The following is a 57671-nucleotide window of genomic DNA, read 5'->3' as shown; positions in this document are numbered from 1 at the left end:
TTGTTGTAAAGGATTTCTCCTGCAGGGGTTAAAGAGATTTTTTTTGTGGTCCTTTCAAATAGCTGGCAATCCCATTTTTCTTCGAGTTGTTTTATTTGGAGGCTGACACTGGATTGAGAGAGGTGTAGATCCTTTGCAGTTTGGGAAAAACTTTTATTATTTGCAGTAACATAAAATACGATCAAGTAGTCAAGATTCATGAGTATCCTCCTTCAATCATTTACCTTTTCCTATATTGCTATTGTAATCATTAGAGAGGATTTCTACATTATAAAATCCTAAATATTAAAACCAGAAGAGGGGTTATGGCAAGAAGGCCAATAAAACCGAGAACAGCTGTGGCTACTGGTTTAAAGCCGAATTGGACAAAGTCTTTCCATTTAATATTAAGCCCCAATCCTGCCATTCCCATTGCCAGCATGTACATGCTCAGCAATAAAAAAATACTGATGATACTTTCGGAAATGGAAAATAACGTATTGGTAAGGCTGGTTAAGAGAAATCCAAAAATAAACCATGGTACAGGCAAATTTTTAAAATCACTGCTTTTATAGCCCTTCTTTCTGTTGTAAACCAAACTGATTATAAGAGCCACGGGTATTAGCAGCAGTACCCTTCCAAGCTTAACTAAAATGCCGGAATCACTGCTGACATCCCCGCCTGGAACAACGGCAGCTACTACATGAGCAAGCTCATGCAAAGTGGCGCCGGCCAATACACCGTATTCCAGTGCGCTAATAGGCAAATAAGGAAATAAAACAATATAAAAAATGGCGCCAGCTGTACCCAAAACAGCAATACATGATACTGCAACCGCCGTTTGTTCTTCCTTACTTTTTACAATAGGTGCTATCGCAATAATGGCAGCAGCACCGCAAATAGCTGTACCTGCTGCTAATAAAACAGACAGTATATTATTGATCCTAAGCGCTTTTCCTAATAACAAGATGAAACTCATTGTAAACGCTATTACTACAATATCAATGATCATAATAGAAAAGCCAGCTGATAGAATCTCATGTAAATTTAATCTAAAGCCTAGTAAAATTATCCCTGCACGAAGTAAGACCTTGCTGCTGAATTCGACACCAGCTTGGGCATCTGCAGGGACAGAAAGGGTATTTCCCCATATACCTCCCAGCAGAATAGAGAGAATCATGATCCCTAATATTGAGAAAAACGGAAGATTGGCTATTTGACCAGCCAGTGCCGCCAAGAAAAAAGTCAGTAATACTCCTTTCCCAAACCCAAGTGCATTTTTCTTTATTTTGGGCTCTTTTTTCAATTTATATTGCTGAATTTTTTGAGCTTCCACAACCAGACCCCTTTTCGTTCATTTGGCTTTCATAAACGTACCATAATAAAAGGGAGCCGCTTCATCGATTGTTTAATAAGGCTTATTGGATTTCTTAATGATTCCTTTTGATCCATACCTAAAGGGATATCTACCGAAGAGGAGTTTAAAAATGTGTGGTTGAAACAGACAAATTATTTTAAAGGTGTGGATATACTCTGATCTTAAATGAAGACCTTGGGGGAATTTGGTATGAGCATATCCCGTTTAGGCAGCCATATCACAAGGCCCAGATTGAGAGCTTCTTAGCCGATTTCAGAAAGCGGTAGCCATCTACCCGTATGTCAGAAAACAAATGTGTGGATTATAAATACTCCTGCAATAACCCTAGAAGGTATAAGGAATAAAGGAAGCTAATAACCAATTGACTTTAGGCTTAAAACGCTACTTATTTGTTTTAGGCAGATGTATCAACCCTGTTGTTTTACTTATATGCATACTGAAAGAAATCCCAGGAGAAAATAAGTACGAAGTATTTAAGGAGGGTTTTAAAAAAGATGGGTAGTAAACATATAAGACTTACCTCTGCGGAAGTTACTTCACTTTGGACAAGTTATATGAATGAAAGTGCGATAAAATGTAAATATATGTATTTATTATCTAAAGTTAAGGATGAAGAAATCAGACCACTTGTTCAACAAGCTTTAGATATTACTCAAGGAAATTTAACCACTTTAAAAGAAATCTTTAATAATGAAAAATATCCGATTCCTCATGGGTTTAGCAGCAATCAAGATGTAGATGTATCTGCACCTAGTTTATACTCTGACCTATATGTTCTAAATTATCTGCATATGGCGGCTCAAATAGCATTACAAGGATACAGCCTCAATTTGTCACTTGCTGTCAGGAAAGATGTTTATAGTTATTTTAATGAATGTATTGCACAACTTACAACCTTTCTTAGGGAGGTTAAAGAACTTTTACTTTCCGAAGGACTATATATAAAGTCGCCATTTTTACCGATGCCTGACAATATTGATTTTGTGAAAAGGCAAAGTTTCCTTACTGGATTTCTTGGCGAAAAGCGACCTTTATTGGGAATAGAAATTACAAATCTATATAATAACTTTCAAAGAAATGCATTTGGTGTAGCTACTTTGATAGGGTTTAGTCAAGTAGCACAGTCAAAAGAAGTAGTAAATTTCTTGGTCAGAGGCAAGGAGATTGCCAAAAAACACTGCGAGTATTTTGGTTTAGTTCTTGCTGAGGATGACATTCCCGTACCTTCCACTTGGGATACCGAAGTAACAGAGTCAACAGTGCCTACTTTTTCTGAAAAGTTAATGATGTTTTACACAACAGGATTAATTGCATTAAGTGTGGGTTACTATGGGGCAAGTATGGGCATGAGTCCTAGAAGGGATTTGGGTGTACTGTATGGAAGGCTTTCAGCAGAGATATTAATTTATGCTGAGGATGGGGCAAACATTATGATTAAAAATGGGTGGTTAGAGCAGCCTCCAAAAGCACCTGATAGAGATGAATTGATAAAAAAGGACTAAATACATATACCCAAAAAGATTCTCGCTTTTATACAAAGTAATGGAAGCATATATCGAAAAGTATCTTGTTCAAGCTAACGATACTCGATTCCTTTAGAAAGGGAATTATGAAGGAAAGCTGTGTTAAAAGAATAAAATACTTTTTAAAAATTTAAACCGGGTGGGCAATTGAAGAAGAGCCAGGCTGTCGTAAGGAAGCTTTTTTTATTAAGTCGGCAATGGGTATATTGTAGGAGGTAAATAAGTATAAATGGGTATTATAGGGATATGCTAATGAAAAAAGGGATTATGTATGATATTACTTTTTATTTCAATTATCTTATTCAGTTTAATTGCTTTTAGAGCCGGTAAAGAACTGACCGCAAATCAAATTGCTAATATTTGTTCCTTTACTATATCATTTCAATTACTCTTTGATTTAATTGTTGAAATTAAACTCCATGGGTATTGGTATTTTGATGCAGGAGTTAATTGGTTAGGAATTCTTGCTCATATTTTTTTAATTCCCCCGGTAAATATAATTTTCTTAGGTTGGTTTCCTTTTAAGTCTTCCCGTTCTAAACAAGTTATTTATATGACCTGTTGGACAATAGGTATCATAATTTATGAAGCAGCTGCCTTGCTTCCTGAACCAATAGGATTTTTCCATCTTGGGTGGTGGAAGGTTTGGTACGATGTATTTATTGTCCCAATACTTTTACTTATCTTATTAAAATATTATAAGTGGATATGTAATCTGGAAAAGAAATTATTGGATCACGGTAAGTAATACATTTTATAAGAGTTAAACAAGGAGTTGCTGCGGCAGCCCTTTATTTATTCCACTAGCGGGGCAATAAATAAGCCTCTATGAGAGGCTAAAAGGGAACTCTCATAATCAATTCATGGGTGCCATAATGGCCCGCATCAAACACAGCTGTCCGTTTGTATCATAAAGCAAGAAAAGAAATGTATGATCAATGGATGTAAAATAATGATAAACGGGTGCGAGTGTGGAATAAGAAGTTAATAAGATACAACACCCATAACCATAGGACCCGGTATTAGAGTGTGAAAATAAGTGGTAAACTGGATTAAAATTAGAATGAGTATACTGGAAAGTCAAGAAAAATAAAAAATTGAAGTTTTAGCAAGTTGAAATAGAAGTGATGAATGAGAATTACCCATCAGTCGGTTGGATTGGTGCTATCTTCGTTAATAAAATAATCCAATTTTCTATTGAATATTTCCGGTTGACAGAGATTGCTTGGATCAAAAGCGTTTTCTATGATTTCAAACCTACAATTTGGAAGTCGTTCTGCAATTTGTTTGCTCATGTCGATTCCAATATTGGTATGATTCCCAACTAAAACGAGAGAGGGCATATTAAACTCTGCGATAAAGTCAGTGTAGTTGATCCTGTTAATGGCTAATCTTTGTTTCACTACTTCTTTTTTTCTCATGTTTGTTACAACTTTTTCCATTTCCTCTAGAGCTAAGGGCCACTTTGCGTATGTACTTTTAATTGAGTTAGTCAAGAATTTTGTTGGTAAATAATAAGCCCCAACCATATAAGCTCCAATCATTATTCCAAACATTTTAAGACTTTTAGGCTTAGTCGTACAAAAACTATCAACAATCACAAGCTTCTTTACTATACTCGAAAAAAGCTTTGTGAATAATTGGCAGATAACCCCTCCGTAAGATACACCTACAAAAATAGCCGAATGAATGTCTAATTTTTCGAGCAGCAATTTTATATCCTTACATTGTGTTGTTAATACCTCCGAAACTTTTGTAGTTAATTCACCCGATTCGCCGTTCCCGCGCAGATCAATGGAAATCACTGTGTTACTATGTTTAAAGTATTCAACTTGTGGTTTATACATAGATAAGTTAGCTCCTAATCCAGGAATAAAAACAATTGCTTCCCCGCTGCCTTCAATTTCATAATGAATCGTAGTTTGATTGACTCTTTCTTTAGGCAAATCTTAGCCCCCCTCAAGAAATTTATAATCGTAAAACATCGCTTCATTTCTAACCTGACATTAAGAATTAAAATAATTAATTGTTTTTCTATTATTAGTATTAGTTATAACACGAACCAGTACCTAAACCCAACTGAAACCGAAACTATTTTCCATCCCATTTTTAGGAGGTAAGTCATTTCCTTGGCTGAGCTATTTTTCATAAAAAGTTTTAAAGAGATAATGATTCTTTATGTCTATAACTTTAGACTTATCTAAATATAGGATTTGACTATTTTTTATTATATGTGTCTTATTGTAAATTTTTTTGTTATTATTTTGTAAATTAAAGGTAAATATGTATTATTTTATGGTATTATAGGTCTGGTTGTAAAAATATACAAAATAATCAAAAAGATGGGAGGATGTGGGATGATTTTCCTAAAAGATGTAAGGAAACAATACCATATGGGTGATGTGACTGTAGAGGCATTAAATATCCCTAGTTTAACGATTGAGCGAGGTGAATTTATCACAATCTTGGGTCCCAGCGGATCTGGAAAGACAACATTATTAAATATATTAGGCGGGTTAGATAACCCTGATTCTGGAAGTGTCAGCATTTCAGGTATGGAGTTGGGGAATCTGACAGATAAGAAGTTAACGAATTACCGGAAAGAAAATGTTGGATTCATCTTTCAATTCTTTAATTTAATTCCAACATTGACAGCCTATGAAAATATTCAAATAGGGGCTGATCTTGTAAAAAATTCATTGAATATAGACTTACTTTTGGAAAGCGTTGATCTAATGGAGCGAAAGGACCATTTCCCGGCACAATTGAGTGGAGGACAACAACAGCGTGTATCAATAGCTCGGGCAATCGTAAAAAATCCCCCTTTGTTATTATGTGATGAGCCAACAGGGGCACTTGACAGCAAGACGGGAGGCCAGGTGCTGCAGCTTTTATACAAACTTTCTAAAAAAGAAAATAAGACGGTAATTATCGTCACTCATGATCAGAAAATTGCGAAAATCGCTGATAGAGCCATTTATTTAAAAGACGGAAAAATTGTGGAGGATACACTTAATTATAATCCTAGAAAACTTGTCGAGGTGTAGCCATGTTAAATAAGAAACTCATGCGGGAATGGAAGCAGTTATTTTGGCAAGGGTTCCTCATTGTTCTCATTACTTGTATTGGTGTGGGAATGTATATAGCATCTTATAAGGCTTTTTTAAGCCTTGAGGATAGTTATGATTTTACTTATGAAAAACTAGAATTTGCTGACGCGCAATTCTTAACTAGAGATAACCCGCTGGATTCACTTGAGGAAATACGTTCTCTTCCCGGTGTGAAAAATGCAGAAGCCAGAGTAATAGCATCCGCTTCATTAAGCTTAGGACAAAAGGAAGAAATGGCCGCAATTGAAGCAAGAATGATTGGTCTAACGGGGGAAGAGCAGAAAGTGAACAAGGTGCATATTCTAAAAGGACAACCTTTAGAAGACGGTTCAGTTTGGGTGGAAAGGCATTTCGCTGAAGAACACTCTCTCAAACCTGGAGACACGTTAACATTTGAAGGGCTTGACAGCCAGCAAAAATTGAAGGTAGCGGGGATTGTCAGTTCTCCGGAATATTTATGGGTAGCAAAGAATCGGTCTGATGTCATGCCTTCTCCAAAGGAATTTGGTGTTTTTTTCACAAGCCAGGAAAGCTTAGCAAGTTTAGGGAGTTTAAATTCCTATTATGATGTAGTGATTACGAGTGGTGATTCGAATCGAAACATCAATGCATTGGAAGAATTATTAGCCCCTTACCGGCTAATTGATGTAATCGAGAAGGAGAAGCAAATTTCTTATGAATTATTGAAATTAGATCTTAAAGGATTTCAAGAGTTAGCCTACATATTCCCGGTTTTGTTTCTTTCTGTGTCTGGGTTTATCATTTTTATCTTGTTAAGCAGACTCGTAGACCAGCAGCGTCCGATAATCGGAACTTTGAGATCTTTAGGGTATTCCCAAAAGGCCATCAGGTGGCATTATTTAAAATTTTCAGTAATCCTATCTGCAATTGGGGGAATTTTAGGAACCATCGTCGGCTACTTTTTTGGGGACGCCGTCTTTGAAATGTACCGTGAACGAGTCGGTTTGCCGTTTGGGGAGAACCATTTTTATATGTCACTTTGGGTTACCGGGATACTGTTCAGTGTGTTGATCGGTGCACTTGCGGGCTATTTCCCAGCAAGAAAAGCAGCTAAGTTAAGGCCAGTTGAGGCAATGCGGGCTTCCTCACCGAAAATAGAATCAAAGGTCTATAAATGGCTGATAAAACGGTTTGATCCGATGATTAGGCGGTTGCCGCTGACGTTTCGAACGGTGATTCGTAATATGTTCCGCAGCATTGGCCGATATGCCTTAACCATTTTTGGAATTGCGGTCGCAATCAGTTTAGTGTTTACCACGTCAGGGATGCTCGATTCCGCGAAATACATTATCAACCAGCAATTTAATGAAGTGGAGAATTATGACCTCTCCGTTATCTTTCATGAACCACTTGACGAAGAAGCCATGGAGCAGATTTTGGCAACAGAAGGAATCAGCAAGCAAGAAGGAGTTTTAGATATCCCGGTTAACGCCACCGTAAATGGGCAATCAATGCAAACTATGCTGCGGGGTATGGATGATAGCCAAGAGTTGTATAGGGTTTATGAAAATATCCCTTGGTTAAATCTTTCTTCAGGGAAAATCGAAATTCCCGAAGATGGTGTCTTAATTTCAAAAAGTGTCCAAAGCCAGCTGAAAATTGGCGTCGGTGATGAAATAAAGGTGGAGTCTCCGTTTTATCAGGAAAGCGCCACATATATTGTTGGTGGAATCGTCAACCTTCCTGTGGGATCCATCATGATCCAGGATCTTTCCCAAGTTCATGAAACGTTTGTAGGTTCCCCGTCGGTTGCCTTCAATAAAGCATTTTTGGACGTATCGGGAGATAAACAAGTGATTATGAGTGAATTGGCAGAGAATCCAAATATTGTTTCGGTCCAAGACCATGCAAATATGACGGTTCAATTAAATAATTTTATGGGACTTTTCAATCTGTTTATTTTAATCATGTTTATCTTTTCCATTATATTGGCAGCTGCGATCTTGTTCTCCGTTATTTTCATTAATGTAATAGAAAGAAAAAATGAAATTACTACGTTGAGAGCATTTGGATATTCAAAGCGGAGAATCTTAAATTTGTTTGCAGTTGAACATATTTTTATCTCTATCATCGCTCTTACCTTAGGTGTTGTATTTGGGCTTGAGGGAATGCTTTCGGTTTCCTTGCTATACAATAGCGATGTTCTGACATTTCCCATTTTTATTCAGCCAGTGAGCATTGTATGGACACTGATTCTATTAATCTTTGTCGTACTTATTGCCCAACTGGTCAGCCAACGAGTAGTCAATCAATTTAAGCTTGCAGACGTGATTAAAGAGATGGCGAGATAGGTTAAAGGAGAGGCGCAATGAAGTTACGCAATAGAGTTATTCTCATTACCGGCGGGAGCAGAGGATTGGGAAAATCGATGGCATTAGGGTGTGCGGCTGAGGGCGGGGAAGTGATTATCACTGGCCGCTCTTCCGTACAGCCTGAATGGGTATACCAATATGAACAGGTTTCTTATTATCAGCAGGATGTTGGATGTTTGGAATCTACCAAAAAAGTATTAGAGCGTGTGTTCAATCAATATGCGCAAATCGATGTGCTGGTGAATAATGCAGGGATTAATCGGGACCATTTATTTAAAGATATGTCTCTTGATGACTGGAATGAAGTCATCAATACCAATTTAACAGGGCCGTTTATATGCAGCAAAGCGGTTTTGCCTTATTTTATAGATCAGGGATATGGGAAAATCATTAACATTTCTTCAGCTGCCGCTACAAGGGTAAATATCGGTCAAGCCAATTACTGTACGGCGAAAGCGGGAGTCGAAATGTTAACGAAAGTGTTGGCGATTGAGCTGCCTCGCATAGGCAACATTACCGTCAATTGTATCCAGCCTGGCGTTTTTGAAGAAGGAATGGGCGAGGAATTAATGAGCAGGGAAAAAGTTTGGGATAAGTATAAACCTAGGTTTGCATCAGGAAGACCTGGCTATGGAAATGAATTGGCTTCGAGTCTCGTGTTTTTAGCCAGTGATGAAAGCAATTATATTAATGGACATGTATTAGAAGTGAATGGAGGATTAATGTGGGTATAACCATTACTAAGGAAAGAAATGATGCGGTCAAGTCAATTTCCACGCTTACAGAGGTAAATGTCGGGATCTTAGGGATGGGCTCTTATGTTCCCAGTAACGTGATTACGAATCAAGAGCTGGAACAAAAAATCGATACAACCAATGAATGGATTGTCGCAAAAACCGGAATTGAGGAAAGGAGGCATCTAGATAAAGAAAAAGCAACTTCTCATATGTGCATTATGGCCGCAAATGAAGCGCTGGCCAATGCGGGGATCGCAGCGGGGGATATAGATGCGATTATCATCACGACCTTTACCCCTGACTATATCCTGCCTTCAACGGCCTTAATTGTTAAAGAAGCGATCGGGGCTTCCAAGGCCTTGCCAATTGACTTAAATCAAGTCGCGTGTGCAGGGACTCTATATGGAATGGTGTTAGGTACCCATTTTTTGATGAATCCAAACCATAAAAATGTATTGGTGATTGGCGCAGAGGCCATGTCCCGTATTATCAATCCGGATGACCGTTCCACATATGTCTTTTTTGGCGACGCTGCAGGGGCGATCGTCCTAAGAAGAATGAAAAAAGGAGTCAGCGCAGGGATTTTTGGCTGGGATCTTCATTCGAAGCTGGCGATGGACGTTCACATTCCAAGCGGAGGCTCGATGTCCCCGCATAATCAAGAGAGTTTGATGGCGGGAAAACAATATCTCCATATGGATGGCAGGAGCGTTTGGAAAAGTGCGACCACTTATCTACCTGAGTCGGTTTTAATTTTACTGGGAAAACATGGATTCAGAAAAGAGGATATCGACTTATTTTTATTTCATCAAGCGAACCTAAATATTATTAAAGAATGTATGAACCAGTTACAAATGCCTATGGAAAAGACATTTTGCAATGTCATGAAATACGGAAATACAAGTGCGGCAACCTTACCTGTCGTTTTATATGAGGCTTTAAATGCAGGAAAAATTAAGCATAATGATTTCCTTGTTTTTGCGACGATTGGTGCAGGCTATTTTTGGGGCTCGATGTTAGTCCAGTTTTCGATGGATTCTGCGAACTTTGAATAAATAAAAAGTGACATTTCCTAATTTGACAGAAACGGAATGGCGAAAATGCATGAACCTTGTATTTGTATCGTATCTTCTTGGAATAGAAAGAATTTTTGCAAATGGGGAGGACATGATGAAAAATCAATATGTACAAAATGTTGGGATCTTGTCTACAGGGAAGTATTTGCCTGAAAAGGTTGTCACCAATTTTGATTTAGAGAAAATTGTTGATACCTCTGATGAGTGGATCACTGAAAAAACCGGAATAAAAGAAAGAAGAGTTGCATCGGAAAGTGAGCATACTTCCGACATGGGAGTAAAAGCTCTATTAGATGCGGTCAAGCGCGCAGGTATTTCTTTGGACGAAATCGATTTAGTTATATCCGGTTCAAATACTCCAGATCATAAAAGTCCACAAATGGCTTGTTTAATGATGAACAAGCTCGGTATGACAGGAACTCCGGGGTTTGATGTTAGGTCCGGAGGCTGCCCAGGAGGGGTCTTTTCGTTATCTGTTGGGGCACGGTTTATCGCAGATGGTACATATAAAACCGTTGCAGTGGTCATACCAGAGTTAAATTCAAGAGTCGTTAACTGGAAGGATCGGACAACGTGCGTCATTTTGGGGGATGGTGCAGGATGCTATATCCTTCGTGCCACGAAAAATGACACAGGCATCATCCATACAAAATTAGGGTCAGAGCCATCAGGCTATTATGCAGCCTATGTCCCCGGAGGCGGGGATGCTTTGCGGTTAACGAAAGAAAACATCGATGATGGGCTGCAATATTTCCATATGGATGGGAAAAGTGTATTTGAATTTGGCACTTCCATTATTCCCAAAATGGCAGAAGAAATGTCGGAAGCGACGAACATTCCTATCAATGAAGTGGACTTTTTCCTTACTCATCAAGCGAATGCCAATATCATCAAGCAAGGGTTGGAAAAAGTTGGGGTACCTTATGAGAAGGCATTGGTCAATGTAACAAAATACGGCAATATGTCTGGTGCTTCCATGCCAGTAGCTTTAACGGAAGCTGTTGATGATGGACTTCTTACACCAGGAAAAGTCATCTTTTTATTGGCATTTGGCGCCGGATTATCTTACGGTTCGATTGCTCTTCGCTGGAGCGATCGCAGCGACTTTATATGTGAGGAGAAAGATTAATGAACAAACGCAGGGTGGCTGTTATCGGTATTGGGTTAATGGGACAAGGAATCGCACATTGTTTTGCAAGGTACGGCTTTGAGGTTATAACGGTGACAAGAAAAGGCGAAAACAAAATGAAACCGTATTTGGAAAAAGAGTTAAGGAAAAAGCACATCACCCAGGAAGAGTTCAATCAAGTCCTTTCAAACATTGTTCCGGTTACAATGGAGGATTTTGATGGCGATGTGGAATTGGCGATCGAAGCTGTCCATGAACAAAAAGACCTTAAACATGAGGTTTTCAAAAAGCTTGAGGAAAAATGTCATGCAGAAACGATTTTAGCCACAACGACTTCAACAATCCCTGTCGGTTTCATTGCGCAGGTAGTCACGAACAAAAGCAGGGTAGTCGGAATGCATTTCTGTTCACCTGTTACCCGAATGACAATTGTTGAAGTCATTAAAGGGGCTGAAACAAGTGAAGAAACCATCGTCAAAGCAAAAGAATATAGTTTGTTAATCAACAAAGAACCTTTAGTGGTTAAAGACTTTCCAGGCTTTGTTATTAGTCGTTTGGTCCAGGCGGTTGTCAATGAGGCAGCTTTAATCTATATGCAGGGTGTTGCAGATGCAGAGACGATTGACCGCGCGGCGCAAATCGGGATGAGTTTGCCAGTTGGTCCATTAAAGTTAGCAGATTTAGTTGGGATTGATGTTGCTTTAAGAGGGCTGGATTCAATGAGAGAAATGATGGGAGATGACCGCTACAATGCAAGTCCTGTGATCAGACAGAAAGTATATGAAGGCCATATCGGCAGAAAAGTTGGAAAGGGGTTCTATGAATATAATGACTAATATTCCGATTGGGTTAAAATCAGTTGGAGTTTTTACCCCTGACGTTAAAAAGGAATTCAGACTTCATGATGGTTCTGTCCAAGCTGTTTCTACAGCAGATAAAAACCTAACCACTTTTATGATGGCAGAAAGTGCGTTTATGGATATCTTTCAAAAATCAAATATTGACGCAGGCAATGTTGAACATTTTATCTACATGAATGATTCATTTGCTGATCATTTATATTTAATGAATAGCAGAAGTCTTTTAAGTAGAGTTGGGGTAAATAGGACAGTTACCTATAATATGTTTCAAGGTGGTAACTCCTCGTTACTAGGTTGTAAATTTGCTATTGACCATTTAAAGGTTAATAGCGAGGATACCCACTCATTTATTGGGGCATCTAGTCATTGGGAATACCACAGTGAAAATCGGGCATTAGGGGAAGCGATTTTAGGTGACGGTTCTGCAGTTGCTCATTTTAAAAAAGGTCATGAAGATTTTCAATTTATCTCCTTTTCCTCGAAGACAGTCGGGAAATACCATGATATCAATTACTTAGCAATTGGCGGATATCGACATCCGTTAGTGGAGGAAAATATTAAAAACGGGGAATTTGTTTTTAAGGTCCACAATGATGAACACTATCATGAACTAAAGGGATTAACTGTAAGCATTTCTGCTAATGTCTTAGCAAAGGCTTTGGTGAAAGCGCGATTAGAACTTCCTGATATTGATTTATTCGTTTTTCATTCTCATACGCCTTCCATTTCCAGCCAATTTGTAGAGTGTCTGCAAATACCGAATACGAAAGTGTTAGAAACGGTATCCGATAATGGCTATATGGGTTCGGCGGGAACATTGATTGCGCTTGATAAAATGATGCATGACAGCCGGATTGATAAGGGGTCTAATGTAGCGGTTGTGTCTCTAAGCGCAGATGGAAATTTTAGTGCGGCGATTGTGAAAGTTTAATAGAAGGAGTGAGTGATTGTGGGGATTGGGATAGCCTCGATTGGCGTTGAGCTTCCAAAGAATAAAGTACCTACTTCGGTCATTGCAGAAAAAGCTGGCTTACCGAAGAAAATATACGATCGGTTAGAATGTATTGAAATTTGGCAGGCACAGCCTGAAGAAGATCCAACAACATTGGGTGTTCACTCTGCACGAAAGGCTCTCGAGGAAGCAAGTGTAAAACCGGAAGATGTCGACTTGATCATTGCGAATTGCTGGAATGCTGAATACCATATGTGGCAGTTTTCAGCAAAGGTTCAAGATGAAGTTGGAGCAATTAACTCGACAACACTAGATATATATGGTGGATGTAATGCCCTAGGGGCTATGCTTCTAATTGCCTATGACCAATTAAGAGCTGATGAGACACTTGAAAATGTTCTCATCGTCTGCTCTGAACAATTAAGCGGCGGAACGTTTCCACAATTTATTGGCGACGGAGCTTGCTCAATTGTTTTAAATAGAAAGGCAAATCAGCTTCAATTAAAAGAATTTGTCCAGATTACCGATAAGCTTCCCGAACTTGGCTTACTTGAAAAAGGTGGAACAAAGGTCCCTTTTACAAATGAGACAGAGTTTAATGGATCTATTTGGGAAAATGTCAAGTTTAATATGGACAAGTTTAAAAAAGAAATTAAACCATTTGTCTATAATATGACCGCAGAAGCATTGCAAATTGCCTGTGACAAGTATGGCTGTAGAGTGGAAGATTTAGACAGGATTTTTATGGTGCACCAGCAAAAGTACTTTTCACTAGAATTAATGAAGCACTTAGGAGTTCCAGAGGATAAAACACCAGCACATTATATCGAAAAAGCTGGTCACTTTGGGGGGCATGATGTTTTTATTACCTTAAAATGGGCAATCGAAGATGGATTAGTAAAAAAAGGTGACTTGTTAGGTTGCATTATTTTTGGGCAAATGGAGTTCTATGGATTTATACTAGAATATTAAATTTAAAATATAGCATGTACGACTTTACATAGGGCATTAAGAGGTTAGGAGGGTGAGAGAATGGAATTTATCGGCGTAAAAGGAACGGCGGTCTATCAGCCTGCCGAAATGGTCAAAACAGATTATTTGTTAAAAACGGAGCAAATCTCAAAAAAAACGTTTAATAAAATTGGTGTATCGTCTGTTCGGGTTGCGAATCATTCGGAATCCCCAACGGATCTTGCAATTAAAGCAGCAAAATCTTTAATAAATGAATCAACTGTATCTTTGGATCAAATCAATATTGTTATATATGTTGGTGCCACTCCACCAGACTATCTTATTTGGTCACCCTCAGCAAAAGTATGTTATGAACTAGGGCTGAAAAAAGCAATTGGTTTTGAGGTGATGCTAGGCTGTGGTGGGGTTCCAATGTCATTAAAAATAGCGAAGGACTTGTTATTAAATACGAAAGATTGGAAACATGCCTTAATTGTGTCAGGTGAAAATTGGGAACCTTACACCACCAACCGGACTGCAGCTGGATTAATTTTTGGAGATACAGGAGCAGCTATATTGCTGGAAAAAGGTACAAATGTCAAAAATAAATTAGGAGAATTTGCGGGAGTAACAGATGGAAGGTTTTACGATTTTGCCTTTCTAAGCAGTGGTACAAAATTTGCGGATATGGAAAGACAAAAACAAACTGCCATTCGTGAGAATGAGTATAGCTTTTTTAATACAGACAGTGCCAACCTTTTAAGAGAGAACAATATTAAAAATTACTTATATATAACAAATGAACTTCTTGAAAAGTCGAAATTATCACTAAGTGATATTTCCTATTTACTGCTTCCTTCTGGCAGGAAGGATTTAATGGAAAAGCTTATCGATGTTTTAGAATTTGATAGGAGCCGTACTAATTTCCCCTTTTTGGAAAGTCAAGGGGATTTAGGGGCACCAGGATTTATTTGTGATTTAAATAATCTGTTCAACATCTATCAGCCAAGACGCGGAGAAAAGATTTTAACTTTATCTGCAGGAGTTGGAATATCGTGGCTTGGGTCCATTTTAGAAGTCTGATAGGAAAGGGCATTATTTTTTGAGGAGTTGAAAAAAGTGAATGAAGCATGGTCAGCTAAAATTATCGGTACAGGTAGTTTCCTGCCTGAAAATGTTTTAACTAATAAAGACTTAGAACAATTAATGGAGACGACAGATGAATGGATTCAATCGAAATATGGGATTAAAGAACGGAGGGTTGCCGGAAAAGAGGACCAAATTTCAACCCTTTCAATCGAAGCAGCAAAAAGAGCATTAACAGATGCAAATATAGAGGCGGAGGATATTGACCTTATCATTCTTGCATCTATTAATTCCGATGTGAAATCACCGGCTACTGCTTGTTTTGTACAGGCTGAACTAGGGGCAAAAAATTCCATTGCGTTTGATATGAATGTTGGAGGATGCCCTAATTCTGCATTTGCCTTATTAACTGGGATAAAATATATGGATCCATATAATTTTAAGAATGTTTTGGTGATTTGTACAGAAATTTATACCAAATTCATTGATTGGAAATATAGGAATACCGCTTGTTTTCTAGCAGATGGATCAGGGGCTGTTGTTTTAACGTTATGTGGGAAAGAACAAGGTGTTCTTGGATATGATTTTGGTGTTGAAGGGACAATGGCAAAATCAGCGTGGTGGCCCACGGGAGGCACTCTTGGTACTATTTCAGAGAATGTAGAGATGGATGGTCAAGCAGTTTGGGATTTTGGGCATTCGATCGTCCCGCAATCGATCAATAATGTATTAAAACAGTCCAATTTCAATCCAAATGAAGTAGATTTCTATATTTTCCATCAAGCAAATATTAATATTATCCAAAATATTATGAAAATGTTTAGCGTCCCTCTCAATAAGACCCATATAAATAATGATAAATTTGGGAATACAGGTGGTGCTTCGTCGTTAATTGCTTTAGATGAAGCACGAAGAAAAGGGTTAGTGAAAAAAGGAGATAAGCTTTTGTTTTGTGCATATGGTTCAGGTTTGGCTTGGGGAACACTTTTATTCCAAATGTAGTTCACTATAGCTATATAAGGAAAAGGGGGATGATGTTGGGAAGGAGCAATGAGGGGGATAGGGCCCGCATCCACGTATTATGAATGGCATGCATCTCTTGGACTGTTAGCGCAGCGTATTATTATTAGTTTAGTGATGGAAGGCGTTTTTGAGAAGTTCCCGAATTTAAAAGTTGTATTTGTAGAGTACGGTTTTTCATGGGTAGCTCCTCTCATGTGGGGCTAGATAAGATTGGAAATCACTTCGTCATGAAACCCCTTGGGTAAACATGCTTCCAAGTGAATATATCAGAAGAAATATCCGATTACATGGATGGGAGTTTGATCTGGAAACGGGTAAAACGATATTTGCACCAGATAAGGTTTCTATAAAAAATTACAGTATCAAGTAAAAGGATAAAATCCGTTCGTAATATAAGGTTAGCCAGATTTTTCTGGTTGACCTTTTTACAAATCAACGCTTTCATAAACATGGTTAAAAAAATGTCCAAACCCTTGGTCTACTTGGGATTAGGCGTTTTTTAATTATATCAGATTTAACGTTAAGAAGGGTTAACGCACAACCCCCCCCAATGTGTGGGGGGATTGTTACCATCTATAAGCACTTTCACAAGTATTAGCCCTTGGTTCATAATAACAATGCTGTTTAAATTGCCCTGAAAATGGCTGATCATACCATGTTGGCGGACATGGAGCATACGGATTGAAATACCAAAGAGCAAACTTGGAAGGATGCTCCCTCCAATAGTCTAAGGTTTGCTTGGCTAATCTCTTTTCCACACTTCTTGCTCTATTATAAAAAACATTTCCTTTCTGAACTGCTTCGAAAGAATAATTTCCTCCTTGCACCTGAAAAATCACTTGGGGTATGGTCCTTAAGCCTTCAAAATCGAGACAATTAGCTTTTCGCCGATTGACAATTACATTTCCAACCATAAGCATTCCCAGTTTTCCTTCACCTTCGGCTTCTGCCCTCATCATCCTTGCCATTAAAGCAACGTCACTGTCGGTATATTGTACTCTTGGCACTTTTTATCACCTCTAAAAGAATTATATTAAGAAATCCTGTAAAAATGTTACCGGGTTCGGTCAGGGGAGAAATAATAAATTGAGTGGTACAAATTGCATAGCGTTTAGCATCCTTCTTTTTATTGATATATCAACAATTATTGTGTCTTACACCTTAATTAGCGTAGAGCTGAAGGCTCAGCTGATTTTCCGGCCTTTTCTTTTTGAACTAACAAACGGGGCAGAATTGGGCAATAAAGAAGCGTTTTTCCCGGCAACTAACTGATTAAAATTTAATGGTTCGACGGCTTTAAATTATTTGACAACAAAAAGGGAAAACTGTCATTAAAACACTCGAAAGGGATGCGTTTAATGCATGTTGCAATTACGATTCTTACCATTATTGCTTCCTTTAAATGGGGAAATTGGAAGAACTGGAGGAAATACCATGCCAGTATGTTTTTTATTTCCACGGGAGGTTTGCTGTACGAATATATCGTAAAAGAAAACACCTTATGGAAGTTCCATCCAGATTTTTTTATATGGACATGCAATGGTTGTTATTGTTTATGCTCTTATTACAATGCCTATTAGTATCTTTCTTTTTCTTTCCCGTTTTCCTGAAAGGTGGTTTCTAAGAGTAATTTACGTATTTCTTTGGTCGGGAATTTACATATTAATTGAATGGATCCTATATGTATTCGAGAGGGTTTCCTACCAGAATGGATGGCAAATTTGGTACTCTTTTTTATTTGATATTGTAATGTTTTCAGTCATTGCGCTGCATCAGTACAAACCATTCCCAGCTTATATCATTTCTATATTTATTATCATTTTTTTAATCACTTACTTTGATATTCCTTTTAAGTTTGCTAAATAACTCAAACTGTATTTAACGATTACTTGTTAAGCTAATAGGTGCTGGGGTTATAAATCGGAGTTGCTGCAGCAACTCTTTTTCTTTATTGTTCAAGCGGACCAGGTTAGCAATAGGCCCCATATTAAGCAAAGGAAAACTTCATTGACAGTAACAAAAAGATGGGAACAAGGTAAGAAGATTATACTGAAATGATGAATACGATGCAGAAGGGACAATAAATGTGTTAGAAGTCCAGGAAATAAGAAGATTGTGTTTTCTTGGGGAGAGGAGCAGAATGAAGAAACCATTGTTACCATAACACTCAAGCAGTTGGATAATAAGAGTACAATTATTGAAGTTAACGAATCAGGCTTGAAAGAAGAAGACCCTGAAGCAGTAAATAAAATGATGGGACAAAAAAAGCAGGTATATAAAGTACTATTTAGAAAATGACGTATAGATTTAAAAGCATCTTTAATTCATTAATTAAATATTTTTCGCACACTTGTTTGACTACCGGGTGCTTGTGTTGTAAGTAATGATTTTTAAAAGGGATGGCTTTAATTAGAGAACGAAGTAATAACCGAGTTTTGTATGCACCAATAGCGGGATTCGTTCTTATTAACTAAAACCTGCAATTCACTTCTATTAGCACAGACCAAGGCATAGGTCTGTGCTAATAGTTATTTTATAACAATCAAGTAACTCCTTACTATTGTTGAGGTGCGGAAGGAGTTGAAATACTTTGCAATGCCTGTTCTGCCTCGTTTGCATATTGATTTTGTACTGCTAAATCACCTAGAGCAACCATTCCTACTAATTGTCCATTTTCGGTTACCGGCAAACGGCGAATTTGCTGCTGTGCCATTAAACTTGATGCTTGATGAACATCCATATCCGGTGTACCTTGTACGATTTGCTGTGCAGTCATGACTTGAGATACAGGTGTTTGTGCATTTTCTCCTTGTGCTGTCGTACGAAGGGTAATATCACGATCCGTTACTATTCCAACCATCTGTCTGCTGTTATTTACTACTGGGATAGCTCCGATATTATATTGGCTCATTAACGCTGCAGCTTCCTGTACTGTTTGTGTTTCGTTAACTGTAACAACATTTGATGTCATGATATCTTTTAATTGTGCCATGAAATTACCTCCAAATATAGTTTCTTTTTATAGGATGGGGAAAATTGGCGATATTATTAATGGTAATTTTTATCTAAATTTAAAGCTGTACAGTGTATTTTTAAGTAATTATTTCCAAATGGGGGATTGTTAAAGTGAATATCATAATAAAGGAATTACCTGAAACTGAAGTAGCATTTATTAGACGTTCCGGGAGTTATTATGAACCGCAAGAACACTGGGGAATGCTGATTAACTGGGCAATTAGCAATGGGCTATACCCACCTCAGCAATCATTTATCGGAATTTCATTAGATAATCCTGATTTAGTTAAAAGCAAGGATTGCCGCCACGATGCTTGCGTTACAATTCCTAGCGGATTTGATAAAGAGAAACATAAAGATGTGAAATTTAAAAAATTGGATGGTGGGCTCTATGCCTTTTATCACTTCTATAATACACCTGAAAAGCTGAATTTTGCATATAAGTATATGTTTGGAGAATGGCTGCCAAACAGCAATTATGAGGCAGATTACGATCGATTTAACCTTGAATATAATATGAATAACCCTTCCGAAGATCCAGAAGGGAAATGTAAAGTTGATTTATTGGTGCCAATAAAAAAAGAAAATCTTGAAAACTTACGGCTGCAATCCAGAATGTGCTGCTAATTTAATGGTGGCATTTTTGTTGTTGAGCGAGTAAGCAGTTTAGTTTAACAAAAATAAAAGACATTCATCAAGAATGTCTTTTATCAACACTTTATTTTTTCTTTATTGGCAATATCCTTAACAACATCCTCAAGGGTTACATTCCCTAAAACCTTCTCCATTGCTAGTTGAGCAGCTGTAAATAAGGGTTCAATTGTATTTTGGATGTTCCTGCCAACGGGACATTCTGGATTTGGATTGTCATGTACACTAAACAACTCTTTATCCTGGACAACATTAACTGCCTTATAAACATCCAAAAGTGTAATCTCGGATAATTGCTTTGTAACTTTAGCTCCTGCAATGCCAGGATGTACCTCAACTAAGCCTGCCTTTTTTAGCATTCCCATTAGTTTTCTGATCACGGCTGGATTCGTGTTTACACTTGAAGCCAAAAATTCCGAAGAACTTGTTCCCTCTTTATTTAAATCAATTAGAGCTAATATATGAATTCCAACAGCGAATCGGCTGCTGATAGACATTTATAGTCACCTTCCCTATTATCTAAACGTTATTATTTTTCCTTACAATGTGTAATTAAAATGATTACAAGTGTATTATAGCAAATTAAGAACAAAAGATATAATGAGGGCTCACCTGTTGACAAGCGGGTTACCTGTAACTATAATATGTACATGTAATTATGTTAGTTACAGCTAAATCCGAATGGAGGAATAGTTCAAATGAAATTATTAGTTACAGGAGCAACTGGGAAATTAGGTTCAAAGGTTGTAGAATCATTATTGAAATCTGTACCTGCAAGTCAATTGGCAGTTAGTGTTCGTAATCCAGAGAAAGCCGCAGGACTAAGTTCACAAGGTGTAGAAGTTCGCCATGGTGATTTTGACCATCCCAAAACTCTTGATACTGCTTTTGCAGGGATTGATCGCTTATTAATTATTTCTGCTGATGGTGATAATGAGACAAGAATTCGTCAGCATACTAATGCAGTGGAAGCAGCTAAACGTGCAGGAGTTAAATTTATTGCTTATACAAGTTTAGCAAATGCAACAGAAAGCAAGAATTTAATGGCTCCACCTCATGTTGCGACAGAAGCTGCCATTGTTAATACTGGTATTCCTTATTCTTTCTTGCGTAACAATTGGTATTTGGAAAACGAAATTGGAAGTATTCAAGGTGCATTGGCAGGTGCTCCATGGGTAACCTCTGCCGGAGAAGGTAAAGTAGGTTGGGCGAATCAACAAGATTATGCAGAAGCAGCCGCAGCCGTTCTTGTTGAAGAAGGTCACGAAAATACAGTTTACGAACTTTCTGGTCCACTTTTAACTCAAGAAGAATTAGTGAAAGTACTTGGTCTTGTATTAGGGAAAGAAATACCTGTACAGCAAGTTAATGATGAGACTTATGCCGAAATCATGAAAGGTTTAGGCTTACCTGATTTTGTGATTCCGATTGTAGTCGGAATTCAAGAGAGTATTCGAAACGGTTCATTAGAAGTTGAAAGCAATGATTTTGAGAAAGTTCTTGGTCGTCCAGTTACGCCTGTTAACGAAGCACTGACACAAATTGTTAATGCCATCTCATAAACAAAATAACACCTTAACACAATAAAAACCGACCTTTCTGATTTAACAGAAGTCGGTTTTCTTATTGTAGAATGGTGCAATTACAGTTCAAAGAAAAAAAGGAGGCTCTGAATGTATCATTTTTAGGGCATAGAAAGCAATTAAGGCAATTGGAATGCAAAAGATATTAGGTAGTGGAATGTTCCGCTTTAACTGGCATACCGTGAAAATTTATGGTTCTTAGTATTGATAAGACAGCCACTCAAAGTGAGATGATTTTTCAGCTCTCTTCACTTTTTTATTGAATCCCTTTCTGCTTGATTGATAAGATTATATAGTTTTATATAAATCAATAACCGTAGAAATAAAACTTTTTGTTGCAGGCGACGCTTGATCTGTGGTGCCTCACCCAATAATCAAAGTGAGATTAAAAGCGAAAATAATAGTAAGAGAAATAGTGATAAAGTACAAGCAATGTAAACAAGTCAATTAAGCCGGGTAATAAACTTGAAGGTTTATTATGAGACTAAAAGATAAAGTAGCCATCGTAACGGGGGCAGGTTAGCGGAACAAGAAAAAGGGAGTTCTAATTTGAAATATATAAAAAGAGCAGTATTTACGTTGGAAACGTTAAATACTGCTCTTTTTATATATCAACATAGAAAATTAACTAAATACCATTGAAAAAAATGTGATCCTGTGGTAAATTTGTATAGATGCGCATTGTTTAATTAAATTTAAGTTTATTATCCCTATCTTAATTATACAATGCAACCTATCCGTTAGTCAACCCTTTTATAAACTTTTTTTTAGGAGTGTTTGATATGAATTCAGAACTTCAGCATGAGCAAAAAAGAGTCGACAGTGTAATGGAGACAATTACGGAGGAAATCAACCGATTGGAAGAAGAAACTTCCAGGCGTAAAAACGAAGTGGTTCATATCCGCAAACACTTTTGGGATGAGGTCAAGGTGAATATTGATACCTTTGATGATTATCTTGAAACCGTCATCGGGCTGAGGCAGGAGGCTCAAGCTCTGTCCGTAAGCCAAAGCACTCATAGGCATGCATCCAAGCGCTTGTCCACGCTACGCAGAATGCAGGAGGTTCCCTACTTCGGCCGGATCGATTTTATTGAAGAAGGTTCTTCAGCACAGGAACAAATCTATATTGGCATCTCCACGCTGAGAGATACTAGTGGCGAAAATTTCCTTATCTACGACTGGAGGGCTCCGATCTCAAGTGTCTACTACGATTACCAGCCCGGTCCCGCTAAGTATGCAACACCCGGAGGCGTAATCCAAGGCACATTGGAGAAAAAGTGGCAATATCTTATCCGCGGCGGCGTTCTTCAATCCATGTTCGATACGAGCCTCACCATTGGAGATGAGATTTTACAGGAGGTTCTGGGCAAAGGTACTGACAAACATATGCACAATATAGTGGCTACCATACAACAGGATCAAAACCGGATCATCCGTCATGATCGAGGAAGGCTGCTCATTGTTCACGGTGCGGCTGGCAGCGGCAAGACATCGGCTGCTCTGCAGCGGATTGCTTATTTGCTCTACAAATATCGGGATAATCTGAATGCTGATCAAATTATTCTATTCTCTCCTAATTCGATGTTTAACAGTTACGTGTCCAATGTGCTGCCGGAACTCGGAGAAGAGAATATGCAGCAGGTCACATTTCAGGAATACTTGGACCATCGGCTGAGTAAAGAATTCCAGGTTGAAAATCCATACGGGCAATTGGAATATGTTTTAACTGCAGCGAATACCCCTTCGTACAGGTCAAGAGCTGCGAGCATCCGATTCAAAGCATCTGCCCGTTTTTTTGAGGCGATCAATGCATACATGAAGTGGCTGGAGTTATCTGGAATGTTATTTAAGGGCCTTATCTTCAGAGGAAAGCCGATTGTTACCGCTCAACAAATTGCAGACAGGTTTTATAGCAGCGACACCTCACTCCGCTTCCATAACAGACTTGAAAAGTTGATGGATTGGCTAATTAAGCAAGTAAATGATGCCGAAAAGGCCGAACGGACTAAGCCATGGGTGCAGGAGGAAATCGAACTGCTTAGCAATGAGGATTATCATAAGGCACATACCTACCTGGCGGAGAAACGCGGCTTTAAAGGAGAGTCAATTCATGATTATGAAATCGAGCCTGAAGCGTTAGCCCGCTTGATTGTTCGACAAAAGCTAAAACCATTGCGAAAACGAATTCGGGCGTTTCGTTTTGTTGATTTTAAGGCGATATACAAGCAGCTTTTTGCTGATCCCCTGCAGATCAAACAGTGGATAGAAGGGGAAGCACCAGCCGAGTGGAAGGATATATGTCAGGCGACTGTGGAAATGCTGGATGAAGACAAACTATTTTATGAAGATGCTACTCCGTTTTTATATTTGAAAGAGCTGATTCAAGGCTTTCAGACGAACAGTTCGATTAAACACATTGTGGTTGATGAGGCGCAAGATTACTCGCCTTTCCAATTCGAGTTTTTGAAGCGTTTGTTTCCAGCGTCCAAGATGACAGTGCTCGGCGACTTTAATCAGGCGATTTTCGCCCATGCCAGTGAAATGGTTGATTTTCACCCGCTTACCAGACTATACGGACCGGATGAAACGGAAGTGATCAATATAGCACGGAGCTACCGCTCCACAAAGCCGATCATCGAATTTACACGAAGGTTAGTTCCGAACGGCGAAAGGATTATCCCTTTTGATCGCGACGGCAAGAAACCCAAGCTGAAACAATTGTCCGATCACGAAGAACTGCACAGCTGCATTGCCTCCAAAGTCGCAGATTTGCGAAGTCAAGGGTTTAAAAGTGTTGCGATTATATGCAAATCGGCAGAAGAAAGTTTAAGTGCATATGAAGCCCTGTCCGGCATCGATGAAATTAAACTTTTGAAAAGCAACTCGACTGAATATGAACAAGGAGTAGTTGTTGTACCGTCGTATTTGGCCAAGGGCATCGAATTTGATGCCGTCATCATTTATGATGCATCGGAGAATGTATACGGTGATGAAAGCCTGCGCAGAGTTTTCTACACCGCCTGCACCAGAGCTATGCATGATTTGCAGCTCTACAGCGTAGGTAAACCGAGCCCTTTTTTTCGAAACGTTTTGCGGGAAGGCTTCATCCAAGTCTGACTCAGATGGAGTTATTCGATAAACAAATCTTCACTTAACATAGAAAGTAGGGCTGATTCTATATGTCGCAGGAAACCAAATCTGTTCAAAAAAAAACGCCATTATCGGGGCCTTTGTTGCTATATTAAATGAAACATTAACCATCTACACAGGCCACAACTGAAATAAAACAGCAAATCATGAATGAAGCGATGCTGCATGGTATTAATTTTACCTTCTTTATTTCTGCATTGATTGCGGTTATCGCACTCATTCTTGCTTTCTTTATTAAAAAGGTAAAACCCCATCATGAAGTTAAGACGGATGAGGAATTAGTTGTTGTTAAACATTTAGAGACTGCTAAAGAGTGATAAATATGCTGACAACCGGGTGATGCCTAGCTCTGGCATCGCCCGGTTTTTTATATTCACAGGCCTCCAAAAAAAATTACAAAAAACACTTAACAAGTGAATAGGGGTTAAACAAGAATTAAAAGGGTGATACATATTACACATAACTAATATGTATCACCCTTTATTTTTTATGAGTTTTTAAAATTTAGGTCTAGATAATTTATAAACAGTACATCTTTTTTATAAACGATACGACTATCTTTCAAATCCACAATTAAGAAAATCAAACCAGATTTATATATTGAAAATTAATGAGGAAGAATAAGTAATTCATAGCCATCTAAGCAAGTTAAAAAGATAGAAGTTAGGATCCTAATTCGTAAACCACTTGATGTTTTTTGATTGAAAGTTCTGTAATATAGTAGAAAATAAAGTGAATACACGGGGATGATTTATAGTGTTGGACCAGTTAAGATATATTGACGGCATTACGATAATTGATACTTCAGGAACAATTTTGTTTACCGTTAAATTTAATCCAAGGTTTCACGAAGAAATTGATGAGAATGAGAAGATTATCGGCCTAAGCCTTTTTTCTGCTTTCCCTATGCTTGATGAACGATCGAGCACCCTTTTTAAGGTAATGAAAACAGGAAAGCCGATTTATCGTGCAAAACAAAATATAGTCGATTTCAGAGGGATTGAAAAAGAAACCACAAATGTTTCGTTACCTATTAAAGCCCATGGGAAAATTATCGGCTCGATAGAACTCTCAAAGGATATAAGCGATGAAGACCGTCCGCTCAATTCAGTTATAGAAATTGATTCAAGTTCATTTAATAGTAAGCAATTAAAAACGAAGATTCAGCCGGAAAGAGCTGTTTATTTTTTGGAAGATATCATAACGGTTGATGAAGAAATGAATCAATTAAAGGAATCTGTCAAGAAGTTTGCCAAAGGGGATTCGCCTGTTTTTATCTATGGAGAAACAGGGACGGGCAAAGAATTGTTTGCCCATGCGATACATAATGAGAGTGAACGATCCACAAAACCCTTTATTACCCAGAATTGTGCTGCACTTCCTGAGAGTTTAATTGAAAGTATTTTGTTTGGCACAAAAAGAGGCAGCTTTACAGGGGCTGAGGATAATCCTGGCTTATTCGAATTGGCAAATGGCGGAACTCTTTTCCTTGACGAGATTAATTCAATGCCGATTCATCTACAGGCAAAACTTTTAAGGGTATTGGAAGATGACTGTGTTCGCAGGCTAGGAGACAAACTGGTAAGAGCCGTTAATGTTCGTGTCATTACTGCAACTAACGTGCATCCGGCACAGTGTGTCCTGGATGGAAAGCTGCGCCAAGATCTTTATTACCGTCTTGGGGTTATGACATTGGCAATTCCTCCTTTACGAGAGAGAAGAGAGGATATACGCCTGTTGGTTGATTATTTTGTTAGTAAGTTTAATAAAAGCCATAAGAAGAACATTGTTCATATTTCAAGAGATTCACTAGAGTTTTTGCTGAGTTATGATTGGCCAGGAAATGTCAGGGAGCTTGAAAATGTGATCGAATATGCGATAAATCAGGCAGATGCTTGTGATGATACATTACAATATAATCATTTAGAACAGCAAATTAAGCATTTAATGGGTATACAACAGTCTTTTTCCTCTATAAAAATCAAGCCGTTAAAAGATGAGATTGCAAATCTAGAAAAAACAAGAATTGAACAGGCAATGATTCTAACAAGCGGAAATGTATCAAAATCTGCACGGCTGCTGGAAATCCCTAGACAAACATTACAAAGAAAAATTAACCAATACGGAATAAACAACAGGTTTAACTACCATCAATAGATAGGTGCCCAAAACTTAACAGCAAATTGCTCGTTTTATACCATTTAAGATTTACACAACCATTTTATTGTAGGCAAAAATCCTTTTGCAAGGGGTTTTGCCTGCTTTTTTATTAAATTTCCCCTTTTTTTAAAGCTGGCATGAGTTTTGCATTTAAGTATATAACTTTTAAAAGAAGGGGAGAAGGACGAAGATGAAAATCGGGGTTTTAAAGGAAGTTAAGGATGGGGAATCACGTGTTATTTTAACGCCAAATGAAGTGAAGGTACTGTCGCGTAAAGGCCACAAGGTATTGGTAGAAAAAGATGCAGGGCTCAAAGCGGGTTTTCCTGACCAATCTTACCTTGATGCCGGAGCAGTGATTATGCAGCAAGCGAAAGATATTTTTGATCAGTCCGATATGGTTGTGAAAGTAAAGGAAATTAGTCCGAAAGAGTATTCACTTATTAAACCGGGGCAAATCCTTTTCTCATGTCTGCACCCTGCGGCAAACAAAGAAGAGGTTGATGTGTTGTTAGATAAAGAAGTAATTGCTATTACAGCGGAAGATACTCATCGTTTCGGATCACCTAATTGTGAAGTGGCTGGAAAGCTAGGTGCATTAATGGGAATCCAGTATCTCCTCTCAACAAACGGTGGATTGGGAAAATTAGTAGGAGGAGTAGGCGGTGTTCCCGGAATCCAAGCATTGGTGCTAGGAGGAGGAATCGTCGGAAAAAGCGCGGTTGACGTCCTAGCTTCATTAAGAGCACAGGTGAGGTTACTAGACATTAATATCGGTGTCTTAAGAGAGGCTCAGTTTCTTTTTCCGAAGAATGTTACGACAGGATTTTCGAATCAAGAAACGATTAAAGAAATTTTACCGAGTGTGGACCTTATCATCAACTGTGTGAAGTGGCCCAAACAACGAACAGACCATCTGATTACAAGAGAAATGCTTGGTAAGATGCAAAAGGGATCGGTGATTGTTGATATTAGTGCAGACGTTGGAGGAGCTATTGAAACCTATCGTCCAACAACGTTTAATGATCCGGTTTATACAGTGGACGGTATTATCCATTACGGAGTTGATAATATACCTGGAGCCGTTCCAAACACGGCATCGATTGCGTATGCCGCATCTGTTTTCCCACATATACTAGCTATTGCCGAAAAAGGGGTTGAAAAAGCTTTGCTTGAAGATGAATATCTTCGAAAAGGGCTTACTGCTTTTAAAGGAGTGTTAACCCATGAAGAAACAGGCAATATTCAAAATCGACAATGGGTGAAACCTCAGGAGTTGTTAAAATAAATTTTATTTTTAGGGAGGGAAGTACATGGATTTAGGTATTCTATCACTTGTTCCTGCAGCGGTTGCAATTATATTAGCATTTGTAACAAGAAACACTGTCTTTTCGCTTGCTGTCGCATGTTTTATCGGAGTGCTTATAGCTGGTCAAGGACTATTAGGATTTCCAAACTTGATGAAAGAAGCATTAGGTACTACGAGTTTTTCGTGGATTTTTTTACTGGAACTTTTTATAGGGGTGTTAATTGCATTTTTTCAACGTACCGGTGCTATTCAGGAATTTACACTAATCATGGAGCGCAAGAAATTGAGCAGGGTCAAGACACAGCTTTTTTCCTGGTTTTTAGGTATGTTCGTGTTCTTTAGTGACTATTTTAGTCCGTTATTCGTCGGATCGACAATGCGCAATTTGTCTGATAAAGCAAAAATTTCAAGAGAAAAGTTGTCTTATATAGCGGATTCAACTTCTGCGCCTGTAAGCGTCATGGTTCCTATCACAGGATGGGCAGTGTTTATTTCAGGGTTATTGGTAGGAATGGGAGCTATAAAAAGTCCGGATATGGCGATGGGAGTTTTTGTTCAATCAATCCCTTTTAACTTTTATGCCATATTATCGGTTCTATTTGTAGGATTAATTGCCATGAAAGTAATCCCTGATTTTGGGCCGATGAAGAAAGCGGAGGAACGGGCACTAAAGGAAGGAAAAGTTTTACGTGACGGAGCCGAACCGTTAATGGGAGAGGAATTGACAGAAACCCCACCTTTTGATGGGATAAAACCTAATGTCTTCTTGAATTTTTTCTTGCCTGTTTTGATTGTGATCTCTATCGCAGTAGGTACGTTCATTGTGTTAGATTCAGCAAAAACAATGGAAGCGTTTTTGGCAGCTTCTGTAATTTTAGGTGTTATTATGCGAATACAGGGAATCCCTTTTAATGATATTATGAAAACGGCAACTGCTGGGATGAAGGGTGTTTTACCAGCAATAATCATTTTGGCGTTCGCCTATTCCTTGAATAAACTAACTGAAGACATCGGGACAGCTGATTACGTTGTATCCGTCAGCGAAAATTGGTTGACTCCAAGCCTGCTGCCAGTCATTACCTTTATAATTGCGGCGATCATTGCTTTTGCTACAGGTTCTTCTTGGGGGACTTTTGCAATCGTCATGCCTTTAGCGGTTCCTCTTGCATTTAACTATACAGGGGATGAAGTGACGACGATTGTTTTAGCTACAATAGCAGCTGTTGGAGGCGGAGGTGTTTTTGGAGATCATTGTTCGCCTTTATCAGATACAACCGTTCTAGCCTCCACTGGTGCAGCCTCCGATCATATGGATCATGTCAAAACACAGATTCCGTATGCATTAACAGTAGCAGCAATTGCTTGTGTTTTTTATCTGATCGTTGGGATCGTTTTTGTTTAAAATTGATTGTTGGTGGTACTCCATACCCATCAAGCTAACACTAACGAATGCTTAAAGTAGAGCCGTTTCTGAAGACGACCGTCTATGCTATTAAAGAAAAGCAGGACAAATAGGCTTGAAACAGGTCATTTTTTAAAGATATGCTTCTTTAACACCATTTTATTGAGTGGAATGGTGTTTTTTTATGGAAAATTTGCACATTAATCTTTAGATGCTATTAACATATTAAGAAAAATCGAACCCAACTCAATTTAAGGGAGGAGATTTATATGGAATTAAATAAACCTGATATGCAGGGACTAGATCAATTAGATACAGCAGTTCTTTGCAGAAAATGGTTGTTATAAATGGAATGATTAACTATGGGACCAAACCGCAAAAGGAAAAGGGGCTTCAGGAATTAAAGAAGATTGAACCTATTATCTTAAACTCTGTTAATCTCACAAAATGTTTGTGGTAAAATGCGGTAAATACATATTATTAAAAGCGGAAGAACTGCAATCAGGGATGAAACCTTGTTTGCTGTTCTTCCGTTTTTTTAGGAGGAAAAATGATGAATACTATTGCAAATGGATTTAAAGAAAAAAGAAAAGCTAAGAATCTGCTGCTAATTGAAGTAAGTAACGGATGTGGATTATACCCTAGTACTATTTTAAAAATTGAAATGGGAACCCACAGTAACACAAATGACATTCAAAAGCTTTCTTCTTTTTACAGTAATTAAAAACTGCGTAACAAGTGTAACTGGAGCATTCGGGAACAGACTCGTTTAAACTCTTTTAAAAAGTTTGCAAGCCCATCAATTAGTGGTAAGTGTCCGCGATACAGAAAAGGCGGAAACCGTAAGCTTGGAAGAATTTATGTTAATTCGTCAAATTTCAGACAAGCAATTTAAAAGTATTCACCATTATGGGATGTATTCTAGACGAACTAAAAATTTATGTAAAAGAGTATTAAGCGCTTGGTAATAAATTACGAAAACTCAAAATTGTCAAAATAATTAAAAAATTAGTAAAAATTATGTAAAAAATATTAAAATATTTTATCTATAATAAAACTAATCAATGAAAAAAGGTATTTTTATTACATTAATAGGAGGGTTAATTTAAGAATGGGAGAAGCAAGAACAAAGTTGCTCATGAAGAATAAGAAAGTAAGATTTCCCCTTTTTGTTTTGTTTGTAATTCTAATGCTGATAGTTCAGGCATGTTCAACTGGAACCAAAGGCAGCATTGATGGCAGTTCTGCTGAAGTGAAAAACGAAAACGAGGGAGGGACATTAAAGGTTTTAATAAAATCTGATGCAACAAGCTTAGACCCCCATTTTATTACGAATCTATATACAGCGAGTATCATTTATCAAAAAGTGTATGAAACACTTGTAGTCCCTGATAAAAATATGGAAATTCAGCCAGGGCTTGCAAAAGAATGGAAACAAATTGATAACCTAACTTGGGAATTTAAATTACAAGAAGGAGTTAAATTTCATGACGGTACAGATTTCAACGCAGAAGCAGTAAAGAAAACATTTGTCCGCTTACTTGATTTGAAGACTAACTCTCCGCAAAGAGAAAAGTTTAGTATGATTAAGGAAGTAAAAATCATTGATGATTATACAGTTCAATTTCTTTTATCCGAACCGTACGCACCGCTTTTATCCATTTTAGCTGCGAATGAAGGAAGCATTATGAGTCCAAAATTGTTTGATGAAAGTCCTGCTCAGATAGCGAAGTCGCCGGTTGGTACAGGTCCATTCAAGTTTGAAGCTTGGCAGACTGGTAAGCAAATTACATTAGTGAAAAATGAAGAATATTGGGGTGAAAAACCAAACATTAATAAAGTAGAATTTAAAGTTGTGCCTGAAGATACCACCCGTTTAGCAGCGATAGAAACAGGAGAAGCGCACATTACAGACCAGGTTCCAGTATCGGAAATAGAACGCATTGAAAACTCAACTACAATGAAGCTATACCGAACAGATGGATTAGGTGCTGAATTTATTGGATTTAGAACACATAAACCTCCATTTGATAATGTGTTAGTTCGACAAGCAATTAGTCACGCGATTGAACGTGATTCGATTGTATCTGGGGTATTTAACAATGTTGGGAAATTAGGAAACTCAACGATGAGCCCAAAGGTATTTGGGTATAGCGAAAATGTGAATCCATATGAATACGATCTAAACAAAGCTAAGGAACTTCTGAAAGAGGCTGGATATCCTAATGGCTTTGAAGTGACGTTGTTTACGCCAGACATAAAAGAACGAGTAAGTATGGCAGAAGTAATCCAATCTCAGCTTAAGGGAATTGGAGTTGATGTGAAAGTTGAAATGCTAGAGTATGGCGCCTATGTAGCAACACACGAAAAAGGGGAGGGCCATATGTTCAACAGCATCTGGGGAAATGCAACTGGAGACGGAGATTACAATCAATACAGTTTGTTCCATACAAATTCTATAGGAGCACCTGGGAATTTTTTTCACTATTCAAATCCAGAAGTCGACAAATTACTTGAAGCCGGCCGGAAGGAAATGGATCCAGAGAAAAGGAAAGAAGTTTATGAAAAAGCTCAAATGATTGAAATGGAAGATGCTGTATATATCCCGATACGAAGCCATGAGCATCTTGCTGCCTATAACCGCAATGTTAGTGATCTTTGGGTAAACCCAGTTAGTTATTTAATGTTGAATGATGTTAAAATTAAATAAATGTTAAATTGCATTTCAAAATTTTCCAATGTGAATTACGGAATACCGGAAAAAATTCAAAAACCAAATGAAACAGGTCCATTTGGTTTTGAATCCTGACCCCCGTGCAAGAAAAAATGTCGTAAATAAAAATGAAAATTATTAGGGAGCGGAGCCTAAGGCAGATAAAGTCGGAATCAGAGTAAGTTGCTCTGGCTCTTTTTTTTGCTTAAAATTAATGGAAGTATTCAGATAAATATTTATATTTAATGTTGCAAATTCACCGCAGCTGCTACAATTCTTTTTGACTTCTATTTCACAGGAAAGCTCGTTAATCATAGGAATAGGTAGGAGTAGCGTGACAAAAAGATAAAAGAGGTGATCGTAAATGATTACATTGTATTTACTTCCATAGTAGCCCCTCATTCTTTGAATCGTTTCCGTACCCCTATTCCACTATTGTTAAAAACATTTGATTATCTTTCTTGTTTATTAATATCATTAAGATACGGATAAAAATCATTAGAAAAAAGGTGCTAATAAACGTGTGTACCCATGACCATTTATGGTATTCAATTTAAATCGGTATATCTTTCAAAAGGAACCTCAATGATGGACTGGCAGCTACCATTGAAGGTGTACGAAAAGGATTAGGCCGGGGGGACTTACTTTAATTATTTTTTATAAGGGTTTTTAGTTGTATAAGGTCATAAGGTACGAGGGTTGAGGTGATATCAATGATATTAGTAAGTTCTTGTTTAGCGGGGTTAGAGGTAAGGTATAATGGTACGCATAGTTTAGATAATAAGATACGTAAACTAATAGAAGAAAATAAAGCAATTAGCATATGCCCTGAACTGCTAGGTGGTTTTTCAACTCCCAGAGAACCTGCTGAGATAATAGGCGGTAACGGGGAAGATGTGTTGGATGGGAAAGCTAAAGTCATCGAGAAAACAGGTAGAGATGTAACCGAACTGTACATTAAAGGAGCTTACGCAACATTAAAAAAGGCTATTGAGGTTGGGGCAACAATAGTCGTTCTTAAAGAATATAGTCCATCCTGCGGGAGCTCAATGATTTATAATGGTGAATTTAAGGGTAAGAAAATGATTGGAAATGGAGTTACAACTGCTTTACTCAACAGAAATGGATTACAAGTAATTTCAGAAAAGCAGTTTTCCGATAATATCGGTTGATTTATTTTACACAGCCTTTAATCTTCAACAAACGGGCGCTAATCTGTAATAAAATGAGGTTTTGCTTTGTATGAGTTCGATTTAGTGCAAAAGCGAGATGAAATATTAAGAAAAGGATGCATAAAGCAAAATTAGTAGGATTGTCCAAATTGGACAATCCTATTTAATTAACCCCTGTGTTACCATTATCTAATGACTCAGGTGATAATCTTAACATTGTATAATCCTTAAATATGCATCTGCTAGAACATTCGAGATTAGGTCAAGAAGTTTAACTTATGATTCGCTCCGTATGTCAACGAACTGTATAGCAAAGGATTCTTCCTTTTTATGTTCCAGCTTCCGATAAACAAACGCAAGCAGCATTGCTGGAATGGTACTGAAAATCATCCCGATAAAGGCGTATCTTGGCTCAATTTCGTATAAATACCCTCCGAAAATCGTAAACACGGCAGTGCTCCAGCTAAGTGCCAACGCCGAGTATATGCCTTGTGCTTTTGGTATTTGTTCATGTGGAATATTTTTGATTAAGTATTTCATAAAGGCATAATGAGCCATTGCAAACGAGCATGCATGCAATGTTTGTGAGATACCAAAAATAATAACATTTGGAAAGGCAAATACTAATATCCAACGTACGGATGAACCCAGTGCCGCTAGTGTCAGTAAAGAGCCTACTGAAAATTTATTAAAGCTTTTATCTGCGATTGAGAAGAAAATGATTTCTGCGATCACGGCAATATTAATAATGAAGCCAATTAGATATTTAGGTGCATGGATTTCCTGTAAAAAAATATAGCCATAACTATAATAAGAAGCGTGTGCAGCTTGCAGTAAAATCACAATAACGAGCACCATACCAAAGTGTTTTAAACTAAATAATTTTATCATACCACCTTTTTTTGTTTGATCTGCGTCCGGCTTTTTTAATAAAACAATGGGTGCATGCATAAAGCCAAGGACTACAAATACCAATATGCCTAAAACAAAAGCCCATAGAATCACTTCATCGCCAAGAGACTCGGTAAAGACGGTTAAGGCCATACCGGCCGCGACAAACCCAATGGATCCCCACAATCGGCTCTTCCCGTAATTTTTTAATTGTTTACTTTGCAGAAGTACGCCAGCTGCACTATCTAATGCTGGCATCAATGTAGGGTAAAAAACATGCAATAGTAACGTAACCACAAGTATGCTCGTTATGGAACTCGCAGGAATGTAGCAGAGAAGGGCAATTAGTGTGCCGATTGCTGAGCCATTTATAATCGTTTTACTACTAAAATTCTCTGATAAAAATGGAAACGCAAATAATGTAGAAATGCCTCTTGCAACCAAACCTAAGCTCATAATTAAGCCGGCTTGTGCAATCGTCATTCCTTTTGTATGAATCATCCATCCTGTCCAATAGGGAAGAAAGACACCCCATGTCACAAAAAAACTAAAGTACTGTCTGCTCATCCAGCGTTGTGTATTCATTAAATATCTCTCCTTTGTTTGTATGATATATTGAATATGCATACAATAATAGGAGATATCTCATATTTTGAGGTGGATAATGGAAATTTATAAAAATGAGAAAAGGCAACGTTATTTAGAGGAGAACTCTATTGCCCATTTATTTTCTTTACCGATTCATGAAATTATAGAAGTGCATGAATATAAACGGGATGAATGGATTATTCAAGAAGGCAGGAGACCATATTTTTTATTTTATGTCATCGAAGGTAAAGCAAAAATATATGTAACGCATCAAAATGGAAAAGTCTCTTTAATAAATTTTATCAATCCCAAAGATTATATTGGAGAAATGGAATTATTAAATGAGGTCTATTATACAAAAGGGATTCAAGCGTCTACTAAAACCATTTGTTTTGCGCTTCCTTTTCATCGTTGTCGCGTACAATTATTAGAAGATGTAACATTTCTGCGGGAACTAACCAAATTCTTAAGCTTGAAAGCAACAAGAATGGCTGCAAAATATTCGCAAAGTTTATCCTTTCCGCTCGAAAACCGTCTTGCGGAATTTATTTTACAAACTTCTGATGAAGGGATCTATAAGGAGAAACATGTAACTGTTTGTGAATTCTTAGGAGTTTCCTATCGGCACTTAATGCATGTGCTTGCACAATTTTGCGATAAGGGATATTTACAAAAGGAAAGACGTCACTATCGCATACAGCAGTACAACTCACTATATGAGCTAGCTGAGATGTTGTGGAATAAATAACTAATTTGTGATTAGAGGAGCTCCTTGTAAAATTAAAAATATAATATTTTTGTCTTTTGACAAAATAATCGTTTAGAGATGTTATGGCGAACCGTATCATGAGTAACCTTATTAAATAATCGAAACCTCAACAAACGGGCGCTAGAGTAAAAGAACAAGGCTGTCATTGCGGCAGCTTTTTTTTATTGGGCTAACGGGGCAGGATTAGTGGAAGAGGATATAAATAAATAATTGTGTTAATAATAACAGTTATCATATTAGGATGGAGATTAAGAATGTTTTTCCTATATTTTTCGGTCTTCGTATTTAATTTAATTGTTTTTTTTATGCCAAAAAACAGATCAGCTATTGAAATGTATACCACAACACTTTTTGCAATAGCCCTCCAGGCTTTAACAGATGTATATTTAGAATTTAAATATGATCTTTATTGGTATTTTGAAAGAGGAGCAGATCTTAAATCATTATGGATCGTGTTGGGTTTATATCCACAAGTGAATTTGATATTTCTTAATTTTTTTCCTTATAGGAAAAGGTTTTTAAAAAAGGTTATTTATATCTTTTGGTGGACCGTCTTTGCAATCAATTTTGAGTTAATTTTAGTTAAAATCAATATTTTTGTATATGATGAATGGAGGATATGGTTCTCGCTTCCTATCTACCCGTTGTTGTATCTAATTCTTTATTGGAATCAAATGTTTACGAAACGTTTAGTTGAAAAAAATAAATAGTGATGCCTCAATCGTATCGAAGCATTCTATAACACCTTTATAAAAAGTTTCTTTAGAAATCTTGTGAATCAGTGTCCTTTAAGGACCGTTGTTTATGTTCAAGAAACAGCTGCCGAACCAGGCGGCTATTTTTGTTCAACTGCATGAAAATAAACTTCTCTAACTACTAAAAAAGACAATACCGAAGAGACTCGTCTCATTCGTTTAAAAAAATGGAGTAAGGCACAATTCATTGGTCTATGGATGGGTTGACTGGACTAAGACCAGTATAGACGCTTCCGCATATTTTCATTCTCTGTAGTGCAGGATGATTTTCCGCTGCATGGAAGGCTACAGGGCAGGTTAATAAAGATTAACAGGTTGGAAAGAATAAGTAGTAAATGCGAAAAATGGGGTGAATCTTGATGCTTAAGCGATACTTAATTTTATTTGGCTTTTTATTATTTGCTTTTGCTCCTTTGCAAACTGTTAAGGCAGAAACCGATCCAAAAGTGGAAGAAATGTATATCACAACAGAGGACATTATTTTAGACATTATATTTCCAACAATCGATAAAAAGGTAATAAAAGAGTATGGGCAGGATACTCTTATTGGCTGGGATTGGCAAAGGATCGTTGGTATAACCTACAATGAAGATCATTCCTATGATGTTTCTGTAAGAATTCAAATTCCTTCACAAAATCTTGATAATAATAAAGAAGATCTAGTTAAGGTAAGAATATCCCCATCCTGTGACAGTGATAAGCTGAATAAGCTGAAATGTAATCATAATTTCAAAATCGAATTATTAGATTATAAACATTTATCCAAATAAGAATTATTCTCTGCTTTACTTAAAGATCCAGCTGCCATTTCAGGCAGGTACTTGAAGATGGAATACTTCATCCGATATAGAATTTTTCACCTTAAAATAAGGGCTAGAGTTAAAGACCAAGAGTTTAGAAGGAGTTAGTGTATTATTTGTAGAAGTTTAAAAAGTTATAAACGAATAGGTTTGAGGAATTTCTCTGAACGACATAATTTTTATTTTAGGAGGGAACAACATGGAAGTTTTTGCAGAATATTTAGCGCATATTGATAACCCGCAACATCGGGCCCGAACGGAAGAAGTTTTGGCTTGGGTAACTAAGAAGTTTCCAAATTTATTGCCGAAAATTGCGTGGAATCAGCCTATGTTTACCGATCACGGCACATTTATTATTGGCTTTAGCGTAGCCAAACATCATTTGACTGTCGCCCCTGAAAGGGAAGGGATTAATCATTTTTCTAATGAAATTGTGCAGGCTGGCTATGATCATACCAAGCAGTTGGTACGTATCCAGTGGGATAGTCCGGTTGACTTCTCATTACTTGAGAAAATGATCGAGTTTAATATTAGGGATAAGGCAGACTGTTCAACTTTTTGGCGGAAATAATTATGAGCGTATTAGCAACCACTTTTTTGGTTGCTTTGGTTTAGGTTTTGACAATCGTGCAGCCTATTCCTTGGAGAGAATCAACTGAGGTAATTTCAATGACTCCTCGAAAACTGTTCATGCATACTGTTACTCACGAATATCATCACAAAGGGCAGATTATGGCGATGGACCGACAGTTAGGGTATGAACCGCCAAATACAGATGTGCTGGGGACGAGAGATAAGATTTATATAAGAAAGGATGCCCAATGGTGCTGCACTTCATATCTTTGGGCACCCTTTGTAACTTTTAAGACTGAAATTAAAATGATCTTTCCTTTTTTAGTTCTTTACTCCTGTATGATTAATAACCCGTTCTATCGCTTGAATATGCCCCAAATGGTTTGCTTCATGAAACAGTGCAAATCCGGCTATTTCTCCAAAGGTTTCAAGCCCCAAAAATGGTTTTTCTAGCTTTTCATTTAATTGTTCATCTGGAATTTTCCGGATCCGAATCAACTGATCCTTCAGCTGTATGACGAGCTCATCTACTGCAGGTACATCACCTTTCCAATCAGCCGGCTTTGTACCGTTCCCAAATAATTCAATATAGTTTGCAGGGATATGGGTCGTTTTGCGGGGATAGTCGAACAAAAACTGTTCACAGACCGTTAATACATGGCCGATATGCCAATGAATCGTGTTGTTAAAACCGTCTGGCTGTATACATGTAATTTCCTTTGATACTGACGCAGTCTTTTTAATAAAATAACCTCTTGTCATCTCAAACTGTTTAAGCACTAGTGTATTCATGCCTTTCTCCCCTTCCAAATATTCTCATCTGTTAATATACCAAAAATCCGAAAAGATTAGGAGTGTCAATGGACTGAAAAATTAATTATCGTTTTCTTTTATAACTTTTTTAAATTTACAGTTTGCAAATGGCAGGACCTTAACATCCAACCAATTATAATGTCACTTAATCAAAGTTAAGTAAAACAGTAAGCTTTTCTTTATCAAAACCCAATACTACTTCTTTTCTCCCGTTCATTTCAATAATCGTTACTGGAGTAGCACTTGCTCCTAGTTTAATTACTTCTTGCAAATAATCAGGGTTTTTTCGAACATCTCTTTCCTCGAAGGACATGTTATTATTTTTTAGCCATTTTTTTTGTGCATGACATGGATTACACGTTTCTTGCGTATAAATAATAATCCTATTTTTCATTTACTCACCTACTTTCTGCTGGTTTTGATAGATTTGACTCTTTCTTCTAAATTAGAACGAAGCATGGATAACAGTTTAATCTGATCATCAATTTCTTTAATTTTGGTTTCATAAATAGGCAAAATCTGCTGGCAAAAGGCTTCCTTGTTTTTTAAAACACAAATTTAAAATCCTCTATTTGGTCAGTAGAAAGCCCCAGTCCAATATAAAATTGAATGGTTTTAACCCGTTCCAAAGCTAAGTTATTATATTTACGGTAGCCATTTTCAAGGCTTATGGGAGTAATCAGATTCTTTTCCTCGTAATAACGCATAGAACCAATACTTGCACCTATTTACGTGCGAGTTCACTTATTTGCAAAAAGCGATCCCCCTTAAAACTTTTTAAAATTAATTTCTATTTTAAACTATGACGTCAATGTTATGGTCAATGCTTTTTTTATAAAAGGAACTGCCATGACAGGTCCTATCATTCTATGATTCTAGGGTATGGCGTTTGTTCGTACTTCTTATAGTTAATGATTATGTTAACTAAAAAATTAGAAGTTTTTTAAATATCTTATTCTATAAAGTTCTGAATAAACACCAGTTGAAATAAATTAATCGATCTTCAACAATCGGGCACTTTCATGGCTAATCCCAAATACGAATTCTTGGAACCCCCGCTGTTCTTAAATAATCCAATAACTGACCAGTATGAACTGATTCATGATAGGCAACACGCAACAGCATGTCTCCTAAATCTCTTATGTATCCTGAATCGGAGCGGTCAATTTTTATGTTAGTCAAGTCTTCTTCAGTAAATGACTTGATTGTACCGATGAAATCATTTCGATAAGGTTCTGCAAATTCCAATTCTGCATTAACAGAAGTGAAAGGTCTATTTTCGAATGGGGATTCAAAAACGGATAAACTTCCTCTATTTTTTATTGCCAGGTGATAATAATGCTCGCTTTCCAGTACGTGCCTAATCATTTCTAAGCAATTCATTGCTTCATCATCTGGCTTCCAGTGAAGTTTTTCATTAGGAATAGATGTCCAAACCTTAAGGCTTCTTCTTCTAACCTCATTAAAATTTAAAATGATTAATTCAATTGAGTTCATAAATGTTCCTCCTTGATAAACATATTATAATTATACACGAATGGATGTTCGTTCCAATAATACGAGGAAAACTTTGCATAAATTATGAACACTGTATAGGATTACTTGTTAAGTTAACTGGCGTTATAGGGAGGTATAATGCTCTATTTTTAAAGTTCTAATTGAGCTATCGGGGCAGGTTTGTGTAATAAGCAACATAGAGTATTTATGAAGCATTTATTCGAAAAATCCGTATAATTAATTAAGTCTAATAAAGTGGGGGTGTCATTTTGGTAGCCAATGTTCAAACGTCTCAAAACGTTGAAATTGTACCAAAAAAAGAAGTTAGTTTGAGAAAACTTTTAAATATAATAGGTATATTCATTTTTGGTGGTTTAGCATTAACTAATGTGACAAACCCACTCCCTTCGAATGACCTACCCAAAGAATTTTTACTGTTTATTACTGGAAATGCTATTATCTATTTCTTTTTAGTGTGTATATACTTCATAGGGGATTATGGAGAAAGGTGTTTTATGCAACTCTAATCCTCCTAATTGGTTTTAGTTTATTTATGGTTTTTTAACGGGTGCAAGAGTTGGAAGGACAAGGGCTGTCGTTGAGGCTGCCTTTCTTATTGTACTAAAGGCGCAGTTTAGTCGAAGATTAGTTAAAGTTCAAGCTGCCATTACAGACGGCTTATTTTATTAACTAATGGGAGATAGTACCACTAACGCTGTAAGACTTAATAATTAAATGGGCAGCTAACAAAGTGAAGGAAATGTTCCTGCACTTTGTAATTAATAAAAATACCACAAATAGGGAAAATAAATTTATAAAGATAATGTAAAGGAAGTTTTTAATGAAGAAAATCAATGGTTTTGTAATTTTAATGACCCTTTTACCATGGTTAACCGTTCCTTTTCTTGGTGTAAAAGCAATAAAAAGATTTCTTCCTTCATCAATTTTTATGAGTTTATACCTAGTTGCCGAAGGGAGATTTGCAGAAAAGAAAAAATGGTGGTGGTTCCCGTTTAATGTAAAACCTAATGTAATAGGAGAGATCCCACTAATAATCGGTCCATTTTTAGTTGGTTCACTTTGGATATTAAAATACACCTACGGAAAATTTAATCTATACCTTTTAACAAATCTTATAGTTGACTCCCTTTTTACTTACTTTGGTTTAGAATGGTTTAAAAAAATTGGTTATGTCTCTTTAGTAAGGCTGACTAAATTTCAATTATCAATTGTATTTTTAATAAAGACATTCATATTATACGGATTCCAGGTTATATATGAGAATTGCATTAGGCATTTCTCTTCACCATCGGAGTGATATTCTGATTACAAAAGGTCAAAGGGTTAACTTAGTAATTAAGGCTGTCATTACGGCAGCCTATTTCTTATTGTGCTGACTGGGCAGAATACTATAAAAAGAACCATCTCCACCAAAATAGTGTTTTCCTTATTAAGCAAACGGGTGCGAGAGTTGAAGACCAAGGCTGTAATCGCTGGGCCTATTCTTATTATGTTTTAACAGGAATGGTTCAAGAAAGGTACTGTAATAATTTATTTATAAGTAATCAAACAAAAATAAATAAATCGCAGAAATTATAACAGAGAGAAGTAATGCCCAAAGCTTATGGACATAGTGAAGGCGAATCATTGGAAACATGATCACCATAAATAGAAAAGACCACCAGAGGTTCCAGCCATTATGGTATGTTAATATACTAAATTGGGATGCAATCCATTCAGCTGCCAATAACAAACCAATCCATTTTACATAATAGACAATTTGATGTCTGAACTGATTGGGAAATCTAGATAAAAATACAAAGCATATTAACGGATTGATAATTAGGTTATGAATGAAATGGACGCCCATCAAGTTGAAGAGACTTTTCTCAAGTTCCCATAAGTGAAAGTGGCTGTGTGAAATAAACTCATAAACAAAAGACGAAAGGGAGATATAAAGCATCGTAGGATAGTATTTCTCCCAGTTTTTCCAATCACCTTTGGCATAAGAAAATATGATAACCAATACAGCAAAGATACAGTGCATATCATTTCCTCCTTGATGTTTACTAGCATTAGCATTTTTTTACAATAAATACCAATTTATTTTATAATAAGGAAAATAATTTCTATTACCTGATCCAGACCGGATTAAAACAGCAGTTTTGTCTGCCCATAATTGCCTGCAATGTTTCCGGGCGATTATTCGATGCGATGATGCAAAACAAAAAAGCCGCCCAGTCGAGCGGCTTGCGAATTAACACTGATCACTTTCCCCAGCGAGGGACGATGGTCCCCCACCCGAAACCTCGTTAGTGCGTCAGAGGAAGTATTGGGTTTGATTGCAGTTGCGGATGTATTAAGAGAAAACCAGTAGAAATGTTATTGAAGATCTTCACTCTCTGGGAATTCAAAAAACAATTATGCTGACGGGGGATAACACAGGAACCGCTAACGCAATCGGGGATCAGGTAGGCGTATCGGATATTAAAGCCGAATTACTTCCACAAGATAAATTAATGTTCATTAAAGATCTTAGAAATAAATATGACCGTGTGGCAATGGTAGGAGATGGTGTGAATGATGCCCCTGCATTGGCTGCATCTACGGTCGGGGTTGCCATGGGAGGAGCTGGAACAGATACGGCTCTTGAAACAGCGGATATCGCCTTGATGGCAGATGACCTTGGCAAACTGCCTTTCACTGTCAAGATAAGCAGGAAAGCCCTTAGCATTATTAAGCAAAACATTACGTTTTCTTTAGGGATAAAGCTTGTCGCTCTACTCCTTGTCATTCCAGGATGGCTGACACTTTGGATTGCAATTTTTGCGGATATGGGTGCGACTCTTATTGTCACATTAAATGGCTTGCGACTTCTCAGAATTAAAGACAAATAAGATAAAAGCTTCCTATTTTTTCATAGGAAGCTTTTTTATTAGGGGGGATATTCTTGGTATACGATGTTTTGGTTATTGGCGCAGGTCAAGCTGGGCTTTCGATAGGTTATTTTCTAAAAAAGACAAATTTATCTTATCTTCTCCTGGACCATGGCGGTGAAATGGGGGAGAGCTGGAGAAAAAGGTATGATTCTTTAAAACTATTTACACCGCGTTCTTACAGTTCTCTTCCAGGCTTATCCTTAAAGGGTGATCCGAATGAATATCCGACAAAAGATGAAGTCGCTGAATATTTATCACAGTATGCAAAGACGTTTTCGCTCCCAGTAAAACTCCAAACAATGATTACAAAACTGGATAAAGAAGGGGATTGTTTTGTTTTGTCCACGAACCAAGGTGAATACCGAAGCAAACAGGTGATTGTTGCAACAGGTCCTTTCCAGCAGCCAAAAATACCCGAATTCTCAAAGTTCCTATCGGATGAAGTCCTTCAGCTGCATTCATCAGAATATAAAAATCCTGATCAGCTCCTTAGTGGCACCGCAGTCGTTGTTGGGGGAGGGAACTCAGGAGCACAGATTGCGGTAGAATTGGCGGACCATCAAGACGTTTATTTGTCGGTTGGACATAAACCCAGATTCTTGCCTCAGGACTTTGGCGGCAAAAGCATCTTTTTGTGGTTTGATAAGATGGGAATTTTAAAAGCAAATGTTCATGGTAAAGTCGGTCAGATGATAAAGAATAAGCCTGATCCGATTTTTGGTTTCGAACTTAAATTAAAGCTCAAGGACGGAGGAGTACAGCAGAAAACAAAGGCTGTATCCGCAAATGAAAATCAGCTCATCTTTGAGGACCAAAGCATAGTGAAAGTGAGAAATGTGATTTGGTCTACTGGCTTTATATCGGATTATAGCTGGATTAGGATTCCTTCACTCTTTAATGAGAAGGGGATGCCGATTCATAAAAGAGGGGTTACAGCCATAAGAGGTTTATACTTTTTAGGACTCCCTTGGCAATATAGAAGAGGTTCAGCACTGCTTCAAGGGATAGGAGTGGATGCTGAATATTTGGTTTTACAAATAATCAATAACCATCTGGCTTAGGAGGTATCATTTTATATGTGCAAGGATATTCATGATATACTTCTACTCATGGAACTAAATAGTAAAGATTTCTAGGAAGGAAATGTATTATGAGCTTGAACAGATTATTTTTCACATTTATATTGATGTTCATATTCTTCCCATCTTTGGGAAGTGCCCACACTGGGCTGGTATCATCAACTCCAGAATCAGGGCAAGTAGTACCGGACGACCTGAATGAAATCATTCTTACTTTTGCAGGAGAAATCGAATCGTTAAGTACCATGAACCTTGTCAGGGAAGGACAAGAAATTTCTTTCACAAGCATCGAGCCGAAAGGCAAGCAAATGATCGGCACATTGCCAGCCTCCCTTGAAAACGGCTCATATCTTATTCAGTGGAGTATAGTTGGGGAAGACGGGCATCAAATTAAAGGAGAGGTTCCTTTTACTGTACAATCGGAGGAAAAAGTAAATCAGGAGCCAGGCAACAAAACGAATAAATCTGTGCCTTCCAGTAAGGAAGAAAACGAAAAAGATAATGCAATAGAAAGCGATACGGCTAAAAAAGAATCTTCTTCTAATGCATTGAAAATCGTGATTCCTGTTGTAACTGTATTTATATTGGGGATAGGTTTGTTCATGCTATTCGGAAGGAAGCGGTAGGATGAGTGTATTAATCCCACTTGCCGAAATCGGTACATACATTTTATTTTCGATAATAATCGGACATATTGCACTTCAATTCGTTCCAGAAGGGAACAAGCCAAGGATTGGTATTTCCAAAAAAGTGCTGCTCCTATCAACCTTAGGCATTTATATTTTTAGCTTTGGACCCGTGGCGCAGACAATTTCCTATTTTAGCGAAAGTGTAGGTCTCACTCTCGCAACGTATTCGGTTCTGACAGATTTTCAAGTGGGAAGAGCTTGGATCTTCATCGGGTTTATGTCGGTATTTCTTTGGATTACCCTGCTTTTGAACGGATCCAAATATCTGCAAGCTCTATGGCTCATCTTAATGGTTTTAGCCATTGGATACTCTAGCCATGTGGCATCACTTTCTTTTTGGTATGGGCTGCTTGCTCATTCCGCTCATTTTGTGATGGTGACACTTTGGTCAGGAATTTTAATTCATGTTGCCTGGTTTTCTGATGATCAGGAAAAATGGGCAAAATTCCTGCGGTGGTTTACACCACTTGCCATTCTATCTTTGATCGTTATTCTTATCAGCGGTCTCACTCTTATGATTTTTTTGGTTGAGCCAAAAGACTATGTAACGTCATGGGTACTGCCATACGGGCAAATGCTTCTGTTAAAGCATATTAGCATCATTCCTTTATTGTTTTTTGCATTTATAAATGGGGTTCTATCTAAAAGAGCATTAAAAATTCCCTCCTTTAACCCCCGACCTTGGATTAAAGGAGAGAGTATAATCATCTTAATGGTCTTTACTTTTACAAGTGTACTTGGAACTTTATCACCGCCCCACGAAGTTGAATTTACAGTTCAATCTGAAGGTGCTTCGAGATGGGTAGAATGGCTGCTGGGAAAGAAGATCCTTACAGTCATGAATCTTCATTTAATCCCGAACTTTTCATCGTTATTTCTAATAGCTGTTTCACTGCTGTTTTTAGCACTGATATTGATTAGTTTCAATAAAGTAAAACCATACATCGCCGTGTTCTTTGGACTGAGCTTTGTCTTTGCCTTATACTTTGGTCTTATGGTGTCTTTAGTATCACTGTAAGATAGAAACAAAAACACTTTAAATGACAATTTAAGGTGTTTTTTTGTTTTTTTGATTGAAGATTGCGGCTGCTTGCAAGCGAATCTAATTAAATCTGAATTAGAAAAATTTAAGGCTCCGCCTGTTAAATGCATCAATTTCAGACAGTATTATAAGAAAACAGCCTTTGAAATACTGGGCAATTCAGTTGAAGAAGGAAAGGCCATGCAAAATTAATTTGGAACTAATTTTATCAATAGCTCTCTTGTATTTATTGATACGTTTTGTTAGAATCGTTTCATAGCTAATGATTATGAAAACTTGAAAGGATGATTCAATATTCATTCATTTAATGAGGATGGAGAACTGCTTCCTGAAGAAATGGATACAATCAATCGGTTAACCAAAATCCCCATTGATTCGTTAAATTTTGATGCAATTGCAGTTGTTACAAATATATATCGGATCGCACAAGGATTAAGAAACAAAATGGAACAGGAAGTCTTATCTGAATTTGGATTATCATGGACGGCATTTTCCATGCTATATGATTTATGGGTATGGGAATTAATTGAGACGAAAAAATTAGCCGAGTCAGCTGGGGTCTCAAAAGCCACGGTAAGTAATATCACCAAAACACTTGAACGAAAAGAGCTGTGTTTCAGAAAAAGCGACAACAGGGACAGAAGAATTACCTACCTTGCTTTAACAGAAAAGGGAAAGCAAGTGATGGAGGATCTTTATCCACGATTCCACAAAGGCGAAATCGAGATTGTTTCTGGTTTGTCAGTAGATGAACAAAAAATTATGACAAAATTACTAAGAAAAGTAATTCGGGATAATCATTTTTGAAAAACAACAATAATGAAAAGGCTATAACGGGAAACCCAGTAGTAGTTATCTCCCTGTTAACAGAGAGTCGGTGGCTGGTGCATATCGATACAAAGATAACGCGAATTACATTCCTTGAGCTTTCTTTGTAAAAACAAAAAGCAGCAAAGAACGGACGAGACGTTAATCGTTGAGTGGAAGGATTGCATCCTTCAATAAGGGTGGTACCGCGTGCAAAAGTTAAACCACGTCCCTTTTTGGGGATGCGGTTTTTTATATTTATTTTTAGGAGGTACGAAAATGGGTAATTTAAAAGCAAAATTAAATGAGGAACAACTAACAGAGGTAAAGAGACAAATGGCTATTTACAGCCAGGGTGTAAAAGAAATTATTCCAGCAGAAGAGTTAGAAAATAAAATTTCAAAGTCCATTTTAGAGAATAAGCCACTAAAAATAAAATTAGGCTTAGATCCTTCAGCTCCAGATGTTCATCTTGGGCATACTGTAGTACTAAACAAGATGAGGCAGTTTCAAGAAAATGGTCACATTATCCAGCTAATTATCGGTGACTTTACTGGGAAAATTGGAGATCCAACAGGAAAATCTGTGGCTAGAAAACAATTAACAGATGAAGAGGTAAAGCATAATGCCAAAACATATTTTGAGCAATTTGCAAAGGTTATAGATATGGAAAAGGTCGAGTTGCATTATAACTCTAAATGGTTGTCAAAATTAAATTTTGAAGATGCCATTCAACTAGCAGGGAAAATAACCGTAGCAAGGCTATTAGAAAGGGATGACTTTGAAGAAAGAGTTGCATTTGGAAAACCTATTTCCCTGCATGAATTCTTTTACCCTTTAATGCAAGGATACGATTCTGTGGTTTTAGAATGTGACATAGAACTGGGTGGAACTGACCAGCATTTTAACATTTTAATGGGAAGACATTTTCAAGAAAAATTTGGGAAAGAAAAGCAAGTTGCCTTGTTAATGCCACTATTAGAGGGTCTTGATGGGGTCGAGAAGATGTCTAAATCAAAGAAAAACTACATTGGGATTGACGAAAGTCCACAAGAAATGTACGGGAAAGCCATGTCTATTCCAGATGAGTTAATGAACAAATACTTCGAATTAATAACTGATTTTACTCCTGAGCGAATTCAGTCCGTGAAGGGGGAATTTGAAACAGGTGAATTGCACCCAAGAGATGCAAAAATGTTACTTAGCAAGACCATTGTTAGAATGTACCACGGATTGGAAGCAGCAGAGGAAGCAGAACAGCATTTCATCTCAGTTTTCCAACAAGGGGAAATACCCGATGAGATTCCAGTGGTAGTATGGGATGGAAATACTGAAGTCCCTGTTATAGATTTACTCGTTGATTTGCAATTGTTAAGCTCTAAAAGCGAAGCAAGAAGAATGATTGAAAACAGAGGGGTAAAAATAAACGGTAACAAGGTAGAAGATACGAAGCTGCAAGTTTCGATAACCGATGGATTAATCATACAAGTTGGGAAACGCAAATTTGTAAAAATTAAAACATTATAAAGTATGAGTAAAGGTACGACTTAAAGTTGTACCTTGTATAATCCTTATTGAACTAAAGGGTGCTTATGTTCAAGATCAGCTGCTGAAACAATCGGATTTTTTTGCTCAACTAAAGGGGTAGGTAGTGGAAGAATCGTCTTAAGCTCTTATTCAACAATCGGGCCATGGAATAACTCCTTGTGAAGATTATGGAATCTTGAAATAATTGGTATTAAGTTAAAGGCTGTTATGTGGAAGACCGTATTAACAAGACCGCAATTTATATTATACCTGTGGTCATTATCTTCAGCTGCGAATGGACAATTAGCGGAGGAGGAAGAGATGAACAAGGTAATAAACATGATTAATCCAAGTTCGAAAGTGCCTGGAGTATCGTTACTGATTGGTATGTACCGAAAGTGAGACTAAAAGGGCAGATTAGTGCAAGAAAATTATTTATTAATCATGGTATAATTTGGTATGAGAATGCGAAATAAGGAGATGTAAAATGAAAAATAATCCCAAGCTTGGACTATTTGTATCTTTATTTGTATTAGCCGGAGTCCCCGTTATATTTCTAATAACTTCTTTGCTAACTGGTGAATGGAATTATCTTTTATATAGTGTTGTTCCATCTTTTTCTGCTGGGCTCACGGGTCTAATGATTAGTGTTCAACAGATAAAAAAGGAGCAACGCATATAAAGTGTCAGGTGGTCTAACTAACGTGGCATTGATCAAAGGAGGATTAGTGCTTTTTTGTGAAATCATGACCACGGTTATCATCATAAAGAAAAAAAGAAAGAAGTAGCACAAAAACCAGCTACTAAACCAGCAACTAGAAACTAGCATCACAGCCTTCTTTAAATATGATCCTTATGAACCTGATAGAGATTGTGGAGACTTTGATACAAAAGAAGAAGCAAAAGCAATTTTGAAGGTTTAGTGCATTTTTTACACTTATTACAACTAATCAAGCTGATGTTTGAAAGCCCTATAAAAGTTTTAATTTAACTAACTTGCCTATAGACCACAGTTTTGTTTTTGATCTATTTCTGCAAAATGTGACAAGGAACCTGTCTTTGTGTCCCACGCCTTACTAAATGTTTGAAAATTCAAGATAATCTATTGACATACCGGTGACCTTATATTAATATTCTCTTAATAGATAAAAGCATAAAAGCATAAAAGCGTTGAACTAATATAGTAACTGGTTGTTTAGGAATTTGAGAGACTTAGTGGTTGGTGAGAACTAAGCCGGGCATTCAGTGAATTTCAATTAGGGAGCTGACTTTTGTCCGGCATTGTCGTTAACCAAGAATGAGTGAACAAATAATTTTTTGTTAATCAGGGTGGTACCGCGGAGCTTCCGTCCCTATTTAGGGATGGGAGCTTTTTGTTGTTCCTAAAAATATGTCAATAAAAATGAGTTATCTATCATTTTTATTATAAAACAAGAAAGATGGAGGAATTTAATATGAAAAGATCATTATTACTTTTTTTAACTGTTTTATTACCATTAACATTTGCACTTGTTGGATGTGGAAAACAGGGAGAAAACCAAGAAACTAAAGCGGAAGGGGAAAAAAGTGGAGAAAGAGTTTCCGTTCAAATCGGAATGCTTAAATTAACGAGTTCAGCTCCTCTGTTTATTGGTTTAGAGAAAGGGTTTTTTGAAGAAGAAAATATTGATGCTAGCGTAAAATGGTTTGAGGCAGCACAGCCAATTGCTGTAGCAACAGCTGGTGGAAGTGTTGATGTTGGGGCAACGGGAATTACAGCCAGTTTATATAATATGGCTGCTGGCGGTCAAAAGTTATGGATAGTAGCTGACAAAGGGAGAGAACAAAAAGGATATTCCTCATCCGCATTATTAGTTCCAAATGATTCAGATATCACCCAACTTGAAGATCTAAAAGGTAAAAAAATTGGTATTACGCAAACGGGGTCAACATTCCATTATATGGCCGGAAGAATCTTGGAAAATCATAATGTGGGATTAGATGAGGTAGAATTAGTTCCACTTAATAGTATAAAAGGTCTGATGGAATCATTAAAAAGTAAACAGGTTGACGCTGTTATTTTAAACGAACCGAATATTTCAACGGTAGTAGATGAAGGATATGGAAAGGTAATCACGCAAATAGGTGATGAAATGGATTATCAAACTTCAGGTGTGTTCTTCTCTCCAGCATTTGCAGAAAATAACGAGGTAGCTGTTCGTTTTTTAAAAGCATATGAAAAAGCAACTCGTTACTATTATGATGCAGTTCTTACAAAAAAGGACGGCAAACTTGTTCCTGGAAAGAATTATGATGAAGTGATCAATATTATCGCAAAATATACCGATCAAGAACCAGAGCTTATAAAAAAGGGACTTCCATATATGGATCGTAATGGTAAATTACTAGATACCGATATTCAAAAACAAATTGATTGGTATGCAAAGGAAAATCTGATTGATAACGCGATTGATAGTAAGGAGATTGTAAATACAAAACTGCTTGAGGAAGCAATGAAAGATTAGGGAAGTGACATCATGAGAATGGTAATTGAAAACGTTGGTAAAAAGTTTTTAGACACCAAAAAGAATGAAGTAACCGCTCTTGAAAATATAAATTTTTCCATAGAAGAACATGAATTCGTTGTACTAGTAGGACCAAGCGGATGTGGGAAATCAACCCTTCTTAATATTGTCGGTGGCTTATTATCACCAAGTAAAGGACAAGTCTATTTTGAAGGCTTTCAAGAAAAAGAACCGAATATTGGAATTGTATTTCAGGAAATTGCCTTATTTCCTTGGAGAAGCGTATTAGAAAATGTTTTGTATGGCCTTGAAGAAAAAGGGATAAGTAAAAAAGAACGTGAAAAAAAAGGCCAACATTATATAGATTTGGTTGGATTAACTGGATTTGAAAGAGCATATCCGAAGCAACTGTCTGGCGGGATGAAACAACGGGCAGGAATCGCCAGGGCACTATCTGTTGAACCTGATTTACTTTTAATGGATGAACCATTTTCGGCATTAGATGCACAAACGCGTACAATTATGCAAGAAGAGCTGCTGACCATATGGGATCGTACGCGATTAAGTACACTTTATGTTACACATAACATTCAAGAGGCGGTCTATTTGGCAGACCGAGTGATCGTTTTATCACGACATCCTGGACAAATCAAAAGTATCATAAAGATTGATTTACCAAAAATGGGGCGCAATCAAGAGAAATATCGGGATCAATTTGAACAGTACTCAAACGATATTTGGAACTTAATACGCCATGATGCACAAGAAGCACTGAAGGAGTCATAGAAGATGGAACACAATCGAAAGGTCATAAAAAATCGGGTTGAATTTCTCGAAAGAAAGATTCCACCCTTTGCATCAGTACTGGGAATCACCGTTCTTATACTGTTATGGGAACTTGTATGTAGGTTGAACATCGTTCCACCGCTTTTTTTGCCGGCACCGACAGCGATTGTAACAGCAGCCTGGGAAATGATTGATAACGGAGAGCTATTTAAAAATCTTGGGGCAAGTTTGTATAGAATAGGTGGTGGATATGTAATCGGTGCTGCCTTCGGTATTATAATTGGGTTAATTCTCGGTTTCTCCAAGTGGGCAGATGCCATCATTACCCCTATTGTATACTCAATCTACCCGATCCCTAAAATCGCATTATTACCACTGATTATTTTGTGGTTCGGAATCGGTGAGTTACCCAAGGTCACCATTATTGGACTAGGTGTATTTTTTCCCGTTCTTATTAATACATTTTCAGGTGTGAAAAGTGTAGATCCTATCCTCATTAAAGCAGCGGTTACGTTTGGGTCGAGTCATTTTAATGTAATTAGAAAAGTTATTTTGCCCGGTGCACTTCCTACCATTTTTGCAGGTCTTAAATTAGCGGCAGGAACTGCACTTTTACTACTCGTTTCCGCTGAGATGATTGCGGCTCAATATGGAATTGGTGCAATGGTACTTCATTATGGGAACTTAATGATTACGACAAAGCTTATGGTGGGTGTGCTTCTGCTTTCGTTTCTAGGCTTACTTTTTAATCGAGTTTTACAATGGTTAGAACAGAAGCTGATACCGTGGAAATAAGAATCCTTTTGTAACCTTAGCAGTATCGCTTTTCATAAATCTGCAGTATAGTCTATTTATTTAGCCGACTATTTGATTAGAGCACTTGCAATCAATTCCCCAAAGAAAGCGAAGGGACGTTTAGATAAGGTAAATTCAATTTTGACAAATATGAATGAATAATTACTATTTAAATTAATACTCCAAGGGTATTATTATCATTATCGCTTCATTTTAGAATAAACACTTTATGTAAGCAGTAAGAAAGGAACGAAGAGTAGAAGTATTTGTGGAAACACCCCTAACTTAAAAGACATATACCAAAAGATAATAAAAACAAGGGCAAGGATAACCTATTGCCCTGTTTTTATTTATGAGGAAGACGGTTTGTGAAGATATGTATTTAAATTAACGGGTGCGTGGGAGTAGGAACTCGACAACTAAACTATTCTCCACCTACTTGTAGAATAATGTTTGAAGCTGGTTGGGATATGTACATTACTATGCTTCTTCAATACCAGGAACACTATCCAGCTTGGAGAGGCAGATAGATGATCTGGCAGAAGAAATTGAAGGTTGAACAAGAGGGATATACTTTCCGTTAAAGCATTGCTACAAGAGTCCTGATTTGACTGTGATACCCAGTCATTTCCTTTTATTTCTTTCCCATTTTATGAATACATTAGTGAATTTAAATATGTCATTATTCCCGCAACAAGTGAAATTAATAAGTTTCTAATACTCAACAAGCCATAATCGTGATAAATAATAGGAAATAAGTGCATAAGCATCATTTTTGTAAAACATCATCAGTATTGTTAAAGGAACTTTATGAGCAAGTGGGAAAAAGAAGCCGAGCAAAATAATAAACAAAAGATACTTTTTCACATTATCAAATCTTTATAATATTATTAAGGATAAATATATGTACAAGTCAATAAAATAATACTGCTAATTGGAAATATTATTCCAAAAAAACAAAAGGAATTTAGTTCATTTAAATGTTCCCAGAATTATATTGGAAATTAACAATAATATTTAACAGAACCTTAGAAAAATTAATTGTTTCTTTGTGAAATATTAAAGTAAAGGGTGCGTTACTTTAAGATCCAGCTGCCATCCCAGGCGGCTTTTATTGTTCAACTAAAGGGGAAGGTTTGTTGAATAAAGATGCTACAATGTAGAGAGGAAAGAAGGAGAGAAAAAATGTTTCCAACATTAGAAACAGAAAGGTTGGTACTAAGAGAAATTTCAAAGGATGATGCTAATGGCATATTCTCTTGTTTTTCTAATGAAAATGTAACTCAGTATTATGGACAGGAAACTTTAGAAAATATAGAACAAGCAGAAGCATTTGTTGATTTCTTTGCAAATAGTTATAAGGAAAAAAGAGGAATACGTTGGGGGATTGAAATAAAAGGAAATCAAGGGATAATTGGGACTATTGGTTTTAATGCTTGGTCACCCAAACATAAACGAGCAGAAATAGGTTATGAAATACATCCTGAACAATGGAGAAAAGGCTATACCTTAGAAGCTGTATCTAAAGTAATTCAATTTGGATTTGATGGATTAGGTCTTACTCGTATAGGGGCAGTTGTTTTTATAAATAATGAAGCATCAAATAATTTGCTAACCAAAGTTGGATTTCAAAAAGAAGGCGTTCTGAGAGAATATATGTATCAAAATGGAGAGGTATACGATACATATGTATACTCAATCCTTAAAAATAATAGATAGCGTTCTTCTTCTACTAAAGGGTGCGATACTTTAAGAGCCAGCTACCAAAGCAGGCGGCTTTTTTCTTGTTGAACTAGGGGCAGTTTAGTTGAATAACAGTTGCATAAATCAGTATGAAAACCTTACTTCAATGCAGGAAGTAAGGTTTTTTTGTTGAATAAATAAAATTAGAATATTATGGAATTTTTATGTGATAGGAGAGGTTAATATGTCATTTATGATGGTTAAAAAAGAATTTAAGCTTGTTGGATTAAAAGGAAGTGGGGAGTTTGTTAACTTTGGTAATGAAGTACCCTTGCTTGCAAAGCAACTATTAAGTCGCTCAAACGAAATCCTAAATCCAACAGAGAACGAAATTGCATTATTTGAGCCTAAAAAGGATGAGGAGCATAGGATAGGTCATTATTATGTAGGGTTAATTGTGAGTGAGAAATTAAATGAAGTACCAACAGGAATGGATTATATTGAAACAAATAAAAGTTACATAACTACAAGAGGGAATATATTTAATTTGGGAAAACTTCATTTGAATTTATTGAATTGGGCAGAAGAACAAGGTTATCAAAGAGATCTCGATTCTTATATTATCGAGACATATCACCCTATGGGGGAAGGAGATGAAGAAGTACAGATTTATTTACCAATTCAAGCTTAAAAGTACAAATCCAAACCTTCTTCAACAAACGGGGCAGGTTAGCATTCCTTTAGATCGTTATTTTTGAACTTTGATAAAAATAGGGCTCCTCAGTAAGATATGAGTAAGACACCACTCTAACTCAATCTCAAGGAGGAACCCTTACTATGAAGTTTAAAATGCAGGACAAACAAAATCAAAGAATCACCGATAAACATTTAGTTGTCGGGGTAGATATTGCCCAACAATTCCACGTTGCAAGAGCTGTAAATTTCCGTGGGATTATTGTAGGAGATTCTATTACATTTCAAAACAATGAAGAAGGATTTGTGACTCTATTAGATTGGATTAATAAGCTAAAAAAAGCACATAAACTTGAGGTATCCATCGTCGAGATGGAACCGACAGGACATTACTGGATCAATCTATCAATGTGGCTAATAAATAAAGAGATAGAAGTGGTGACAGTAAATCCTCATTTGATAAAAAGAAATAAAGAAAACCGCGATAACACACAATCAAAGAGTGATAAGAAAGACGCCCTGGTAATCGCTGATATGGTGAAGAACGGTTACTATTCGTTTGTCAGGAAGACTCCAGAGGCATTTCAAAAGCTTAGGGTCCTTATGTCAAATCGGGATGTCATTGTAAAAAGGCTTGTAAGCTCTATTAATCAGGTTAAATCGCTGGGTCGATATTGTTTTTCCTGAACTCAGGCAGGTATTCAAAGACATCACTACAAAAGGTGCAATCGCTACGCTAAAACTTTTTCCAACCCCAAAGGAACTAAGTTCCATGAAACCCGATGAAATAGTCGCCGGTTGGAAATCACTCATGAAGAGGCAGCCTGGATTAAAGAAAGCATACTTACTTCTCAATGTTGTCAGAAAGTCGGTCGGTACAGGACAAGCAATTGATGCCTACAAATTCCACCTTGAACAATTGCTCGAAGAGTATGACCTTGCGGTTCACCAACTTGAAAGAGTCGAGTGTGCAATCAAAGAGGAACTACTCAAAATTCCTTATGCACAGAAGTTACTGATGATTAAGGGAATTAGTGAAATCTCCCTGGCAGGGATTTTAGGGGAAGCAGGAGATTTAAGCGGCTTCTCGCACGGCAATTCATTGCTTCGCCACGCCGGGCTGCATCTCGCTGAGGCAAGTTCTGGGAAGTGGAAAGACCAAATTGTCCTATCCAAGCGTGGAAGATCAAGGCTTAGGCGTTTTCTTTATTTAGCAACAATGAGTCTAATGATGAATAACCCGGAATTTAAGGCGATCCACTCCAACAATGTTAAGAAAAAGAAAATGAAAAAGATGAAATCCATCATGAAATTGATAGGTAAATTAGCCAGGATACTTGTAGGAATAGCACGTAAAAATGAGTCTTATTGTGCAGAGAAGGTTCAACCGTTGCCAGATCAGGCAGCATAGTTAAACCGTTTCGTTCTCGAAGAGAACCTTGTTAATTTATTTCGACTGAGTTTTGGCTTATTCAGAGGATTTCAAATATGTACGGAGTACCAGGTTTCTTTAACAAAAGGGCACTGACCCATCAGGTTAGCAATACTGGCCTCCACCCCTTGGACAGGCATGACGAAGGAATGAGAGGGCGATTGACCCGTTGAGACATGGGAGGGAAAGCCTCCGGGGGCGGCGTGGAGATGTACATTATATGGTAGAATATGGAGAAGGAAACTTACTCCTTTATTTAATCATGCCTTCACGTAGCCTAAATGTCCTCAATTCACTTCCTACAGTAAAAGGATTATATCCTTGGTGGATGAAATCCTGCGAATAAGCGAGAATTCAGGAGAAAATTGAATTAAACTGAGGGAGTTTAGGAAGGATTTAAAATAGCGTTGTAGATTAAAAACATCTTAAAAAGGGTTAGTTTCTAAATGTTTAGAAACTAACCCTTTTAACTGTTTTGAAGATAAATGATAAATAATAACCTTAAATAATGAAAATAATTTATTTATTTTGTATAAGTATACTTTACCTTTGTAAAGGTAAAGTATATTATGTATGTATAAGCAAAAAAAGGAAGGTGTTAGCTGTGAAAGAAGACTTTGGGGATTCAATTGAGAATAAAGTGTATGAACACAGGGTGTTAAGGAGAATGTCACAAAAGGAATTGGCTGATGCTGTTGGAGTTTCTAAGCAAACCATATTTGTAATGGAAAAGAATAATTATTCTCCTTCTCTTGTATTAGCGTTTAGAATTGCTAATTATTTTGAAGTAGATATTAATGAAATTTTTTCATACATGAGAAAGGATGATAACAATGATTGATGTATTAAATAATTGGATGCTAGAAAGCTCACAAAACTTCAATGTTATTGTGGGATTAACGATGGTCTTATATGTAGGATCACTAGTAGTACTTTGGTATATTTGTAATAAATTTGGAAAGCCTGATGAAAGAACAAATGCCATTTATCTCAAAATCATTTCTTGTATGTTTACTACACAACTCATTATGAATGCGATTTTTATTTCATTAGTTGATCGTAATATCGAATACTTCCGTCAGTTCTTTATTCTATTTCAAGGGATTGTATTTTTAGTCGGTGCAATTTATGCTTTTAGACTATATAGAAAAGATTTTAAATAAGCTTACACAAGAGACATAAGTAGTTACTTATTTCACTATCAGGGCATAAGTAAAAAAACAAGGCTGTCATATTAACGGGTTCGGTTGAAGGGGAGAAAACTCCAATTTACAACCTAATTCGCATTGGTTTTAACACACATTTTGATATTAAAATAGCATTAAAAATAGCAACTGAATTAGTCAGTTGCTCAGTTTGTCGACAAAAGGGGTTTAGAATGGTCTCATTCTGAACCCTTTTTGTTTTTTATTGGGATTTCATTTGGTATTTGCTTAAGAATAGGCATCCTCCAGCCCGTTTTCTAGGCCATCACCGGAGCTTGCCAGGTCCAGTTGGCCATCTTTTTTAGATTCAAGGCAGCGAAAGTAAGCATCGCCTGTATGGACAATTTTTTAAGTCCCCTTAGGGTTGTCCAACGCATGCCATGCTTTTCTTTTGCATCTGCGAATACGCGCTCAATGGTTTCCTTTTCGCTTCGCATAGATTTTTTTTCCTCTTGTTTATGTCTCAGGTGGTCTGCTTCTTCCACATAGTCTTGCCAAATGTGTCGCGTT

The 57671-nt window shown here is 37.1% G+C and carries 56 protein-coding genes, 5 pseudogenes and 2 other annotated features (2 of these 63 cut by a window edge); of the genes and pseudogenes, 48 read left to right on the top strand and 13 right to left on the bottom strand.

Annotation, left to right across the window (positions count from 1 at the left end; genetic code table 11):
- Together DFO73_RS11670 and DFO73_RS11665 are read right to left on the bottom strand one after the other, a co-directional pair.
- Positions 1-200 carry the start of a selenium metabolism-associated LysR family transcriptional regulator gene (locus DFO73_RS11670; protein WP_110064960.1) on the bottom strand. It extends 685 nt beyond the left edge of the window, so 200 of the gene's 885 nt are visible here — the first part of the coding sequence; it begins with the start codon at positions 198-200; the stop codon falls past the left edge of the window.
- 68 nt (positions 201-268) lie between these two features.
- On the bottom strand, positions 269-1315 hold the full coding sequence (locus DFO73_RS11665) for a YeiH family protein (protein ID WP_110064959.1): 1047 nt from the start codon (positions 1313-1315) through the stop codon (positions 269-271).
- A gap of 536 nt (positions 1316-1851) precedes the next feature.
- On the opposite strand from DFO73_RS11665, the gene DFO73_RS11660 reads away from it, so the two are divergent.
- Positions 1852-2859 (top strand): DUF3231 family protein, encoded by a 1008-nt coding sequence (locus tag DFO73_RS11660; RefSeq protein WP_110064958.1) that lies wholly within the window; start codon positions 1852-1854, stop codon positions 2857-2859.
- A gap of 292 nt (positions 2860-3151) precedes the next feature.
- Positions 3152-3628: a hypothetical protein gene (locus DFO73_RS11655; protein WP_110064957.1), complete on the top strand. Its 477-nt coding sequence runs from the start codon at positions 3152-3154 to the stop codon at positions 3626-3628.
- 397 nt (positions 3629-4025) lie between these two features.
- Here DFO73_RS11655 and DFO73_RS11650 read toward each other — a convergent pair whose 3' ends face one another.
- The gene (locus tag DFO73_RS11650) at positions 4026-4826 is read right to left on the bottom strand and encodes an alpha/beta fold hydrolase (RefSeq protein WP_110064956.1); all 801 of its coding nucleotides are present in this window, start codon (positions 4824-4826) and stop codon (positions 4026-4028) included.
- 411 nt (positions 4827-5237) lie between these two features.
- Here DFO73_RS11650 and DFO73_RS11645 point away from each other — a divergent pair, with 411 nt between their 5' ends.
- The 11 genes from DFO73_RS11645 (at position 5238) to DFO73_RS28630 (ending at position 16341) form a co-directional block, all read left to right on the top strand.
- A complete protein-coding gene (locus tag DFO73_RS11645; protein WP_110064955.1) occupies positions 5238-5927 on the top strand; it encodes an ABC transporter ATP-binding protein in 690 nt (229 codons plus the stop codon).
- Positions 5928-5929: 2 nt separating this feature from the next.
- Positions 5930-8302, top strand: coding sequence for an ABC transporter permease (locus DFO73_RS11640; RefSeq protein WP_110064954.1), 2373 nt, complete (start codon positions 5930-5932; stop codon positions 8300-8302).
- A 17-nt stretch (positions 8303-8319) separates the two neighbouring features.
- Positions 8320-9057: an SDR family NAD(P)-dependent oxidoreductase gene (locus DFO73_RS11635; protein ID WP_110064953.1), complete on the top strand. Its 738-nt coding sequence runs from the start codon at positions 8320-8322 to the stop codon at positions 9055-9057.
- Positions 9048-10115 (top strand): 3-oxoacyl-ACP synthase III family protein, encoded by a 1068-nt coding sequence (locus DFO73_RS11630; protein ID WP_258309417.1) that lies wholly within the window; start codon positions 9048-9050, stop codon positions 10113-10115. Before DFO73_RS11635 ends, DFO73_RS11630 begins: the two co-directional genes overlap by 10 nt.
- A gap of 115 nt (positions 10116-10230) precedes the next feature.
- On the top strand, positions 10231-11265 hold the full coding sequence (locus DFO73_RS11625; protein WP_219993428.1) for a 3-oxoacyl-ACP synthase III family protein: 1035 nt from the start codon (positions 10231-10233) through the stop codon (positions 11263-11265).
- Positions 11265-12101, top strand: coding sequence for a 3-hydroxyacyl-CoA dehydrogenase family protein (locus DFO73_RS11620; protein ID WP_110064951.1), 837 nt, complete (start codon positions 11265-11267; stop codon positions 12099-12101). The genes DFO73_RS11625 and DFO73_RS11620 overlap by 1 nt, the downstream gene beginning before the upstream one ends.
- Positions 12085-13056, top strand: coding sequence for a 3-oxoacyl-[acyl-carrier-protein] synthase III C-terminal domain-containing protein (locus tag DFO73_RS11615; protein ID WP_181395988.1), 972 nt, complete (start codon positions 12085-12087; stop codon positions 13054-13056). The genes DFO73_RS11620 and DFO73_RS11615 overlap by 17 nt, the downstream gene beginning before the upstream one ends.
- Positions 13057-13074: 18 nt before the next feature.
- Complete coding sequence (locus DFO73_RS11610) at positions 13075-14049, top strand: 3-oxoacyl-[acyl-carrier-protein] synthase III C-terminal domain-containing protein (RefSeq protein ID WP_110064949.1); 975 nt, start codon at positions 13075-13077, stop codon at positions 14047-14049.
- A 108-nt stretch (positions 14050-14157) separates the two neighbouring features.
- A complete protein-coding gene (locus tag DFO73_RS11605; RefSeq protein WP_181395987.1) occupies positions 14158-15111 on the top strand; it encodes a 3-oxoacyl-[acyl-carrier-protein] synthase III C-terminal domain-containing protein in 954 nt (317 codons plus the stop codon).
- A gap of 36 nt (positions 15112-15147) precedes the next feature.
- Positions 15148-16116 (top strand): 3-oxoacyl-ACP synthase III family protein, encoded by a 969-nt coding sequence (locus DFO73_RS11600; RefSeq protein WP_181395986.1) that lies wholly within the window; start codon positions 15148-15150, stop codon positions 16114-16116.
- A 48-nt stretch (positions 16117-16164) separates the two neighbouring features.
- Complete coding sequence (locus DFO73_RS28630; RefSeq protein ID WP_181395985.1) at positions 16165-16341, top strand: hypothetical protein; 177 nt, start codon at positions 16165-16167, stop codon at positions 16339-16341.
- Between the two features lie 362 nt (positions 16342-16703).
- Here DFO73_RS28630 and DFO73_RS11595 read toward each other — a convergent pair whose 3' ends face one another.
- Positions 16704-17144 (bottom strand): cell wall hydrolase, encoded by a 441-nt coding sequence (locus tag DFO73_RS11595; RefSeq protein ID WP_110064946.1) that lies wholly within the window; start codon positions 17142-17144, stop codon positions 16704-16706.
- Positions 17145-17223: 79 nt separating this feature from the next.
- Between DFO73_RS11595 and DFO73_RS11590 the strand changes: the two genes are divergently transcribed.
- The 3 genes from DFO73_RS11590 (at position 17224) to DFO73_RS29305 (ending at position 18435) form a co-directional block, all read left to right on the top strand.
- Entirely contained in the window at positions 17224-17409 is a 186-nt protein-coding gene (locus tag DFO73_RS11590) for a hypothetical protein (RefSeq protein ID WP_110064945.1), read from the top strand.
- A gap of 267 nt (positions 17410-17676) precedes the next feature.
- Positions 17677-18003, top strand: coding sequence for a CBO0543 family protein (locus tag DFO73_RS29605; RefSeq protein WP_309043016.1), 327 nt, complete (start codon positions 17677-17679; stop codon positions 18001-18003).
- Positions 18004-18252: 249 nt separating this feature from the next.
- The gene (locus DFO73_RS29305; RefSeq protein WP_258309416.1) at positions 18253-18435 is read left to right on the top strand and encodes a hypothetical protein; all 183 of its coding nucleotides are present in this window, start codon (positions 18253-18255) and stop codon (positions 18433-18435) included.
- A gap of 259 nt (positions 18436-18694) precedes the next feature.
- Here the strand turns inward: DFO73_RS29305 and DFO73_RS11575 are convergent, their stop codons facing one another.
- On the bottom strand, positions 18695-19129 hold the full coding sequence (locus DFO73_RS11575; protein ID WP_110064944.1) for a CBS domain-containing protein: 435 nt from the start codon (positions 19127-19129) through the stop codon (positions 18695-18697).
- 134 nt (positions 19130-19263) lie between these two features.
- Here DFO73_RS11575 and DFO73_RS11570 point away from each other — a divergent pair, with 134 nt between their 5' ends.
- Positions 19264-19779 carry an AraC family transcriptional regulator gene (locus DFO73_RS11570; protein WP_110064943.1) on the top strand — a complete coding sequence of 172 codons (516 nt, stop codon included), beginning with the start codon at positions 19264-19266 and terminating at the stop codon, positions 19777-19779.
- 83 nt (positions 19780-19862) lie between these two features.
- Here the strand turns inward: DFO73_RS11570 and DFO73_RS11565 are convergent, their stop codons facing one another.
- The gene (locus DFO73_RS11565) at positions 19863-20300 is read right to left on the bottom strand and encodes an Rrf2 family transcriptional regulator (RefSeq protein ID WP_110064942.1); all 438 of its coding nucleotides are present in this window, start codon (positions 20298-20300) and stop codon (positions 19863-19865) included.
- Between the two features lie 201 nt (positions 20301-20501).
- On the opposite strand from DFO73_RS11565, the gene DFO73_RS11560 reads away from it, so the two are divergent.
- The 10 genes and pseudogenes from DFO73_RS11560 (at position 20502) to DFO73_RS11520 (ending at position 33294) form a co-directional block, all read left to right on the top strand.
- A complete protein-coding gene (locus DFO73_RS11560) occupies positions 20502-21365 on the top strand; it encodes an SDR family oxidoreductase (protein WP_110064941.1) in 864 nt (287 codons plus the stop codon).
- A gap of 803 nt (positions 21366-22168) precedes the next feature.
- Positions 22169-24505 carry an RNA polymerase recycling motor HelD gene (helD, locus tag DFO73_RS11555; protein WP_110064940.1) on the top strand — a complete coding sequence of 779 codons (2337 nt, stop codon included), beginning with the start codon at positions 22169-22171 and terminating at the stop codon, positions 24503-24505.
- Between the two features lie 179 nt (positions 24506-24684).
- A complete protein-coding gene (locus tag DFO73_RS11550; RefSeq protein WP_375137319.1) occupies positions 24685-24855 on the top strand; it encodes a hypothetical protein in 171 nt (56 codons plus the stop codon).
- A gap of 439 nt (positions 24856-25294) precedes the next feature.
- Positions 25295-26695 (top strand): sigma-54 interaction domain-containing protein, encoded by a 1401-nt coding sequence (locus DFO73_RS11545; protein WP_258309414.1) that lies wholly within the window; start codon positions 25295-25297, stop codon positions 26693-26695.
- Positions 26696-26888: 193 nt separating this feature from the next.
- On the top strand, positions 26889-27986 hold the full coding sequence (locus tag DFO73_RS11540) for an alanine dehydrogenase (protein ID WP_110064938.1): 1098 nt from the start codon (positions 26889-26891) through the stop codon (positions 27984-27986).
- 25 nt (positions 27987-28011) lie between these two features.
- Positions 28012-29409, top strand: a complete 1398-nt coding sequence (locus DFO73_RS11535) for a Na+/H+ antiporter NhaC family protein (protein ID WP_110064937.1) — start codon at positions 28012-28014, stop codon at positions 29407-29409.
- Between the two features lie 553 nt (positions 29410-29962).
- Complete coding sequence (locus tag DFO73_RS28625; protein WP_219993427.1) at positions 29963-30133, top strand: hypothetical protein; 171 nt, start codon at positions 29963-29965, stop codon at positions 30131-30133.
- Between the two features lie 103 nt (positions 30134-30236).
- A pseudogene (locus tag DFO73_RS29925) lies at positions 30237-30374 on the top strand (IS91 family transposase); the annotation flags it as partial.
- Between the two features lie 173 nt (positions 30375-30547).
- Positions 30548-32119, top strand: coding sequence for a glutathione ABC transporter substrate-binding protein (locus tag DFO73_RS11530; protein WP_110065051.1), 1572 nt, complete (start codon positions 30548-30550; stop codon positions 32117-32119).
- A 716-nt stretch (positions 32120-32835) separates the two neighbouring features.
- Positions 32836-33294 (top strand): DUF523 domain-containing protein, encoded by a 459-nt coding sequence (locus DFO73_RS11520; protein WP_110064935.1) that lies wholly within the window; start codon positions 32836-32838, stop codon positions 33292-33294.
- 276 nt (positions 33295-33570) lie between these two features.
- Here the strand turns inward: DFO73_RS11520 and DFO73_RS11515 are convergent, their stop codons facing one another.
- Positions 33571-34770 (bottom strand): MFS transporter, encoded by a 1200-nt coding sequence (locus tag DFO73_RS11515; RefSeq protein WP_110064934.1) that lies wholly within the window; start codon positions 34768-34770, stop codon positions 33571-33573.
- Between the two features lie 79 nt (positions 34771-34849).
- Here DFO73_RS11515 and yeiL point away from each other — a divergent pair, with 79 nt between their 5' ends.
- The 5 genes and pseudogenes from yeiL to DFO73_RS11490 form a co-directional block, all read left to right on the top strand.
- Complete coding sequence (gene yeiL / locus DFO73_RS11510) at positions 34850-35521, top strand: transcriptional regulator YeiL (protein ID WP_110064933.1); 672 nt, start codon at positions 34850-34852, stop codon at positions 35519-35521.
- Between the two features lie 275 nt (positions 35522-35796).
- Positions 35797-36252: a CBO0543 family protein gene (locus DFO73_RS29820; RefSeq protein WP_110064932.1), complete on the top strand. Its 456-nt coding sequence runs from the start codon at positions 35797-35799 to the stop codon at positions 36250-36252.
- Positions 36253-36656: 404 nt separating this feature from the next.
- Positions 36657-37067 (top strand): hypothetical protein, encoded by a 411-nt coding sequence (locus DFO73_RS11500; RefSeq protein WP_110064931.1) that lies wholly within the window; start codon positions 36657-36659, stop codon positions 37065-37067.
- Positions 37068-37296: 229 nt separating this feature from the next.
- Complete coding sequence (locus DFO73_RS11495) at positions 37297-37668, top strand: iron chaperone (RefSeq protein WP_110064930.1); 372 nt, start codon at positions 37297-37299, stop codon at positions 37666-37668.
- Positions 37669-37721: 53 nt separating this feature from the next.
- Positions 37722-37883 (top strand): annotated as a pseudogene (locus DFO73_RS11490) (DinB family protein); the annotation flags it as partial.
- Positions 37884-37991: 108 nt separating this feature from the next.
- Here the strand turns inward: DFO73_RS11490 and DFO73_RS11485 are convergent.
- From DFO73_RS11485 to DFO73_RS11470, 4 genes are all read right to left on the bottom strand, one after another.
- Complete coding sequence (locus DFO73_RS11485; RefSeq protein WP_110064929.1) at positions 37992-38462, bottom strand: DinB family protein; 471 nt, start codon at positions 38460-38462, stop codon at positions 37992-37994.
- A gap of 166 nt (positions 38463-38628) precedes the next feature.
- Entirely contained in the window at positions 38629-38877 is a 249-nt protein-coding gene (locus DFO73_RS11480; RefSeq protein ID WP_110064928.1) for a glutaredoxin family protein, read from the bottom strand.
- 151 nt (positions 38878-39028) lie between these two features.
- Complete coding sequence (locus DFO73_RS29300) at positions 39029-39190, bottom strand: MerR family transcriptional regulator (RefSeq protein WP_258309410.1); 162 nt, start codon at positions 39188-39190, stop codon at positions 39029-39031.
- Between the two features lie 319 nt (positions 39191-39509).
- A complete protein-coding gene (locus DFO73_RS11470; protein ID WP_110064927.1) occupies positions 39510-39980 on the bottom strand; it encodes a DinB family protein in 471 nt (156 codons plus the stop codon).
- A 269-nt stretch (positions 39981-40249) separates the two neighbouring features.
- Between DFO73_RS11470 and DFO73_RS11465 the strand changes: the two genes are divergently transcribed.
- Both DFO73_RS11465 and DFO73_RS11460 read left to right on the top strand, forming a co-directional pair.
- Positions 40250-40507, top strand: coding sequence for a hypothetical protein (locus DFO73_RS11465; RefSeq protein WP_258309409.1), 258 nt, complete (start codon positions 40250-40252; stop codon positions 40505-40507).
- A 314-nt stretch (positions 40508-40821) separates the two neighbouring features.
- Positions 40822-41298 carry a hypothetical protein gene (locus DFO73_RS11460; RefSeq protein ID WP_110064926.1) on the top strand — a complete coding sequence of 159 codons (477 nt, stop codon included), beginning with the start codon at positions 40822-40824 and terminating at the stop codon, positions 41296-41298.
- A gap of 237 nt (positions 41299-41535) precedes the next feature.
- Here the strand turns inward: DFO73_RS11460 and DFO73_RS11455 are convergent, their stop codons facing one another.
- Positions 41536-42027, bottom strand: a complete 492-nt coding sequence (locus tag DFO73_RS11455) for a CBO0543 family protein (protein ID WP_110064925.1) — start codon at positions 42025-42027, stop codon at positions 41536-41538.
- A gap of 279 nt (positions 42028-42306) precedes the next feature.
- Here DFO73_RS11455 and DFO73_RS11450 point away from each other — a divergent pair.
- The 14 genes and pseudogenes from DFO73_RS11450 to DFO73_RS11380 form a co-directional block, all read left to right on the top strand.
- Positions 42307-42877 (top strand): annotated as a pseudogene (locus DFO73_RS11450) (HAD-IC family P-type ATPase); the annotation flags it as partial.
- A gap of 53 nt (positions 42878-42930) precedes the next feature.
- The gene (locus tag DFO73_RS11445; RefSeq protein WP_375137318.1) at positions 42931-43980 is read left to right on the top strand and encodes a flavin-containing monooxygenase; all 1050 of its coding nucleotides are present in this window, start codon (positions 42931-42933) and stop codon (positions 43978-43980) included.
- Positions 43981-44069: 89 nt separating this feature from the next.
- Positions 44070-44624 carry a copper resistance CopC family protein gene (locus tag DFO73_RS11440; protein ID WP_258309408.1) on the top strand — a complete coding sequence of 185 codons (555 nt, stop codon included), beginning with the start codon at positions 44070-44072 and terminating at the stop codon, positions 44622-44624.
- A gap of 1 nt (position 44625) precedes the next feature.
- Positions 44626-45705: a copper resistance D family protein gene (locus DFO73_RS11435; RefSeq protein WP_110064923.1), complete on the top strand. Its 1080-nt coding sequence runs from the start codon at positions 44626-44628 to the stop codon at positions 45703-45705.
- Positions 45706-46065: 360 nt separating this feature from the next.
- Positions 46066-46536 carry a MarR family transcriptional regulator gene (locus DFO73_RS11430; RefSeq protein ID WP_110064922.1) on the top strand — a complete coding sequence of 157 codons (471 nt, stop codon included), beginning with the start codon at positions 46066-46068 and terminating at the stop codon, positions 46534-46536.
- A gap of 14 nt (positions 46537-46550) precedes the next feature.
- Positions 46551-46773 (top strand) — a binding site (T-box leader).
- A gap of 42 nt (positions 46774-46815) precedes the next feature.
- Positions 46816-48063 carry a tyrosine--tRNA ligase gene (tyrS, locus tag DFO73_RS11425; protein WP_110064921.1) on the top strand — a complete coding sequence of 416 codons (1248 nt, stop codon included), beginning with the start codon at positions 46816-46818 and terminating at the stop codon, positions 48061-48063.
- A gap of 1161 nt (positions 48064-49224) precedes the next feature.
- Positions 49225-49420, top strand: a binding site (T-box leader).
- 97 nt (positions 49421-49517) lie between these two features.
- Positions 49518-50567, top strand: coding sequence for an ABC transporter substrate-binding protein (locus tag DFO73_RS11415; RefSeq protein WP_110064919.1), 1050 nt, complete (start codon positions 49518-49520; stop codon positions 50565-50567).
- 12 nt (positions 50568-50579) lie between these two features.
- Positions 50580-51353, top strand: a complete 774-nt coding sequence (locus DFO73_RS11410) for an ABC transporter ATP-binding protein (protein WP_110064918.1) — start codon at positions 50580-50582, stop codon at positions 51351-51353.
- 3 nt (positions 51354-51356) lie between these two features.
- Positions 51357-52148 (top strand): ABC transporter permease, encoded by a 792-nt coding sequence (locus tag DFO73_RS11405; RefSeq protein WP_110064917.1) that lies wholly within the window; start codon positions 51357-51359, stop codon positions 52146-52148.
- 1185 nt (positions 52149-53333) lie between these two features.
- Positions 53334-53867: a GNAT family N-acetyltransferase gene (locus DFO73_RS11400; RefSeq protein ID WP_110064916.1), complete on the top strand. Its 534-nt coding sequence runs from the start codon at positions 53334-53336 to the stop codon at positions 53865-53867.
- Positions 53868-54075: 208 nt separating this feature from the next.
- Complete coding sequence (locus DFO73_RS11395) at positions 54076-54522, top strand: GyrI-like domain-containing protein (RefSeq protein ID WP_110064915.1); 447 nt, start codon at positions 54076-54078, stop codon at positions 54520-54522.
- A gap of 146 nt (positions 54523-54668) precedes the next feature.
- A pseudogene (locus tag DFO73_RS11390) lies at positions 54669-55935 on the top strand (IS110 family transposase).
- Between the two features lie 625 nt (positions 55936-56560).
- Complete coding sequence (locus DFO73_RS11385; protein ID WP_110064914.1) at positions 56561-56797, top strand: helix-turn-helix transcriptional regulator; 237 nt, start codon at positions 56561-56563, stop codon at positions 56795-56797.
- Complete coding sequence (locus DFO73_RS11380; protein ID WP_110064913.1) at positions 56790-57119, top strand: 6-aminohexanoate hydrolase; 330 nt, start codon at positions 56790-56792, stop codon at positions 57117-57119. The genes DFO73_RS11385 and DFO73_RS11380 overlap by 8 nt, the downstream gene beginning before the upstream one ends.
- 299 nt (positions 57120-57418) lie before the next feature.
- Here DFO73_RS11380 and DFO73_RS11375 read toward each other — a convergent pair.
- Positions 57419-57671: pseudogene (locus DFO73_RS11375) on the bottom strand (transposase); it runs 985 nt beyond the window's last position.

It is taken from the genome of Cytobacillus oceanisediminis, from assembly GCF_003182355.1.
Classification (GTDB): domain Bacteria; phylum Bacillota; class Bacilli; order Bacillales; family Cytobacillaceae; genus Cytobacillus; species Cytobacillus oceanisediminis_A.
Note: the sequence above shows the minus strand (reverse complement) of the source record. Positions and strands in the feature narration are given on the sequence as shown.

Excerpts from the sequence above, each read along its gene's own strand:
- DFO73_RS11660 (WP_110064958.1), top strand. The coding sequence starts at position 1,852 with ATGGGTAGTAAACATATAAGACTTACCTCTGCGGAAGTTACTTCACTT.
- DFO73_RS11655 (WP_110064957.1), top strand. The coding sequence starts at position 3,152 with ATGATATTACTTTTTATTTCAATTATCTTATTCAGTTTAATTGCTTTT.
- DFO73_RS11645 (WP_110064955.1), top strand. The coding sequence starts at position 5,238 with ATGATTTTCCTAAAAGATGTAAGGAAACAATACCATATGGGTGATGTG.
- DFO73_RS11640 (WP_110064954.1), top strand. The coding sequence starts at position 5,930 with ATGTTAAATAAGAAACTCATGCGGGAATGGAAGCAGTTATTTTGGCAA.
- DFO73_RS11635 (WP_110064953.1), top strand. The coding sequence starts at position 8,320 with ATGAAGTTACGCAATAGAGTTATTCTCATTACCGGCGGGAGCAGAGGA.
- DFO73_RS11625 (WP_219993428.1), top strand. The coding sequence starts at position 10,231 with ATGAAAAATCAATATGTACAAAATGTTGGGATCTTGTCTACAGGGAAG.
- DFO73_RS11620 (WP_110064951.1), top strand. The coding sequence starts at position 11,265 with ATGAACAAACGCAGGGTGGCTGTTATCGGTATTGGGTTAATGGGACAA.
- DFO73_RS11615 (WP_181395988.1), top strand. The coding sequence starts at position 12,085 with ATGAATATAATGACTAATATTCCGATTGGGTTAAAATCAGTTGGAGTT.
- DFO73_RS11605 (WP_181395987.1), top strand. The coding sequence starts at position 14,158 with ATGGTCAAAACAGATTATTTGTTAAAAACGGAGCAAATCTCAAAAAAA.
- DFO73_RS28630 (WP_181395985.1), top strand. The coding sequence starts at position 16,165 with ATGAGGGGGATAGGGCCCGCATCCACGTATTATGAATGGCATGCATCT.
- DFO73_RS29605 (WP_309043016.1), top strand. The coding sequence starts at position 17,677 with ATGGTTGTTATTGTTTATGCTCTTATTACAATGCCTATTAGTATCTTT.
- DFO73_RS11575 (WP_110064944.1), bottom strand. The coding sequence starts at position 19,129 with ATGGCACAATTAAAAGATATCATGACATCAAATGTTGTTACAGTTAAC.
- DFO73_RS11565 (WP_110064942.1), bottom strand. The coding sequence starts at position 20,300 with ATGTCTATCAGCAGCCGATTCGCTGTTGGAATTCATATATTAGCTCTA.
- DFO73_RS11560 (WP_110064941.1), top strand. The coding sequence starts at position 20,502 with ATGAAATTATTAGTTACAGGAGCAACTGGGAAATTAGGTTCAAAGGTT.
- helD (WP_110064940.1), top strand. The coding sequence starts at position 22,169 with ATGAATTCAGAACTTCAGCATGAGCAAAAAAGAGTCGACAGTGTAATG.
- DFO73_RS11550 (WP_375137319.1), top strand. The coding sequence starts at position 24,685 with ATGAATGAAGCGATGCTGCATGGTATTAATTTTACCTTCTTTATTTCT.
- DFO73_RS11540 (WP_110064938.1), top strand. The coding sequence starts at position 26,889 with ATGAAAATCGGGGTTTTAAAGGAAGTTAAGGATGGGGAATCACGTGTT.
- DFO73_RS11535 (WP_110064937.1), top strand. The coding sequence starts at position 28,012 with ATGGATTTAGGTATTCTATCACTTGTTCCTGCAGCGGTTGCAATTATA.
- DFO73_RS28625 (WP_219993427.1), top strand. The coding sequence starts at position 29,963 with ATGAATACTATTGCAAATGGATTTAAAGAAAAAAGAAAAGCTAAGAAT.
- DFO73_RS11530 (WP_110065051.1), top strand. The coding sequence starts at position 30,548 with ATGAAGAATAAGAAAGTAAGATTTCCCCTTTTTGTTTTGTTTGTAATT.
- DFO73_RS11520 (WP_110064935.1), top strand. The coding sequence starts at position 32,836 with ATGATATTAGTAAGTTCTTGTTTAGCGGGGTTAGAGGTAAGGTATAAT.
- DFO73_RS11515 (WP_110064934.1), bottom strand. The coding sequence starts at position 34,770 with ATGAATACACAACGCTGGATGAGCAGACAGTACTTTAGTTTTTTTGTG.
- yeiL (WP_110064933.1), top strand. The coding sequence starts at position 34,850 with ATGGAAATTTATAAAAATGAGAAAAGGCAACGTTATTTAGAGGAGAAC.
- DFO73_RS29820 (WP_110064932.1), top strand. The coding sequence starts at position 35,797 with ATGTTTTTCCTATATTTTTCGGTCTTCGTATTTAATTTAATTGTTTTT.
- DFO73_RS11500 (WP_110064931.1), top strand. The coding sequence starts at position 36,657 with ATGCTTAAGCGATACTTAATTTTATTTGGCTTTTTATTATTTGCTTTT.
- DFO73_RS11495 (WP_110064930.1), top strand. The coding sequence starts at position 37,297 with ATGGAAGTTTTTGCAGAATATTTAGCGCATATTGATAACCCGCAACAT.
- DFO73_RS11485 (WP_110064929.1), bottom strand. The coding sequence starts at position 38,462 with ATGAATACACTAGTGCTTAAACAGTTTGAGATGACAAGAGGTTATTTT.
- DFO73_RS11480 (WP_110064928.1), bottom strand. The coding sequence starts at position 38,877 with ATGAAAAATAGGATTATTATTTATACGCAAGAAACGTGTAATCCATGT.
- DFO73_RS29300 (WP_258309410.1), bottom strand. The coding sequence starts at position 39,190 with ATGCGTTATTACGAGGAAAAGAATCTGATTACTCCCATAAGCCTTGAA.
- DFO73_RS11470 (WP_110064927.1), bottom strand. The coding sequence starts at position 39,980 with ATGAACTCAATTGAATTAATCATTTTAAATTTTAATGAGGTTAGAAGA.
- DFO73_RS11460 (WP_110064926.1), top strand. The coding sequence starts at position 40,822 with ATGAAGAAAATCAATGGTTTTGTAATTTTAATGACCCTTTTACCATGG.
- DFO73_RS11455 (WP_110064925.1), bottom strand. The coding sequence starts at position 42,027 with ATGCACTGTATCTTTGCTGTATTGGTTATCATATTTTCTTATGCCAAA.
- DFO73_RS11440 (WP_258309408.1), top strand. The coding sequence starts at position 44,070 with ATGAGCTTGAACAGATTATTTTTCACATTTATATTGATGTTCATATTC.
- DFO73_RS11435 (WP_110064923.1), top strand. The coding sequence starts at position 44,626 with ATGAGTGTATTAATCCCACTTGCCGAAATCGGTACATACATTTTATTT.
- DFO73_RS11430 (WP_110064922.1), top strand. The coding sequence starts at position 46,066 with ATGGATACAATCAATCGGTTAACCAAAATCCCCATTGATTCGTTAAAT.
- tyrS (WP_110064921.1), top strand. The coding sequence starts at position 46,816 with ATGGGTAATTTAAAAGCAAAATTAAATGAGGAACAACTAACAGAGGTA.
- DFO73_RS11415 (WP_110064919.1), top strand. The coding sequence starts at position 49,518 with ATGAAAAGATCATTATTACTTTTTTTAACTGTTTTATTACCATTAACA.
- DFO73_RS11410 (WP_110064918.1), top strand. The coding sequence starts at position 50,580 with ATGAGAATGGTAATTGAAAACGTTGGTAAAAAGTTTTTAGACACCAAA.
- DFO73_RS11405 (WP_110064917.1), top strand. The coding sequence starts at position 51,357 with ATGGAACACAATCGAAAGGTCATAAAAAATCGGGTTGAATTTCTCGAA.
- DFO73_RS11400 (WP_110064916.1), top strand. The coding sequence starts at position 53,334 with ATGTTTCCAACATTAGAAACAGAAAGGTTGGTACTAAGAGAAATTTCA.
- DFO73_RS11395 (WP_110064915.1), top strand. The coding sequence starts at position 54,076 with ATGTCATTTATGATGGTTAAAAAAGAATTTAAGCTTGTTGGATTAAAA.
- DFO73_RS11380 (WP_110064913.1), top strand. The coding sequence starts at position 56,790 with ATGATTGATGTATTAAATAATTGGATGCTAGAAAGCTCACAAAACTTC.